The 57,671-nt window shown below is 42.4% G+C and carries 42 protein-coding genes and 2 pseudogenes (2 of these 44 cut by a window edge); 26 read left to right on the forward strand and 18 right to left on the reverse strand.

The window, feature by feature from the left end:
* Positions 1-520 carry the 3' portion of a response regulator transcription factor gene (locus AB9H30_RS08210; protein ID WP_371194175.1) on the forward strand. 134 nt of this gene lie to the left of the window's left edge, so the window shows 520 of its 654 coding nt (coding positions 135-654); its start codon lies beyond the left edge, outside the window; it ends in the stop codon at positions 518-520.
* A gap of 35 nt (positions 521-555) precedes the next feature.
* On the opposite strand, the gene AB9H30_RS08215 is transcribed toward AB9H30_RS08210, so the two are convergent.
* Positions 556-4,026 (reverse strand): PAS-domain containing protein, encoded by a 3,471-nt coding sequence (locus AB9H30_RS08215; protein WP_371194176.1) that lies wholly within the window; start codon positions 4,024-4,026, stop codon positions 556-558.
* A 256-nt stretch (positions 4,027-4,282) separates the two neighbouring features.
* Here AB9H30_RS08215 and AB9H30_RS08220 point away from each other — a divergent pair, with 256 nt between their 5' ends.
* From AB9H30_RS08220 to AB9H30_RS08235, 4 genes are all read left to right on the forward strand, one after another.
* Positions 4,283-4,549 carry a DUF4212 domain-containing protein gene (locus AB9H30_RS08220; RefSeq protein WP_371194177.1) on the forward strand — a complete coding sequence of 89 codons (267 nt, stop codon included), beginning with the start codon at positions 4,283-4,285 and terminating at the stop codon, positions 4,547-4,549.
* A gap of 2 nt (positions 4,550-4,551) precedes the next feature.
* Positions 4,552-6,258, forward strand: coding sequence for a sodium:solute symporter family protein (locus AB9H30_RS08225; RefSeq protein ID WP_371194178.1), 1,707 nt, complete (start codon positions 4,552-4,554; stop codon positions 6,256-6,258).
* Between the two features lie 173 nt (positions 6,259-6,431).
* On the forward strand, positions 6,432-8,264 hold the full coding sequence (locus AB9H30_RS08230) for a DUF294 nucleotidyltransferase-like domain-containing protein (RefSeq protein WP_371194260.1): 1,833 nt from the start codon (positions 6,432-6,434) through the stop codon (positions 8,262-8,264).
* Complete coding sequence (locus tag AB9H30_RS08235) at positions 8,264-8,944, forward strand: exonuclease domain-containing protein (RefSeq protein WP_371194179.1); 681 nt, start codon at positions 8,264-8,266, stop codon at positions 8,942-8,944. Before AB9H30_RS08230 ends, AB9H30_RS08235 begins: the two co-directional genes overlap by 1 nt.
* A 157-nt stretch (positions 8,945-9,101) precedes the next feature.
* Here the strand turns inward: AB9H30_RS08235 and AB9H30_RS08240 are convergent, their stop codons facing one another.
* The 3 genes and pseudogenes from AB9H30_RS08240 to AB9H30_RS08250 all read right to left on the reverse strand — a co-directional run.
* On the reverse strand, positions 9,102-10,877 hold the full coding sequence (locus AB9H30_RS08240) for a DUF4105 domain-containing protein (RefSeq protein ID WP_371194180.1): 1,776 nt from the start codon (positions 10,875-10,877) through the stop codon (positions 9,102-9,104).
* Positions 10,878-10,921: 44 nt separating this feature from the next.
* Positions 10,922-11,284: an adenosine deaminase gene (locus tag AB9H30_RS08245; RefSeq protein ID WP_371194181.1), complete on the reverse strand. Its 363-nt coding sequence runs from the start codon at positions 11,282-11,284 to the stop codon at positions 10,922-10,924.
* Between the two features lie 100 nt (positions 11,285-11,384).
* Positions 11,385-11,507: pseudogene (locus AB9H30_RS08250) on the reverse strand (transposase zinc-binding domain-containing protein); the annotation flags it as partial.
* Between the two features lie 132 nt (positions 11,508-11,639).
* Between AB9H30_RS08250 and AB9H30_RS08255 the strand changes: the two are divergent.
* The 4 genes from AB9H30_RS08255 to AB9H30_RS08270 all read left to right on the forward strand — a co-directional run bounded on the left by AB9H30_RS08255 (position 11,640) and on the right by AB9H30_RS08270 (position 17,249).
* On the forward strand, positions 11,640-12,842 hold the full coding sequence (locus AB9H30_RS08255) for a transglutaminase domain-containing protein (RefSeq protein ID WP_371194182.1): 1,203 nt from the start codon (positions 11,640-11,642) through the stop codon (positions 12,840-12,842).
* A gap of 266 nt (positions 12,843-13,108) precedes the next feature.
* A complete protein-coding gene (locus tag AB9H30_RS08260; RefSeq protein ID WP_371194183.1) occupies positions 13,109-14,533 on the forward strand; it encodes a TonB-dependent receptor in 1,425 nt (474 codons plus the stop codon).
* Positions 14,534-14,655: 122 nt separating this feature from the next.
* The gene (locus tag AB9H30_RS08265) at positions 14,656-15,984 is read left to right on the forward strand and encodes an amidohydrolase family protein (protein ID WP_371194184.1); all 1,329 of its coding nucleotides are present in this window, start codon (positions 14,656-14,658) and stop codon (positions 15,982-15,984) included.
* A complete protein-coding gene (locus tag AB9H30_RS08270) occupies positions 15,981-17,249 on the forward strand; it encodes an amidohydrolase family protein (protein ID WP_371194185.1) in 1,269 nt (422 codons plus the stop codon). The genes AB9H30_RS08265 and AB9H30_RS08270 overlap by 4 nt, the downstream gene beginning before the upstream one ends.
* Before the next feature lie 115 nt (positions 17,250-17,364).
* Here AB9H30_RS08270 and AB9H30_RS08275 read toward each other — a convergent pair whose 3' ends face one another.
* The 3 genes and pseudogenes from AB9H30_RS08275 to udk all read right to left on the reverse strand — a co-directional run bounded on the left by AB9H30_RS08275 (position 17,365) and on the right by udk (position 20,125).
* Positions 17,365-18,204 carry an isopenicillin N synthase family dioxygenase gene (locus AB9H30_RS08275; protein ID WP_371194186.1) on the reverse strand — a complete coding sequence of 280 codons (840 nt, stop codon included), beginning with the start codon at positions 18,202-18,204 and terminating at the stop codon, positions 17,365-17,367.
* Positions 18,205-18,279: 75 nt separating this feature from the next.
* Positions 18,280-19,491 (reverse strand): annotated as a pseudogene (locus AB9H30_RS08280) (NupC/NupG family nucleoside CNT transporter).
* Positions 19,484-20,125, reverse strand: coding sequence for a uridine kinase (gene udk / locus AB9H30_RS08285; protein WP_371194187.1), 642 nt, complete (start codon positions 20,123-20,125; stop codon positions 19,484-19,486). Before udk ends, AB9H30_RS08280 begins: the two are co-directional and overlap by 8 nt.
* A gap of 293 nt (positions 20,126-20,418) precedes the next feature.
* On the opposite strand from udk, the gene AB9H30_RS08290 reads away from it, so the two are divergent.
* The gene (locus AB9H30_RS08290; protein WP_371194188.1) at positions 20,419-23,589 is read left to right on the forward strand and encodes a carboxypeptidase regulatory-like domain-containing protein; all 3,171 of its coding nucleotides are present in this window, start codon (positions 20,419-20,421) and stop codon (positions 23,587-23,589) included.
* 214 nt (positions 23,590-23,803) lie between these two features.
* Here AB9H30_RS08290 and nspC read toward each other — a convergent pair whose 3' ends face one another.
* The 4 genes from nspC to AB9H30_RS08310 form a co-directional block, all read right to left on the reverse strand.
* A complete protein-coding gene (nspC, locus tag AB9H30_RS08295) occupies positions 23,804-24,940 on the reverse strand; it encodes a carboxynorspermidine decarboxylase (RefSeq protein ID WP_371194189.1) in 1,137 nt (378 codons plus the stop codon).
* Between the two features lie 8 nt (positions 24,941-24,948).
* Positions 24,949-26,151, reverse strand: a complete 1,203-nt coding sequence (locus AB9H30_RS08300; protein ID WP_371194190.1) for a saccharopine dehydrogenase family protein — start codon at positions 26,149-26,151, stop codon at positions 24,949-24,951.
* A gap of 115 nt (positions 26,152-26,266) precedes the next feature.
* Entirely contained in the window at positions 26,267-26,683 is a 417-nt protein-coding gene (locus AB9H30_RS08305) for a hypothetical protein (protein WP_371194191.1), read from the reverse strand.
* An 80-nt stretch (positions 26,684-26,763) separates the two neighbouring features.
* Positions 26,764-27,687, reverse strand: coding sequence for a 1-aminocyclopropane-1-carboxylate deaminase/D-cysteine desulfhydrase (locus tag AB9H30_RS08310; RefSeq protein ID WP_371194192.1), 924 nt, complete (start codon positions 27,685-27,687; stop codon positions 26,764-26,766).
* Positions 27,688-27,855: 168 nt separating this feature from the next.
* On the opposite strand from AB9H30_RS08310, the gene AB9H30_RS08315 reads away from it, so the two are divergent.
* Both AB9H30_RS08315 and AB9H30_RS08320 read left to right on the forward strand, forming a co-directional pair.
* Entirely contained in the window at positions 27,856-28,368 is a 513-nt protein-coding gene (locus AB9H30_RS08315) for a chalcone isomerase family protein (RefSeq protein ID WP_371194193.1), read from the forward strand.
* 183 nt (positions 28,369-28,551) lie between these two features.
* Complete coding sequence (locus tag AB9H30_RS08320; RefSeq protein WP_371194261.1) at positions 28,552-29,067, forward strand: DUF3833 domain-containing protein; 516 nt, start codon at positions 28,552-28,554, stop codon at positions 29,065-29,067.
* A gap of 3 nt (positions 29,068-29,070) precedes the next feature.
* Here the strand turns inward: AB9H30_RS08320 and AB9H30_RS08325 are convergent, their stop codons facing one another.
* Positions 29,071-30,459 (reverse strand): ATP-binding protein, encoded by a 1,389-nt coding sequence (locus AB9H30_RS08325; protein WP_371194194.1) that lies wholly within the window; start codon positions 30,457-30,459, stop codon positions 29,071-29,073.
* Between the two features lie 20 nt (positions 30,460-30,479).
* A complete protein-coding gene (locus tag AB9H30_RS08330) occupies positions 30,480-31,172 on the reverse strand; it encodes a response regulator transcription factor (protein ID WP_371194195.1) in 693 nt (230 codons plus the stop codon).
* A 73-nt stretch (positions 31,173-31,245) separates the two neighbouring features.
* Between AB9H30_RS08330 and AB9H30_RS08335 the strand changes: the two genes are divergently transcribed.
* Complete coding sequence (locus AB9H30_RS08335; protein ID WP_371194196.1) at positions 31,246-31,632, forward strand: MAPEG family protein; 387 nt, start codon at positions 31,246-31,248, stop codon at positions 31,630-31,632.
* On the opposite strand, the gene aceK is transcribed toward AB9H30_RS08335, so the two are convergent.
* On the reverse strand, positions 31,629-33,371 hold the full coding sequence (gene aceK, locus AB9H30_RS08340; RefSeq protein WP_371194197.1) for a bifunctional isocitrate dehydrogenase kinase/phosphatase: 1,743 nt from the start codon (positions 33,369-33,371) through the stop codon (positions 31,629-31,631). The genes AB9H30_RS08335 and aceK overlap by 4 nt on opposite strands.
* Positions 33,372-33,887: 516 nt before the next feature.
* On the opposite strand from aceK, the gene AB9H30_RS08345 reads away from it, so the two are divergent.
* From AB9H30_RS08345 to AB9H30_RS08355, 3 genes are all read left to right on the forward strand, one after another.
* Positions 33,888-34,607, forward strand: a complete 720-nt coding sequence (locus AB9H30_RS08345) for a PEP-CTERM sorting domain-containing protein (RefSeq protein ID WP_371194198.1) — start codon at positions 33,888-33,890, stop codon at positions 34,605-34,607.
* Between the two features lie 562 nt (positions 34,608-35,169).
* The gene (locus AB9H30_RS08350; RefSeq protein WP_371194199.1) at positions 35,170-35,988 is read left to right on the forward strand and encodes a GGDEF domain-containing protein; all 819 of its coding nucleotides are present in this window, start codon (positions 35,170-35,172) and stop codon (positions 35,986-35,988) included.
* A 375-nt stretch (positions 35,989-36,363) separates the two neighbouring features.
* Positions 36,364-37,440 (forward strand): hypothetical protein, encoded by a 1,077-nt coding sequence (locus AB9H30_RS08355; RefSeq protein WP_371194200.1) that lies wholly within the window; start codon positions 36,364-36,366, stop codon positions 37,438-37,440.
* A 539-nt stretch (positions 37,441-37,979) separates the two neighbouring features.
* Here AB9H30_RS08355 and AB9H30_RS08360 read toward each other — a convergent pair.
* On the reverse strand, positions 37,980-38,675 hold the full coding sequence (locus tag AB9H30_RS08360) for a hypothetical protein (protein WP_371194201.1): 696 nt from the start codon (positions 38,673-38,675) through the stop codon (positions 37,980-37,982).
* A 267-nt stretch (positions 38,676-38,942) separates the two neighbouring features.
* The gene (locus AB9H30_RS08365) at positions 38,943-39,110 is read right to left on the reverse strand and encodes a hypothetical protein (RefSeq protein ID WP_371194202.1); all 168 of its coding nucleotides are present in this window, start codon (positions 39,108-39,110) and stop codon (positions 38,943-38,945) included.
* 338 nt (positions 39,111-39,448) lie between these two features.
* Between AB9H30_RS08365 and AB9H30_RS08370 the strand changes: the two genes are divergently transcribed.
* The 7 genes from AB9H30_RS08370 to AB9H30_RS08400 all read left to right on the forward strand — a co-directional run bounded on the left by AB9H30_RS08370 (position 39,449) and on the right by AB9H30_RS08400 (position 50,919).
* Positions 39,449-39,724, forward strand: a complete 276-nt coding sequence (locus AB9H30_RS08370) for a hypothetical protein (RefSeq protein WP_371194203.1) — start codon at positions 39,449-39,451, stop codon at positions 39,722-39,724.
* A gap of 13 nt (positions 39,725-39,737) precedes the next feature.
* Positions 39,738-41,477, forward strand: coding sequence for an N-6 DNA methylase (locus AB9H30_RS08375; RefSeq protein WP_371194204.1), 1,740 nt, complete (start codon positions 39,738-39,740; stop codon positions 41,475-41,477).
* Positions 41,478-41,585: 108 nt separating this feature from the next.
* Positions 41,586-44,072, forward strand: coding sequence for an N-6 DNA methylase (locus tag AB9H30_RS08380; RefSeq protein WP_371194205.1), 2,487 nt, complete (start codon positions 41,586-41,588; stop codon positions 44,070-44,072).
* A complete protein-coding gene (locus AB9H30_RS08385; protein ID WP_371194206.1) occupies positions 44,069-45,457 on the forward strand; it encodes a restriction endonuclease subunit S in 1,389 nt (462 codons plus the stop codon). The genes AB9H30_RS08380 and AB9H30_RS08385 overlap by 4 nt, the downstream gene beginning before the upstream one ends.
* Positions 45,447-46,913 carry an ATP-binding protein gene (locus tag AB9H30_RS08390; protein ID WP_371194207.1) on the forward strand — a complete coding sequence of 489 codons (1,467 nt, stop codon included), beginning with the start codon at positions 45,447-45,449 and terminating at the stop codon, positions 46,911-46,913. The genes AB9H30_RS08385 and AB9H30_RS08390 overlap by 11 nt, the downstream gene beginning before the upstream one ends.
* Positions 46,914-47,053: 140 nt before the next feature.
* The gene (locus AB9H30_RS08395; RefSeq protein ID WP_371194208.1) at positions 47,054-50,188 is read left to right on the forward strand and encodes a type I restriction endonuclease subunit R; all 3,135 of its coding nucleotides are present in this window, start codon (positions 47,054-47,056) and stop codon (positions 50,186-50,188) included.
* On the forward strand, positions 50,188-50,919 hold the full coding sequence (locus AB9H30_RS08400; RefSeq protein ID WP_371194209.1) for a M48 family metallopeptidase: 732 nt from the start codon (positions 50,188-50,190) through the stop codon (positions 50,917-50,919). Before AB9H30_RS08395 ends, AB9H30_RS08400 begins: the two co-directional genes overlap by 1 nt.
* Before the next feature lie 122 nt (positions 50,920-51,041).
* Here the strand turns inward: AB9H30_RS08400 and AB9H30_RS08405 are convergent, their stop codons facing one another.
* Both AB9H30_RS08405 and AB9H30_RS08410 read right to left on the reverse strand, forming a co-directional pair.
* Positions 51,042-51,488 carry a hypothetical protein gene (locus AB9H30_RS08405; protein ID WP_371194210.1) on the reverse strand — a complete coding sequence of 149 codons (447 nt, stop codon included), beginning with the start codon at positions 51,486-51,488 and terminating at the stop codon, positions 51,042-51,044.
* Between the two features lie 80 nt (positions 51,489-51,568).
* Positions 51,569-51,934 carry a hypothetical protein gene (locus AB9H30_RS08410; protein ID WP_371194211.1) on the reverse strand — a complete coding sequence of 122 codons (366 nt, stop codon included), beginning with the start codon at positions 51,932-51,934 and terminating at the stop codon, positions 51,569-51,571.
* Positions 51,935-53,236: 1,302 nt separating this feature from the next.
* Between AB9H30_RS08410 and thrA the strand changes: the two genes are divergently transcribed.
* The 3 genes in view from thrA to thrC are tightly spaced (at most 12 nt apart) and all read left to right on the forward strand, a layout consistent with a single transcriptional unit that may run on beyond the window.
* The gene (gene thrA, locus AB9H30_RS08415; RefSeq protein ID WP_371194212.1) at positions 53,237-55,702 is read left to right on the forward strand and encodes a bifunctional aspartate kinase/homoserine dehydrogenase I; all 2,466 of its coding nucleotides are present in this window, start codon (positions 53,237-53,239) and stop codon (positions 55,700-55,702) included.
* The gene (gene thrB, locus AB9H30_RS08420; protein WP_371194213.1) at positions 55,702-56,652 is read left to right on the forward strand and encodes a homoserine kinase; all 951 of its coding nucleotides are present in this window, start codon (positions 55,702-55,704) and stop codon (positions 56,650-56,652) included. Before thrA ends, thrB begins: the two co-directional genes overlap by 1 nt.
* Positions 56,653-56,664: 12 nt before the next feature.
* A protein-coding gene (thrC, locus tag AB9H30_RS08425; RefSeq protein WP_371194214.1) for a threonine synthase crosses the window boundary here: on the forward strand, positions 56,665-57,671 show its 5' portion. 283 nt of this gene lie beyond the right edge of the window; 1,007 of the gene's 1,290 nt are visible here — the first part of the coding sequence; the start codon lies at positions 56,665-56,667; its stop codon lies off the right edge, out of view.

Consider the following 57,671-nt stretch of genomic DNA (forward strand, 5'->3'; position numbering starts at 1 on the left):
TAACGAAGCTGATCTGTTGATGCTTGATCTTCATATGCCGGGCAGTAGCGATTTATTTGGTTTCTTGCACATACAAAAAAGTTTTCCTGACCTTCCTATTGCGGTGGTTTCTGGTACTGAAGATGCGGCTTTGATCTCAAAGATTGTAGGTTTAGGCGCCATGGGTTTTATTCCTAAAACTGCAAGTGCAGCAGATATAAAAGATGCGGTAACAAACATGCTTGAGGGTGATGTGTGGGTTCCCGAATCGGTGCGTCAACAAATACAAGACGTCGACGAAACATTTTCGGAGCTTGCAGAGAATGTGGCGAGTCTTACGCCTTCGCAATACAAAGTGCTTTGTTATATGCGCGATGGCTTGTTGAATAAACAAATCGGCTACAACTTGGATATTGCTGAAGCAACAGTAAAAGCTCACGTCACGGCTATCTTTCGCAAGTTAGGAATAAATAATCGAACGCAAGCAGTACTCATTGCATCCCAACTGCAGTTAGAACCGCCCTTAAAAGAAGATGTCTAAGCAATCTAATTATCCAGAGTTCAGGTTAACTAGCTTCATCCTTTGTCACCATGAGAAAGGTTTTGTTGGGTTTTCTTATCCGCAACTTCAACGTGCTTAATAAACTTTGACATACTTTGGATAAGCGTTCTTAACTTTGCAGGTTTGAGCGGTTTCGATAGATAGTTCACACCATCATCATTGCAGGCTTTCATTAATTCGTCACCTCGCTGCGCAGTAACTAGGCATGCCGGCAGGATGGTGTTTAGTTTCTGGCGAATTAAATCAATAATTTCTAAACCGTCGGGTCCCCGCCCTAACTGATAGTCCACTAACAAAATATGCGGTTTAAAGCTTTGCGCGATATCCATAGCTTTCTCGTAGCTCTGTGCAGTTCTTACGTCGATGCCCCATTTTGAGAGCAAGGTTTGCATTGCATCTAAATTTTCGCTTTGGTCGTCAATGCATAAAATTTTCAGCTTACTGAATATTGATTGGGTAGGGTTCTTAATTATTTTTGGGGCTTCTGGCGGCGGTACTTGCGCGAATTCAACGGAAAAGCACGAGCCTTTGCCTTCTTCTGACCTTACTCTTACTTGGCAACTTAACTGCTGAGTCAGTCGTTTGACTACACCTAGGCCTAAACCTATACCTTGTTCTTGGGAGTTTTCGACCCGATAGAAGTCGCTAAAAACCGCGGCTTGTTGAATTTCGGGGATACCAATGCCGGTATCCCTCAATTCAATTCGTACGCGTTCTCGAATGACACGAACGCTTAAGAGTACTTTTCCACTCGGCGTATATTTTACTGCATTGGATGCTAGGTTTTGAACGATTCTATACAGATAGGTCTTGTCGGCGCTGATATGACAGTCTTGAATGCGGCTCCTGAAAACGAGCCCTTTCTCTTTGGCTTTCATACTCATTTCGTTAATGATTGGTGTGATCATTTCACGGACGTTTAAGGTTTCAATAAACGGCTTCAGTTCACCTTGGTCTAGGCGAGAGATATCAAGAATAGTGCTAATCAGATTTTCACTCGAGACTACCGAATCGTTGAGTTTGCGAATAGTCGTTTTGAGATCCTCGGCAATATCGGCTTCTTCAAGCACCGTTAAATATAGCTTGGCAGCATTCAGCGGTTGCAGCACGTCATGGCTTGCTAATGCTAAAAAGCGGGTTTTACTGGCGTTGGCATCTTCAGCTTCTTTGCGGGCTCTGATCAGCTTAGTTTCTAATTGGTTTCGCCGCTCAATCTCTAACCTAAGTTCTGCGTTGATCGAGTGCACTTCTTCGGTTCGTTTTGCGACGCGAGCGGCCAAATCGATGTTAGATTCTTTAAGAGCCTGCTGAATTTCAACATGCCCTGTAATATCATGAAAACTGGTAACAAACCCTCCACCCGGTAAAGGATTACCGACCATTTCAATCACATGGCCGTCATCGCGCTGACGAGTAAAGCGATGAGGCGTGCCGTTGCGCAAATGTTCCAGACGTCTTTGTACTTGTATTTCTATCTCACCGGGCCCGCAGTCTCCTCTTAATACATTGTGACGAATCAGTGGCTCAACAGAGGCGCCTACGCGCACTAAATCATCTGGGTATGAGAACAAATCGATATAGCGTTTATTCCAAGCCACCAAATTAAGGTTTTTGTCTACCACACTGATCCCTTGATCGATATTTTCTAAAGACGTTAGTAGTGCACTCATATTAAACTGCATGGCCTGAGTGGTCTCATCAAAGAAATTAACCACTTCGGTAATGTCTAATTTTTTGCCGCGCACAACGCTGTCGATGAGGGCTTTAGCGCTTGACGAACCAACTACACCGCCAAGTGCTAACTCACAAAACTCCAAAAATGCCTGACTGGCTTTATCATCGCTTTTTAGGCTAACCGAATGTTGTTTTTGATAGTCATCAAACAACTGAGTACAGCGATGATCTCCCGTGAAGCGGCCTATCAGCGTTTCAAGGTCTGCTACCCTTACTTCAAATACATTATTGCTTGTAAAAGAGGCAGAATAAGTCGCAGGCGAAACAAAGGCCTTGGCTTGAATACGGTCAATTAATCGTGGTGTGGAAATTAGCGAAAATCCAATGTAAGCGATGATATTAGCTGCCAGACTGAGCATAGCGCCTTGGCTGACGATGTCGCTCTGATAGATATTTGCATTTGGCTCTATTAGCGGAAAAAGTAAAAACATAAGCCAAACGACAAAGCCAGTCAGCAAGCCTGCGTATACACCATGTGCATGCCCTCGTTGCCAATATAGTCCGCCGACAATGGCGGGGAGCAGTTGGATCACAAGCGAGAAGGCCAGCAGCCCTATAGAGGCCAAAGGCGCCTGATATGCCATCTGTTGCTGATAGGCGAAAGCCAGCAGCAATATAGAGAATATGACATAGCGGCGGATCATTTTGATTCGTTTGACTTTATTGCGTCCAGCCGCGAGTCCTTTATCCATTAGTTTGGGTAAGATCACATCGTTGGTGATCATAGTGCTGAGTGTAAGTGTGGCGATAATAATCATTGCAGTTGCTGCAGATAGCCCGCCAACAAAAACGATGATTTGCAGAGCAATAGATTCAGAAAACAAGGCAATACCCATGACGTACTTGTCGCCGTCGATTGGGTTAGCAGCAAATATGGTGTTACCTGCGGCTGCGATGATCGGAATAGTCATTACAATCATGATTAGGTAGGCGGGAAAGTACCAGCGTGCTTTACGAATATGCTCTAGATGTAAATTGTCAATAACAGTGATATGAAATTGCCGCGGTAAACAAATTACCGCTGCAGCTGCCATAATCGTTTGTGACCAAAAATTCATGCTAGAAAAGCTTTGCATTGCTTCAGAGCTGGCATAGTCGGCGAGCAGGTTGCCAGAGCCCTGTGTTTGCCAAATTTGGTAGCCAACAAATGCAACAAGCACTAAGGCAATTAGCTTGATACAAGATTCAAAGGCGATCGCCAGCATCAGACCCCTTCGATATTGGGTCACGTCAGTATTGCGCGTGCCAAAATACATGGCAAATACCGCAATAAATAAGCTAGCGATAATAATGATCAACTGACTGTCTTTTTCTTCAGTGATCATTTGAAATGTCGAGCCAATGGCTTTGAGCTGCAAAGCAATGTAGGGAATGGTAGCCAGCAGTGCAATAATTGTTACTACCAGCGCGACTACCTGGCGTTTGCCGTAGCGAGAACTGATGAAGTCAGCAATGGTGCTGATATGTTGCTTTTTACTGACGTGAACAAGCTTGTAAATAAAGGAGTTAAAAACAAGATAAACGATGATTGGGCCTAGCAAAATGGGTAAAAACATCCACTGGTCGGTACTCGATTGCCCAACGGCACCATAGAAGGTCCAAGCCGTACAATAAATGCCTAAGGCAAGACAGTAGACTAAAGGATGAGATGTAATCCAACGAGCCGTTGGGGAGTTTCGATCGCCCCATTTCGCTATCCAAAACAGCAGTAGTAAATACGCTAGAGCCAGTGCTATCCAACCGATCGACATGTAAATTCCTATACAAGCTTTTAACAACTGCCACTTTACCACATAACGATCTAATACTAATACCGTAAGACCAAGGTCGCATTTAACCCAGTGAGTAACAAAACTAGAGTGATCACCAGCTCAGTAAAGATAGGTTTTGCAGACGATTTTAGCCGTCGCTTTTTAAGTTTTAAAGCAAAAGCTTTGGCAACAAAACCTATCGTTACTGAAATGTAAACAGCAATACAACCACTCAACCTGGTAGAGGACTTTAAAAATGAGTTTTAAAAACGAAAACGATCAAAAAGCCTATTGGAAAGAGAATCTCTCTATCCTATTTAAGCTTTTAGCGGTCTGGTTTGTCGTCTCGTTTGGCGCCGGCATATTATTTGTAGAACAGCTTAATAACATCCATTTCTTTGGGTTCAAATTAGGCTTTTGGTTTGCTCAGCAAGGAGCAATCTATGTGTTTGTGGCTCTGATTTTCATTTATATGAAACTGATGAATTCATTGGATAAAAAATACGGTGTAGAAGAGGAATAATCATGAGCGTTCAAGTATTAACATTTTTAATAGTAGGGGCGTCTTTTCTTCTCTACATAGGCATTGCAATTTGGGCAAGAGCTGGGTCAACCACTGACTTTTATGTTGCGGGTGGCGGTGTACCGCCGGTCCTTAACGGTATGGCAACTGCCGCAGATTGGATGTCGGCAGCATCATTTATCTCAATGGCGGGTCTTATTTCGTTTATGGGCTATGATGGCGCAGTTTACTTAATGGGTTGGACAGGCGGCTATGTATTACTCGCGCTTTGTTTGGCGCCTTACTTACGTAAATTCGGTAAGTTCACCGTGCCAGACTTTATTGGCGACCGCTATTATAGCCAAACAGCACGTACCGTTGCGGTAATTTGTGCCATCATCGTTTGTTTTACCTATGTTATAGGGCAAATGCGCGGTGTAGGTGTAGTGTTCAGTCGCTTCCTTGAAGTCGACATTACCACGGGCGTGATTATCGGCATGGGTATCGTATTCTTCTACACGGTACTTGGTGGTATGAAAGGCATCACCTATACGCAAGTGGCACAATTTTGCGTACTGATTTTTGCTTATTTAGTGCCCGCTGTGTTTATCTCTATTATGGTTACCGGTCATATCTTACCCATGACAGGCTTTGGCGCGACCTTAGCAGACGGTTCGGGCGTGCATCTGTTAGACAAGCTTGACGGCCTTTCAACTTCGTTAGGTTTTAACGAATACACCTCTGGTACCAAGAGTATGATAGACGTATTTGCGATTACTTTTGCCTTAATGGTCGGCACAGCCGGTTTACCACACGTTATTGTGCGCTTCTTTACAGTACCGAAAGTATCTGATGCTCGTAAGAGTGCCGGTTGGGCATTGGCGTTTATCGCGCTGCTTTATACTACAGCCCCTGCGCTCGCTGCTTTTGCTCGTGTAAACATGATTGAGACCATTAACGGTACTGAGCAAACCGGTACACTGTTAACTGAAACTCCCGGGTGGATCACGACTTGGAAAGAAACTGGTCTGATTTCACACGAAGATAAAAACGGTGACGGCAGAATGTTCTATTCAGGTGATGAGCGCAATGAAATGAGTATTGACCGCGATATCATGGTATTGGCTAATCCAGAAATTGCAGGCTTACCTGCTTGGGTAATTGCCTTGGTTGCAGCGGGCGGGGTGGCAGCAGCGCTGTCGACATCGGCAGGCTTACTGCTGGTAATTTCGACATCGGTCTCCCATGACTTATTGAAGAAAACGTTTGCGCCAAATATCAGCGATAAAAAGGAGTTGCTCAGTGCTCGAATAGCGGCAGGTGTCGCCATCTGTATTGCCGGCTACTTTGGAGTCCATCCACCAGGATATGTCGCAGCGGTGGTGGCCTTCGCCTTTGGACTAGCGGCCTCGAGTTTCTTCCCAGTGATTATCATGGGGATCTTCTCTAAGCGCATGAACAACCACGGTGCAGTATCGGGCATGATAAGCGGTATGATATTTACTATGACGTATATCATTTACTTCAAGTTTGTCGCCCCAGAGCTCAACACATCCGAAAATTGGTTATTTGGTATATCGCCAGAAGGTATCGGCACAATTGGTATGTTGGTGAATTTCATAGTGGCATTCGTGGTCTTTAAAATGACTAAAGAATCACCACAAGAAATTCAAGACCTTGTTGAAAGTATCCGCTTCCCGAAAGGTGCTGGTGAAGCTTCGGCTCACTAACCTTAGGATAAGGTTTAATTACTAGGAATTGAAATAAGCCCGGCGTATGCTGGGCTTATTTATTTAAAAACGACTTCAAGTTTAACACTATGTAATTTCAGGCGCCGCTACAGATGCTTGAACATCAGGCGTTTACTACTTACGTCATAGTGAAGCTAGGTATAGGTATTGGAATGAGCGCAACAGCACAGCAGATTGTCGAGTTTTTGCAGCAAGAAGGACCCTTTGACGAGCTAGACGAGTCGGTTCGTGAGTCTCTTGCGCAGCATAGTCAGTTAATTTACTTGGCCCCAGAGAATCAACAGGAACTGATTGCAAAACATAAGGACTGTTTGTTTGTCATTCAGACGGGCCAGTATGCAGTCAAAGACTGCGATGGTCCTATCAAGCATTTGAGCGATGGCGACTATTTTGGCTATGCACGTTTAATTAATAAAGTTGACTACGCCATACATGTTGATGTCGACAGCCCAGGTATTTTGCTATGTATACCTAAAGACGATTTTTTATTGTGTATGGAAACACCCGCATTTGCGCAGTTTTTTACAGCATCAAAAGACGACTCTTTGCAGAATCAAGCGGTGACTGACTCAAATTCAATGTGGTTATATAAGCCCCTGCATGAGGTGATTCACCATGCACCGGTTATAGTCAGTCCAGGAGATTCAATTCAACTTGCTGCTAAATGCATGAGTGAGCATAAAGTATCTTCAGTCTTAGTGATGGATAATGAAGTCCTAATCGGTATTGCTACCGATCGAGATCTACGTAACCGAGTGGTTGCAGTGGGTCTAAATACACAACTCCCGATAAAGCAAATCATGACCGAATCTCCGGCCTATTTGACCAAAAACAAAACCTTGTTTGATGCTATTTGTACGATGTCACAATACGGCATTAATCATCTGCCCGTGCTCGATGCGATCACTAAAATACCCCTTGGCATGATTACTAACACCGATATTTCAAAGCAGCAGCGCACAAATGTACTGTTTGTTATCAGTGATTTGGCAAATGCTGAAAACATTGACCAGCTTATCTCTAAAGCTTGGCAAATCCCTCAATATTTGGCCTCGTCTGCCAAGCGAGCCGGTGATTTTGATATTGCCGGAAAGGTACTCTCGCAGGCCACGGATATTATGACACGCAAGCTCATTACCTTTTATCAGCAAGAGCATGGTCAAGCGCCTATCAACTACTGTTGGCTTGTTTATGGTTCGCAAGCTCGCGAAGACCAGACCATGGGGTCAGACCAAGATAACGCTTTGCTGTTTGAAAGCGAACCGAATGAACAGCAGCAAGCGTACTTTGAGGGCATGTCAGAATACGTCTGTTTGGGATTAGGTAAATGCGGCATAAAGCTGTGTGATGGCAACATCATGGCGAGTAATCCAACCTTAAGAATGTCAGTTGATGCGGCCTATAAGCAAGCTCAGCGTTGGGTAAGCGCGCCGACCAATCAAGCTATTTTGGATTTTAATATATTTTTGGATGCACGCGCAGCTGCCGGAGACACCAAACTATTTGAACAACTGCAAGGCAAACGTAAGCCACTCTTCAAGCAAGCTTTATTTTTAGCGGCTTTGGCGCGAAGTGCCAATGAGAGTAGCGTGCCTTTATCGATGTTTCAAAAATTTGTTTATGCGAAAAAATCGGAGTTTAAAGACAGCATTGATTTAAAGAAAAGTGCAGTCGCGATTATTAATAACCTGGTGCGTTTGTATGCATTGAGCGCAGGTTTGACTATGCCGGGCACCGTTGCAAGGTTAAAAAACTTAACGGTAGAGTCGGGCCTATCAGACAAGGATCGTAAAAATTTAATCGATATATGGTTATTTATGAACCGTTTACGCTGGCGCCATCAGTTAAGCAATAATGTACAGGACAATTTTGTCAGGATAAGTGACCTTTCTTCTATTGAAAAACATCAGTTAAAAGCCGCATTTCAAGCTATCCATCGCGCCCAGCAATCTGCTGTACTGCAGTTTTCTGGAGGCATTGGCTAATGCTCGACTTTTTAAAGAAAGTCATGCTGGGACAACATCCTATTCGGGAAGAGTTTAAACACCTTCGTTATCCTCAATTACCCTTACTTTCTTTAGACTTGGAGTTAACCGATTTAAACACCGATATTGCAAAGGTGACATCAATTGGATGGTTGACAGGCACAAACTATCAAGTGGATTTGGCTAGTGCTCAATACTCAGTGGTGAGAGCCAAAGGTGATTTAAAGCAAAGCCCAGTGATTCATGGACTAACAGCAAAAGATATTGCCGGAGGTTGCCATGTCAGAGAACAAATTATGCTGCTACAGCATTATGTGGACTCGCATGTTTGGGTGCTACACAACGCAACGCTTGATATGCGGGTTTTAGATAGGCTATGGCAGGCCTTATCGCTGCCCATGGCAACAATAACTACCATCGATACGATGCTGCTTGAGGTATACAACTGTGAAAAAACTCACGGTTTTGTGCCCAGTGGAGCAGTTACCCTTGACAGCGCCCGCAAGCACTATGGATTATCAGCAACCCCCTTACATAATGCTCTAGATGACGCATTGGCCACTCTAACTTTGTTGTTCGCACAACTTTATTCGCTAAATAAACAGGGGCATATGAACCTGTTGGAACTTTCGCATACCCGAGCGATTAAAACATTTACCCTTGGTAAGCCTGTAAAGTAGACGCACGAGTCTGTGATATATTCTTTCCGACACCTTACGTGACGACTGGCAAACATTGAAGGTAATCTTAGTGCTCTAATGCATTTTTATTCAATGATGGCAATAATATATATATGCTACCTTTGCTCTTAGCACAAACGCATTGTTGTCCGAATCCTTAAAATCCATAATGAACATTTAATGACACTTCTTGCACTTGTTTTTTAAGTCCAGAAAATATGCCAACATTTGCAGACACAGACACATTAGAATTTAAAAATGAAATAAGTGATATCTCCGTATCATAGGTCCAGTCTCTATTGTTGAATGCGTTATATCGAGCAATGCCTTTTGTGACTAATTTATAATCCTTATAGTAAACGTAAGCGCCTAACTCTGGCTCAGCCATAATAAAAGCATCTGCTCTGAAGCCACTGGATACTTGGAATAAACTATATATTCCAAAGTTTGTACTAAAGACTTTTGATACGCCGATCCCGCCTCGAACGATGCCACTCAGTTTTCTATCACCGTTTCGCTGATATATCCTATCGACACCAACATAAAAAGCCGATGAAAAACGTCTAAATTCACTATCAAAATCGTTAATCGTTTGCATATTATAGATAGTAAAGTGGTCGATAAGTAAGTCTGAATCGTGTTCGATACGAAATTGCAAGTCACTAAGAATTAGTACGTTTTCACCATAAAAGTTTCTATTGTCGTCGTAGATCGTATTATTTACAGGAAACAATCGGAAAGTAATTGCAGCTTCGCTATCAACATTTTGGTAGGTCAAACCTAAATGCAATTGGCCATCATTTGGTGTATTCAAGGGATTTTTAAAATCACCGACATCGATGAAAGATTCTGCAAGCTCTGGGAAGCGTTCATTCAAGGAATTTATAATATTATTTTGTTTCTCTCTCGGCGCACTTCCCATTGCATTCATAAAATCAAGATATGCTTTTACATAATGAAATTCAAAAGCCTGCTGCTTACCTGAGTCTTTTTCAATCGTAGGGAAAACGTCAGCTTTCAGCTCAGTTACTAATGACTTTTTCCGGCTACTGGGAATCAGTCGACTTAATAATTTAATTCGCCATTCTACCGATGGACGCAGGGAAGCATCTTGAAGCACATCAGCCTCTTTTGCCGCTTTTACAACATCTAGAGGCGTTATCCAATCTCCCGCGCTTGGCATCATTGTAGGCTCCAATACGCCCAGCATAGCTTGCGTAAGAGTAGCGCAATTGTACGTGTGGAAGTAATAAGCTGCTTGAGTCCGTCCAAACTCCCAAATTATATCCCTCAGCAATAATCTATCTTGCTTATCAATGTTAATTGGATACTCATAAACATTTCGCTGCTCTTCGTTAACATAATGAGCAACAAAAGGAGCATAAGGTGCAATTTGAAATATTCCTGCTTTGCCAGTAACTAGGCTCTGCCACATTATTTTAGGGACATTTAGTCCTTCTAATTCAGTAAAAAAGGTAATTCCATGTTGCACCTCTAAACCATCTTTATTAACGCCGTCGGCACGCAGCATTACATGCCCCATCATTGAACTTGCCTGGGTTACATTTTCAGAGGTATAAATTAAGTAGACCGAGTCTACTGGGAAATTATCTAAAAAAGATTGGTACTCTTGGCATTCGGCTGTATGCAATACACTAAGACCAATGTCTAGAGCAGCGGCTATTAATCTTGCTCGAGCTGGGTATCGACAGCTTGTTGGATGCTTGCTTAACAATAGTTGGTAAGTCAGGACGACTTCTTCGTAAGGTGATGCTGCCTGACTTAGATATAAGTCAGTATTGGTATTGATAGGTTTGCCGCTTTTTAACTGCAATAACCTGTGCCATTTATCTGAAGCTGCGAGTTCACGCAGTGAGGCGTCTATATCAACAGGTAAGCCTTTCGCTGGTGAGCAAAAAAACAGTAAAAACAAAAGGGAAACGTAAAACGTTTCCCTTGTCAGTATCCTTTGCAACCTTAATTACAACTGATACTTACTGAGTCCTGATATTTCCACATTTTCTCAGAGCCATAATCGGTAGAAGACCCAAATACGCCACCTGAAAGAAGATTCACAAAAAATACAGGCTCAATTTCTTTGTTCAAAGCTGTCTCAGAAGTACATGCATCAGATTCTGCAACAATGATTTTATTTTTATTTTCTTTCTTAACCTGAACAATACCAGGTACTGTCGATGATACACCATCAATAGTTACCTGAGTTTCCTGACCATTTGAAGTTGATATATTAATAGCGTGGGTTTCTTCAGTTAAGATTGTTGCACAACCAGAGCTTAAAAATACTGCGGCAAATATAGTTCCTAGTGCTGCTTTTTTCATTATGTTTCCTTTTCTTAAATGTTACTCCATTTGGTAACGAAAAGAGAATAAACTATGCTTTAGTATTTTTGAAGCATCACTTTGGAATATTATTAATTTAGACCAACAAAGCTGTACTTCTGGCACCACAACTGGGGCAAAACCTGCGTCGCTTGCAGCTAAACGCGACTAGCTTTTCAAGTTGGCAGTCGCCGTATACCACGCGTAAAAATCCGTGCTCAAGTAATTCGTCGATTTTTATCAAACATTATTAAGGTCATACAAGTAAACGCACTGATAGTAAAACTAGCGTACATTGCTAAGCGCAAAGCAAAGGACTATGCTTACGATTATTGGACGTTGTTTCGGGTGTTCTATGACTTTCAGATTATCTTACCGCTCACTGCTTACAAGTATCGCGCTTGTTTTGATAACGGGTTGCCAATCTGCAGGGGTGTTTGAAGGTCAACATACATTAGTTGATAGTGAAGCGGCGTTGCATGACCACGTTTTTCCAGCGGCGGATAGTTTTTTGATAGAGAGTCCGCAAAGCCTGTTCACACTTAGCGACGAAGCAAAAGAGTTCGTGAATAAAGCCACCAGCGGCAAAGATTCAGAAGAAAAACAAGTTCAATCTCTTATGCGCGATATCTTTAACCGTTCTGAGTTTGATCTCTTGTATCAAGCCGATGCCAATACCGATGCCAACACCACATTTGAGAACCGCGCAGCCAACTGTTTGTCGCTGACGATCATGACCTATGCTATGGCCAGTCATGCCGGATTTAACGCCCGTTTTCAACAAATAGACATACCAGAATTTTGGACTCGTCGCAGCGGCTTCGCTTTGCTTAACGGGCATATCAATTTGCGGATTGTACCCCAATATACGGTAAGTTCTTTTAGCCTTTTTCGGCGTAATCTAATCATCGACTTTGATCCGCAAGAGGGCGCGTACAAATTTAACGCAAATGAAATAGACAAACAGCGGATAGTTGCCATGTTTTATAATAACAAGGCCGCAGAACTTATACTTAAAGGTCAGTTAAATCACGCTTATGCCTATTTGCGGGCTAGCTTGAGGATTGACCCTCAGTACGAGGGCGCCATGTTAAACCTAGGTTTAGTTTATCGGCAGGTTGGCGAAATGGCCTTCGCGGAGCAAGCTTATTTAGCGGCGATTACCGTTAATGAAAATTACCTGACTGCTTGGGAGAACTTGGCTGCACTGTATGAGAAAACGCAAAGGGTCGAGCAAGCGCAGCAAATCCATGCAAGCATACAAAAGCAAAGAGTCAACAATCCTTACTATCACTTAATGCTAGCCGAGGAGGCGCTTGAAAATGAAGCGTTCAAGCAGAGCATTAGACATTTTAAAGATGCAATTGAGATTGATGACAGCCCACATCAATTCTATTTTGGCTTGGCTAAAGCGTACTTAAACTTGGGTGACTTAGACAGCACTGAGGATTACTTGCGATTAGCGAAACGTAAAGCGGGTAAGGCGCGGATCTCAGATGACTATGGTGAGAAAATGTCGATGCTCGCTAGGCTTCAACGCGAAAAGAACCCAAGTTGATAGCAATATTATGAAGGGCCTTTGCTGCTTAGGCTAAAATTCATTTCTCTTAATTTTTCGCCTTGAAATTGGCTGTCACTAATATCCTTGCTTAAGTATCTGAATGTACATTGATTTTCAGTGTTTGATACGATAACTTAAATTTAAATTTAATTGCTAAGCGCCGATAAGATAGCTATGTAACGGTGTATTTATCAATACAATAATATTCATGACAATTTCAAAGTAAGGCTATATAGCTGCTTTGACAGTACTCAGGAGCCCCAATGGAACACAGAAACGTCAGCTCTCGCTCAACTTCGCAAAAAGCACTTCGGTTAAATCTCGATGATAAAAAATACGGCACGATCGTTGAGATTGGTGCGGGTCAAGAAGTGGCAAGACAATTCTTTTTAGCGGGTGCTGCTGCTGGAACTATCGCAAAAACCATGTCGGCATATGACATGAAGTTTTCGGATGCGATATATGGGGTACAAAGCGATGGCCGTTACGTCAGCAAAGCGCGCGTAAAAGCCATGATGCAACAAGAGTTAGATTTAGTATTAGAACGCGTGAGTGAAGGTCGTTCTAAAGCTTCACGGTATTTTGCTTATGCAGCGACGGTGGCCGCAAAAAGTTTCAATCGTCAAAATGAATGCCATGCATGGTGCGGCATTCGCATTCAAATGTACCCTGGGGCAGAGCCCTCAAATATAAAAGTGCATGTACGTATGCATGATGACAACGCAGAAGCACAACAGCAAGCTCTTGGTGTATTAGGTGTTAACCTGATTTATGCGGCGTATTATTATTTTGAAAATCCGAAAATGATTATCGATTCGCTCACCGACAGCATTAAGCACGGTCGCTTAGAAATAGACTCAATTGAATTTGTAGGGCCATATTTTGAAGATATAGACAATCGAGCGATTAATCTTCATCTGATCAGAAGCTGGAAAACCAGAGCGATCATGTTCAAGCCTGATGGCAGTATTAGCGTACCGGCAGAAATGTTGTACAAAAAGAATGTAATCACCATTCGTGGTTCGTTTCGGCCAGTCACAAATTTGAATCTTGATATGATTGAGCAAGGTAAAAAGGCGTTTTTCAATCAGGCCGGTGTGAATGAAAAAAACACCGTTGTTATTGCTGAAATTTCACTGAATGATGCAAAGGGTAATGACAACCATGTGCCTGAAGAAGACCTAGTCCAACGTGTGCAGTTGCTTAATGCACTCGGATACAATGTGATGATTTCGGATTACACGCGGTATTTTTCATTACGCGCCTACTTTCGCCAATATACCAAAATGGAAATCGGCATTGTTGTTGGCATGATAAACCTTAAGCAAATTTTTGATGAAGACTCCTACCGGGGTGTTGAAGGCGGTATTTTGGAGGGCTTTGGCAAGCTGTTTCCGGACAATACTCGCATGTTTATTTATCCCGAAATTAACGCGGATGGCGAACTTCGCGATTTCACCAATCTGAAAGTTCAGGAGCATCTAAGGTTTTTGTATCGACATCTGCTTGAAAATGACTTTTTGACAGGTCTAGAAACCAGCGATATAAATCTTTTTAATATTTACTCTCGAGACGTGCTGAAAAAACTCAAATCTGGGCAAGGAGACTGGGAAAGTGCGGTGCCAAAATTGGTATCAGAACAAATCATTGAACATGGTTTGTTTGGATTCAAAAAGAAGCGCAATTAAGAACAATCGCTAACAATATCTATTTTTTAATTGCGCTTCTAAGTCTGCAATGTGTTTGATTTATAAAGTCGAATCTGTCATCTTTCGTTAGAGCTTTTTATAACTTTATAGTTGAGACATTCATGCGGTTTAAAATCTTATCTAGTCTACTTTGCGCAGCGGTAGTTGGGCTTGGAGTAGGCGAAAGTCATGCCTCCACCCAAGCATTCGTTGGCGCTACCATTATTCCCATTGATACAGCGCAAATAGAAAATGGTGTTTTAGTTGTTGAAGACGGCAAAATTCGAGCTGTGGGTGCACGTGGCGACGTGCGAATTCCTAGAGGTGCAGAAATCATCGAGCTGTCGGCTGAGCAATTTATCATGCCCGGTATTGTTGATACTCACAGCCACATTGGCGAAGTTACCGGTGCCGATCGATCTCATCCCATTCAGCCTGAGACCCGTGCTTACGATGCTATTAATATTCGCAGCTCTGGTTTTAAGCGAGCGCTTGCTGGAGGCATCACCTCGGCTAACATAATGCCCGGCTCGGGGCATTTGATCAGCGGTCAAACCGTGTATTTGAAGCTTCGTGAGGGTAACGATATTGACGCGCTGGTATACCGAAATCAAGACGGCTCTGTAGCCGGTGGTTTAAAAATGGCTAACGGTACGAATGCATTGCGCGATGCCCCTTTTCCTGGCACTCGCGCAAAATCTGCTGCGTTGGTGCGCGCGCAGTACATAAAGGCGCAGGAGTATGCACAAAAGCTAGAAACTGCAGATGAAGACAAGCAGCCTGCAAGAGACTTAGCTATGGAAGCCCTTGTAAAAGTGATGAGTGGCGAAAGGATTGTACATTTTCACAGTCATCGGCACGACGATATGCTGACCGCAATCCGATTGCGTGATGAATTTGGTTTTCGTATGGTGCTGCATCATACCTCTGAAGCCTGGCGCATAGCCGAAGAGATTGCTGCCGCGGATGTGCCGGTTTCAATGATTCTGCTCGACAGCCCCGGTGGCAAGCTTGAAACTATGAAATTAGAAGGTAAAAACGCACCGGCGCTAGAGCAAGCGGGCGCAAAAGTTGCGTTTCATACCGATGATGGCGTGACTGACTCACGTTACTTTTTACGCATGGCCGCCATGGGTATTCGGGCCGGTATGAGCAGAGATGCCGCTCTGTTAGGGTTGACGCAGTCAGCCGCAGATATGCTAGATATTGGTGACCGCACGGGATCTCTCACGCGTGGTAAAGATGCAGATTTTGTGATCCTATCGGGTGACCCTTTCAGCGTTTATACGCGGGTCCAACAAACTTGGGTTGAGGGTAAAATACGCTTTGATATCAACAACCCTGAAGACCGCCTAATTGCCGAAGGAGGCTTTAATGCCCTCAGTGATGATGACGGGGCAGGCCACGCACATCACTTCGAAGACGATGCGGTACATGGAGCAGGACAATGAACAAAATTAAATCAAGAGCATCGAGAATCGCCCGCTATTCGTTCTACATAACTAAATCTAGCTCAGTGCTGTGTCTGTTGGCCGCCATGCTTTTGCCCTCTGTGCTTATGGCTCAAGACTTAGCGGTCAAGGCAGAACGACTCTATACAGGTACCGGTGAGGTTATTGAAAACGGCGTGGTAATTATCAGTGACGGTAAAATCCTCAAAGTAGGTCGTTCTGAGGCCCTTAGCATTGATGCTGGCATAGAAGTCATAGAGGTGGCGGTTGCCACCCCTGGTTTAATCGATGCCCGTTCGGTGGTTGGTTTATCTGGGGCAATGAATCAGCGTCACGATCAAGATCAACTTGAACGTTCTGCAGCGATTCAGCCAGAACTTCGCGCCATCGATGCCTATAATCCAAGGGAGCTTTTAGTTGAGTGGTTGCGCGAGCATGGCGTGACAACCGTGCACACCGGTCATGGTCCGGGCGAAGTGGTTTCTGGGCAGACATTGATTGCTAAAACGTGGGGCACTACAGTGGAGCAAGCGGTGATTGACCCGAGTTTTGCGTTATCGGCTACCTTAGGTCCCGCAGCGACTCGTCATGACCGCAAGACACCGGGCAACCGCAGTAAAGCGGTCGCGATGTTGCGCACTGAATTGCAAAAGGCCAGAGAGTATCAGGCTAAACTCGACAGTGATGCAGATCAGCCCAGAGATTTAGGACTCGAGGCCCTAGCCGCGGTTTTAAACCAAGAGATGCCCTTAATCATCGAAGTACATCGCCATCATGACATCATGACAGCCCTTCGTTTGGCCGAGGAATTTGAGTTTACGCTTATTTTAGCTGGAGCAAGTGAAGCCTATTTACTTATAGATGAAATATTAGCTGCGAAAGTGTCGGTGATTATACATCCGACTATGCTCAGAGCGCGCGGTGGTAGTGATGTTCAGCATTTTTCGTTTACCACTGCAGCAAAGCTCGTTGAGGCTGGCATACCGGTGGCTTTGCAGTCTGGTTTTGAAGCTTATGTACCCAAAACTCGCGTGGTATTGTTTGAAGCAGCGATGACGCTTGCCCACGGTTTAAGCTTTGATCAAGCACTGAATTTGATCACGATGGCACCCGCTAAAATGCTCGGCATCGATGATAGAGTGGGTAGTTTAGAGCCTGGCAAAGATGCCGATATTGCGATGTTTGATGGCGACCCATTTGAATACACCACTAAGGTGGTGGGCACGATTATCAATGGTGAACGAGTCAGCAGTACTCTGCGCTAAACCTAATCATTGATAAACCTATCAATCCATAAAAGCGCTGCAGAGTATTTGCTGCAGCGCTCAATCTCACAAAGCACTAAGGCAATTTGAATATAGGCGTTAAAGCAAGATTCGTCTACACAACACCGAGTTCACGAAGTCGTTCTTTTAGATAACTATCAGCTGTATAATTATCAGATAGTACGACATCGGGTCTTGGGTGCAAAAATAGCGGCAGCGAAATGCGTGCCTTGCTAGTGTCGGTGCCTTCAGGGTTGACTACTCGGTGAGTAGTAGACGGAAAGTAATGACCCGATGCTTCTTGGAGCATATCTCCAATATTCACAATTAGATTGCCAAAGTCACAGGGTACGTCAAGCCAACTGCCGTCTTTAGCTTTAACCTGCAGACCGGGCTCATTAGCCGACGGTAATATTGTGATCAAATTAATATCTTCATGCGCGGCAGCGCGAATTGCGTCAGGCTCTTCGTCACCTTTAAGGGGCGGATAATGCAAGATACGCAGCAGCGTTTGCTCAGAATCCTTAATCATGTTCGATAGAGGCTCTCGATAATGGCGACTGACATCTTCGGGGGACTGTTCTTCAATCCAGTTTAATAGTTCTCGAGCCAAGTCAGATGTACTTTCGTAGTAGCTATGGATCTCGTTTTTCAACTCTGCTGGGCATTTCCCCCAAGGGTAATAATGATAATACTCTTTTATGTCTTTTTTCTTAAAGCCTTTGGCAATTTCAGATACGCTAGTGGGGAAAAAACCATCTTGAGTATTTTTGTCGTATAGATACGTCTTTTTGTCTTGCCCATTGAAGAAGTCTTCCCAATGCTTGTAAATATCACTTACCCGCTGCTTGGGAATAGGGTGGTTCTTGAGCACACCAAATCCTGTTTGACGCAGAGATTCCACAAAGTCTTTTGCAGCGGTGGGGGATTGGTAGTCAACAGCTTCTAAAATCATAATAGGGTTCCGAACGTGTTTATTAATATTAAGCTTGCGTGAAAGGTCATCTTTAGCAGGCTTTGCTGTCATTTTCTATGTAAGTGATAAGAAAATACCGGCTAATGCCGCACTCATTAAATTAGCTAAGGTAGCCGCTAAGACTGCTTTTAGACCCAGGCGAGCGATATCTTGACGACGATTGGGGGCAATGGCTCCTAAGCCGCCCATCAATATTGCAATGGAGCTTAAATTCGCAAATCCACAAAGTGCAAAAGTAACGATTGCTTGGGTGTGCGGTGAGAGCTCATCGATGTAAGTAATAAAGTTTGAGTAAGCAACGAATTCATTTACGACGACTTTTTGGCCAATAAAACTTCCAGCAAGCTGCGCTTCATCTCACGGCACACCAATTAGCCAAGCGATAGGTTGAAATACCAAGCCAAGAATATATTCGATAGTCAGGTTTTCGACACCTGCATATCCGCCCAAAGCACCTAAGATACCGTTTAACATTGCAATTAACGCAATAAACGCCAAAAGCATCGCACCTACATTTACGGCTAATCTCATGCCAGACGAGGCGCCGCTGGCTGCTGCATCGAGCACATTGGCGTAGCTTTCGTTATCAGATTTCACATCTTTTAAAGTTTGATTAGGAGTTTCGGTTTCAGGTTCAATCAGCTTTGCCATCAGCAAGCCGCCGGGTGCAGCCATGAAACTGGCGGCTAACAGGTATTTTAATTCAATGCCCAGTCCCGCATAGCCGGCCATGATAGAACCCGCAATTGAAGCTAAGCCACCTACCATTACTGCGAACAACTCAGAGCGAGTCATTTGCGGCAGGAATGGTTTTATAATAAGCGGGGCTTCTGTCTGCCCAACAAATATGTTGGCCGCAGCCGACATCGATTCAGGGCGACTAGTCTGTAGTAATTTGCGCAAGGCGCCGCCGATGATACGAATAATAAATCCCATCACGCCTAAGTGATAAAGCACGGCAATAAGTGAAGAGAAAAAGATAATAACGGGCAGTACATTAAACGCAAATATAAAACCCAGAGACATATTCCCCATTGGACCAAATAAAAACTCAATGCCTTGTGCAGAATAACCGATGATGTTGCCAACAAAATCGGTTAAACCCAATAAAAAACTAATGCCGACGTCGGAGTAGAGAATAAACGCGCCAATTGACACTTGCAAAAAGAAAGCACCGCCGACAGTACGCCAGTTGATACGACTGCGGGCCTTGCTAAATAAAATCGCTACGCCAAGTAAAAACAGTACTCCTAAAATACTAACCATTGTCTGGTATTCCTTTTTCTGTTTTGTATAAGTAAGCGCTAACGACATCTACCGCTAAAAAGTTTTCACCACCTTTCGGAATAATTAAATCTGCGAAGGTTTTAGATGGCTCGATAAACTTATGATACATGGGTTTAACGGTATTTTCATACTGTGTGGCGACCGATACCATCGAACGTCCGCGCTCTTGAGTGTCTCTGAGCATTCGCCGCATCAGGCAGACATCTAGCGCAGTATCAACAAAAACCTTGATATCAAAGTGGTCAAACAGCTGAATTTGGGTTAACAGCATAATCCCTTCAATGATAATAATCGGCGCAGAGGCAATTTGTTCTGATTCCTGTAAACGGGTATGAGTTTTGTAGCAGTAGGTGGGATACTCAATGGTGTGGCCGTCTCGCAGCAACAGCAGATGCTGTCCGAGTAAATCGTGTTCGAAGGCGTCAGGGTGATCATAGTTAGTATCAGCTCGACGTTCCAATGCGATATGGTCTTGAGATTTGTAGTAGTGGTCTTCTTGCAAAACCAAAACATTCTGACCATTTTGTTCTAATTTTAGGGCGAGATTTTGCGTAAACAAAGACTTGCCTGAGCCAGATGCGCCAGAAATAGCGATAATTGTGGGTTTCTTCATACGTGCTGATAACCGTCGAAATTTGCGCAACTTTACAACGTGCGCCACCTTCATTCAATGAAAACTCTCTTTTTAATAGTCACTTGCAGAATTTGGCTTAAATAAGAAGCGATGCCAGTATTGTGTTGAAGAAAAAAAACTCAAAAAAATACTGAACTTTTTGATATCAAACATTCGCGAATGTTGTAGAATGTAATGAAAGTGTCATGTTCAAAGCGGACAATGCGCACGTTGAAAATCATACATAGAAATGATTCACCAAATCTTATATAAAAACACATAGGGAAAAAGCAATGTTTGCAAAGACTAAACTCAGTAAAGTTGCAGTTGCAGTCGCATTAACCGTCGGTCTTTCGACCGCAGCAATGGCGCAAGAAACATCTTCGACCATTCGCGGTAATATCCAGACCGAATCTGGACAGACTGTCACTGGCGCAAAAATTACTGTTATTGACACCCGTACGAATTCTGTACGTGAATTTACTTCTTCAGACACGGGCTCGTTTACCATTCGTGGTTTGCGTATCGGTGGTCCATACACTGTAATCGTTGAAGATGAGCTTGGCTCACGCACCGTTGAAGGTGTATTTGCTAACTTAGGTGAAGACGCCAACTTATCAATCAGTCTGATTGAATCAAGCGACATCGAACGTATTACCGTCACCGGTTCTGCGAGCGGTCTTATTACTGAATCTTTAGGCCCAAGCGCAAACTTTGGCTTTGACGACTTACAATATCAACCGTCTATTGACCGTGATATTAAAGACGTTTTACAAACTGACCCGCGTATTTCAATTGACGTTACAAACTCTAACGCCATTCAGTGCGCTGGCGCAAACAACCGTTCAAACAGCCTAACGGTTGACGGTGTTCAACAAAACGATAACTTTGGTTTGAACAACAACGGTTACCCAACTGAAGGCTTACCCTTCCCGTTCGACGCGATTGACCAAGTTGATGTTCAGCTTGCACCATTTGACGTAACTTACGGTGGCTTTACTGGTTGTAACATAAACGCTGTGTTCCGCTCAGGTACTAATGACATATACGGTTCAGTGTTCGTCGATTATACCGATGACTCTATGCAAGGCGATGAAACATCAGAAGGTAAGTTTGATATTCCTGCATTTGATGAAACTCGTTACGGCTTCACAATTGGTGCTCCGTTAATTAAAGATACCCTATTTATCTTTGCTGCGTACGAAAAGCATAACCCAATTGAAATTTTTGAACGTGGTCCAGAAGGTGCGGGTTTTGCGCAGCCTATTGGTGGTTTGACAACAGGCGTGCTTGATAGAGTTCGCTCAATTGCAAATGATGTTTACGGTTACCAGGTTGGTAATACTGTAAACTCGGCTGATGAAACTGACGAAAAACTGTTAATCAAACTAGATTGGCAAATTAACGACGACCATCGTGCCGCCTTTACGTATCAAGACACACAAAGTGCGTCTGCAAGTTCAACGGGCTTGAGCAGTGGTTCATATGCATTCGATGACCGTTATTACGAGCGTGCGAATGACTTAACGTCTTATGCACTATCTGTTTATTCTGATTGGTCTAGCGACTTCTTTACTGAATTCCGTTTAGCAAAAACTGAAATAAACAATGGTCAGGTCCCGGGTACTACCAATCCTAGCTTTGGTGATATTCGCATTAATGATGCAGTTCCAGGTGTTGATATCCTGTTGGGTGCTGATGAATTTCGTCAAGCAAACATATTAAACTATGACACCACTAACCTTAAAATCGCGGGAACCTATCTTGTAGGTGATCACGAAATTACGGCCGGTGTAGAATATCAAAACGTTGCTGTATTCAACTTGTTCGTCCCAGGTAGCCAAGGTGTATTCCAGTTTGATGGGTTAGATGATTTTGAAAATCAGCTTGCTAGCGAAATCCGTTATGCAATTCCTGCTTCACTGAATCCTGATGATGGCGCTGCTGAGTTTGAATTCCGTCAAACGACTTTGTATGTTCAAGACCGTTACATGCTTACCGATGACTTAACCTTAACTTATGGTTTGCGTTATGACATGTGGGATGCAGATAGAGATCCTATCGCTAACGCTAATTTCCAACAGCGTTATGGCTTTACTAACGCAATTGGTCCAGACTTCGATTTACTTCAACCACGGGTTGGTTTTAACTACGTAGTTGACGAAGCAACGTTTGTATACGGTGGTTTCGGCTTGTTCTCTGGCGGTAACCCAAATGTATGGTTGTCAAACAACTACTCTAACAATGGGGTTAGCATTCTTAGTTCTGAAGTAGAGCGTGGCGATAATAATTCTGCTGCCGCAATTGCTGCACTTGATGGCTCGAACACCACTAATTTTGGTTCAGAAGTTCCACAATTTTTGGTAGACGAATTAAGTGGTGGTGACGGCGCAGTAAATGCACTTTCTCCTGACTTTGAAATCCCAGCTATTTTAAAGTTGAACTTGGGTGTTCAACGTGAATTTGGTGATGGTTACCTAGTAGGTTTGGACCTCATCCATTCTCGTCAGCGTAACTCAATTAAAGCGATTCCATTGAATACGGTTCAAGTAGGTACTGCTCCAGACGGCCGTCCAGTTTATCAAGACGTTGATTTGCTTGACCAAGACTGTCGCACATCTCCTACTTCAGACGACTGTAGTGGCAGAGCGGGTACCGATTACCTACTAACGAATGCTGATGCAGACGGCGAGAGCACAGTGTTCTCTACGTTTGTTCGTAAACGTTGGGACAATGGTCTGAATGTAAACGCCGGTTATGCTTACATGGATGCGCAAGAAGGCAGCCCGATGAACAGCTCTACCGTGTCTTCTAACTTTGGTAACTTATCGGTAAGTGATTTGAACGAACCTGGAATCGCAACTAGTAACTATGAAGTTAAACATCGCTTCACACTGAACGTTGGTTATTCTAAAGAGTTCTTCGAAGATTACGATACTCGTTTCAACTTGTTCTGGGTACGTCAACAAGGTCGTCCTTATAGCTACAACTTCGACAATGACCCCGGCTTCGGTGATGAGCGTGGCTTTGAAGATCGTAACTTGCTTTATGTACCGCTTGAAAACGATCCATTAGTTGAGTATGCAGCTAATTTTGACTTAGCAGCATTTAATGAATTTATCGAAACTAACGGTCTTACTCGTGGCGCAATTTTGCCACGTAACAGCCAAAACAGCTCTTGGTGGGGTCGTGTTGACCTTCGTGTATCTCAGGAAATTCCTGGCTTTATGCAGAATCACAGAGGTGAAGTTTACTTCGCAGTACGTAACCTAGGTAACTTGCTGAACAAAGACTGGGGTAACTACCGTCAGGTTAACTTTGAGCACAACAACCCAGTATTGGATGCGACTATTCAAGAGAATGGTACTTACCTTTACACCAACTGGGACGGTGATCGCGGTCAAGATTTGAACGTGAATGCATCTACTTGGTCAATGCGTGTTGGTATTAAATATACTTTCTAATCACTAGATTAGAAGCGTGCTAGTCACGTGTAATGCAACCATGAAAACCCGTCTGCTTTTGTAGGCGGGTTTTTTATTGATTAAATGTAAAGTGTCGATGAAATATTTACTTAGCAGTGTTCATCAATATAGATCCTTAGCTGGAATTTTTTGCACTTTTAAAAGTCATAAAAAACCCCGCTAAAGCGGGGCGTTTTATGGAAGTTAGCAATACTTAAGATAGACGACCTTTGAAGTCCTCATAATTAAACTCTCTTACTATCTCAAAATCGCCATTTTTGCGGAGTATGCCAATAGCTGGATGCTGCACGCCATTAAAGAACGAGGTCTTTACCATTGTGTAATGCAGCATGTCCTCAAATATCAAACGTGTTCCAGCCTCAAGGGGTTTATCAAAGCTATACTGCTCAATTACGTCGCCTGCTAGACACGAATTACCACCAAATTTGTAAGTATGCGCTTTTTCGCCAGGAAGTCCCGCATCGGAAATTACAGGGCGGTAAGGCATTTCTAGTACATCGGGCATGTGCGCTGTCGCTGAGATGTCTAAAATAGCAATTTTTTCTTCATTTTCGACAATATCGACAACTTCACAGACTAAGGGACCGCACTGCCATGCAACCGCCGAGCCTGGCTCCAGCACAATATGCAAATTGGGGTATTTAGCTTTGAAATTTTGTAAGGTTAATATCAAATGCTCAACATCGTAGCCTTTTTTGGTCATTAGATGACCGCCGCCTAAATTTAACCATTTTAGCTGAGGTAAATATTGCCCAAATTTCGCCTCAATAGCCTCCAGAGTGCGCATTGCTGCGAAAGAGTCACACTCACATAGGTTATGGCAGTGAAAGCCTTCTATGTCGCTTAAATCGACGTTTTCAATATCGTTCGCCAATATTCCCAATCGAGAGCCGGGTGCACAAGGGTCATAAAGCGGCGTGTCGGCTTCTTGGTTCTCTGGATTGATACGAAGTCCGGGAGAAACACCTGAGGCTAAAACTTGTGATTTAAACTTGTTCCACTGAGAAAGACTGTTAAACGATATATGGTTAACAAGGCCCACAAGCGCATCGACGTCTTTGGGTTTATAAGCCGGTGAGAACACATGTACATCACCACCCATTTCTTCGCGCGCTAGACGTGCTTCCCAAACACCGCTAGAAGTGGCCCCTTTGAGATACTGCTTTATCATTCCAAAGGTAGACCACATCGAAAATCCTTTGAGCGCTAAAATTATTTCAACACCAGCCTCTTGCTGAACTCGCTGCATGAGCAGTAAATTTTGCTCAAGCTGAGCTTCATCACATACATAGCAAGGTGAGGGGATATCTGCGCGGGCATATTTATTCATCGTGCACTCTATCGTTTAAACGGGCTTGAATCGCATTCAATTACCTGCCACGGCAAACCGTGTTGATTAAGCATTGTCATGAAGGGGTCGGGATCAAATTGCTCCATATTCCATACGCCCGGTTTATGCCAAGTCTTGTTTAGCATCAGTGCTGCACCAATCATGGCTGGAACACCTGTGGTGTATGAAACGGCTTGAGCGCCGACTTCTTCAAAACATTTACCATGTTCGCAGTTGTTGTAGATGAAGATGGTTTTTTCTTTGCCATCTTTAATACCGGTGATGTATGTACCAATACAGGTCATGCCTGTGTAGCCGTCTGCTAGAGAGCCAGGATTCGGCAATACCGCTTTCAAAAATTCAAGCGGCACAATTTGCTGCCCCTGAAAATCAATGGGTGCAATACTGGTCATTCCGATGCCTTCTAATACTCGCAAGTGAGTTAGATAGGCATCGCCAAAGGTCATCCAAAATCTCGCGCGCTTCAAAGTAGGAAAATGCTTAACTAACGATTCAAGCTCTTCATGAAACATCAGATAAGACGCTCTAACACCAATATTTTGATAGTCTAAATCTTCACGCACGCTCAGTGGATCGGTTTCTTTCCACTCGCCGTTTTCCCAAAAACGTCCGCGCTGAGTGATTTCACGTATATTAATTTCAGGGTTAAAGTTGGTCGCAAATGCCTGACCATGGTCGCCGCCATTGCAATCGACAATATCTAAGTAATGAATCTCATCAAAATAATGCTTTGCTGCATAAGCGGTGTAAACGTTAGTTACGCCAGGATCAAAACCACTTCCTAAGAGTGCCATAATCCCTGCGTCTTGAAATTTTTGCTGATAAGCCCACTGCCAAGAATACTCAAATTTGGCTTCGTCTTTGGGCTCATAATTAGCAGTATCTAAATAATCTGTCTGCGTGGCAAGACAGGCATCCATGATGGGCAGATCTTGATACGGTAGTGCTAAATTAACCACAAGATCGGGTTTGACTTGTTTGATGAGCGCTTCTACATCTTCGGCTTTATCAGCGTCCACAGTAAATACGCCTTTAACACGATCTGATCCTACTTCTTCCTGTAGCGCTGCACATTTTGATAAGGTACGGCTTGCAAGATAAATTTCGTCAAAAAGCTCAGGCAAGCGAGCACATTTTTTAACGGTCACAGAAGAGACGCCGCCGGCGCCGATGATTAATACACGAGACATAATAATTCCCTTAAAAAAATTTGGCGGATAATAACAGTGTGATGCACAATCTCAAACGATTCAATGCTCAATTCATAAATAATATTATTTGGCGAGGCCGGAGCTCAGCGGCATGCTAGTCGGCGAAGTCACAAGTAAAGGGAACACCAAGTTTGATGGTGTTTAATTCGCAGATATAAGGATACAGTGTCACGGTGTTCTTGCCATTAGAGTCAGTGATGTTAAACACGATGGCATCAGCATCTGGACCTTCAAGTGTTTCAATGGTCGCTGCATACACCAGCACTGAAATGGCAACATCGGCTAATAAGCGTTGGTCGCGAAGCTGTCGCTGCAAGTCTTCAATCAGACCGCCGTGGGCATGTTCACCAAGATTATTTGTAAAAACGCAGCGGAGCGCATTGTCGACAGATACAACGGCAAAGGGGTATAGGGTATTCGATCTGGCAAGCATGACCTCACATAAATCCAACGCAGAATATATTAAGGCCGCGTAAGGAATGTTTTGTTTCAAAATCATGTTTGGTTTCAAATCAAATTCCATAAAGTTAATGAGGTTAATTAGATAACGGCTGACACCTATAAAAAGTTCAGTAAAAATTAGTATTCACCTTACCTATCTCCTTGCAGGCCACCAGTATGCAAAATCAATATTCGCGGGAACTCACTCAACTTATTTTTTATCATGAGCTGTCTGAGGGCGAAAAAGCTTTTTGTATTATAAATGCAATCAAGATCAAAGCCGTGCTCATGTAAAAACTGTTCTTTAAACTCCTTGTGAGCCATCGTCATTTTTGCATAGCCGCCGCCATGGAAATCCGCGTCGTGTGCAATCGACCAGTTTGTGTAGTCTAGCGCTGTCTGTTTTTTATGAGGTGCCAGTAGATCATCTAATATGCCTTCTAAATAACCTTCGCCCTTTAGTACCGCGATGCCCAATACTTTGCTAGGCAAACCTCGTTCAGCAATGCACTTTATAAGACCTGCCATCGTGCCACCGCTTGCAACAGGCAGCACGATTAAATCAAAGGGCTGTGTTTGCTCAGCACAGACTTCATCGATTATGTCGGCCACGCCTTCAAGACTTCTGGCGTCAGAGCCTCCTTCCGGGATCAGTAAGTCGATTTTCTGTGATGTTTTTAAATGCGCTTGATATGAGATGTCATGCCGCTGCTGATATTCCACTCGACTTACAAATGCTAGCGATGCTCCCCACGCTTTTAAATCTATTAGCATGGGAGTCAGGGGGCTGTTTGGATGCGCCCTAATCACTGCGGTAAACGGGATGTTCATTGTTTTACAGCAAAAGCCCAGGGCATGTAAATGGTTGGAGTAGGCACCACCGAAGCTAGCGATGTGTTTAACTTGGGATGTCCGCGCTTGTTCCAATATCGGCCTTAGCTTTCGCCATTTATTTCCGCTTATGATTGGATGCAGCAGGTCATCGCGCTTGCACCATACCTCCTTATGAGGTGCAATTTCTATCTGGTGTAGAGGAGAAGGCGTTCGTATTTTTAAAAGTTCGGGTAATGTCATACGAGCGCTCAAAGTACAGATATTTATGCCGATATAATATCTACAAAGGTCGGCAATGTAATGGTGTTTTTGATGTTTTAAGTAAGCCATGAATATGCATTACGAATTCTTAATGATCTAAACACCCTAGTGTGTGCGTTAATAGTGCATGTTCTTAAGGAAGTAATTATGCAAATTTTATATGGTTTGTTTTTAATAAAAGCGCTGATGTTTAGCACAAGCGCTGTGGCGGTATCAACGTATATAGAAAATCCTAAACCTGTCGGTGAAGCACGCTTAGAGGTAATGTTTTGGGATATTTATGACGCCAAACTTATCGCCGCGGACGGTAATTTTCATCCTCAAAAGCCATTTGCGCTATCGTTGACCTATCTACGCGAATTTGAAGGCAAAAATATCGCTAGTCGCAGTATCGATGAGATGCGTGATCAGGGAATGCGCGATGAAGTGAAACTCGCCAAGTGGTTCGAAAAGATGCAGCAGGTGTTTCCCAACGTCGATGAAGGACAAACACTTACCGGCGTTGTAGACGACAAACAGCACAGTCATTTTTACTTCAACGATAGCAAAGTAGGAACCATTGAGGACCCGGAATTCACCCAATGGTTTTTTAACATTTGGTTGTCAGAAAACACCTCACAGCCAAAAATGCGAGAAAAGTTGTTAGGCGTCAGTAACTAGTCTAGTACCTGTACACAAGTAGCTAAAAGCTTTTATCCACTGTTGTGGGTAAAGGCTTTTTAAGTAAATGAAATCCATTTTCTGAATTGCTGTTTTTCAACATATATCAGCGATAACCATCATTACCTGGAGGTAACTACCGTGGAAAAGTCTTCTTATCTAAACAAATTTAGAACCTTTGTCGTGTTTTCTTCCATCTTCATCCTCGCCGGTTGCTCTGTTTCAATTGACGGCGAAAGCTATAAAAATGTATCACCAACATTTGAGTTAGAAACGTTTTTTGATGGAAAGGTAAAAGCGTGGGGAATAGTACAAGACCGCTCAGGTGATGTAGTGCAGCGTTTCATTGTCGATATTGACGGATACAAAGAAGATGGCAAGCTTATTTTAGATGAAACCTTTGAATACGGTGTTGGCGATGGTCCACTTAAACGAGTTTGGACACTAACGAAAAATGCAGACGGCACTTATACTGGAGTCGCCGGCGATATTGCTGGGCCAGCCACTGGCCGTTCTTTTGGCAATGCCTTTAGTTTTGCCTATGAAATGGACCTAGAAGTCGATAACACCACTTATCGGGTTAATTTTGACGATTGGTTTTTTGCGTTTAATGACGACACGATGATGAATCGTTCATACATTAAAAAGTTTGGGATTGTTATGGCAGAAGTCACAATTTTTATGCAAAAACAGCCCTAGCGGTTAATTTACAGGAAGCGTGATTATGGTGCTGAGGCCAGATTTAGCGCCTGCTATTTTGGTTCTCGCAAACTTAATATTCCCTTGATGAAGGCTCACAATAGCAGCCACTAAAGACAGACCTAAGCCGTTACCGCTTGCAGTGCGGCTCTTATCTTCCCGATAAAAGCGCTGGGTAAGTTTATCGATTACTGCTTCATTCACGCCAACCCCGTTGTCATTTACAACAAACGAATATTCATTTTTAGTAATATCGTGGGTCAACGCCACCTCAATCTTGCCATGTTCAAAAGTAAATTTAACTGCATTGTCGAGCACGTTTGCGAAGGCTTGAAAAATCAGATTCTTATCGCAGTTAAGACTAAGGTTTGGTGCAAGCGCTATGTGTAAATTAATCGACTTGTCTTCTATTAAAGGCTGATATAAATCTATGACATCTGCTACCACGTCGCTCAAGTTTTCGTTAGCAAAGCCCGCTCTTTTGCCACTGGTCTCTATGTCAGTAATGCGCAGTAATGAATTGAATATGGCTAAAAGATTGTCGCATTCTGCGATTAAGGTATGTTTATCTTCATGGTCGAGCCTTTCAATGTGGGATTTCAAGCGTGTAAGCGGGGTTCGAAGATCATGGGCGATACTGTCTGATACACTCTGAATGTTATTGACCGACTGCTGAATTTTATCGAGCATTTGATTCAGTGCGAGACTGAGCTTACTTAAATCGTCCCAACTGCTCTCTACATATAATCTATCGCTTAAATTTCCGGTGGAAATGATTTCATCTGCAGTGTCAGAAATCAGGTTGATGCGGCTGACTACATAGTAGGCTACGACAATACTTAAAATGGAAATGATGCAGACAATAATAATAAGTACGTAAGATGAAGTTTGCGCCAGCCATAGTGCAAACTCAATGTCCTTAACGCTGCGCGCGACCATCAGAGTGTCTTTATTGCTAAATTCAACAATCATTGCCATTGCTGTTTCTTTTTGACCGCGCATGCGAGCTTTGTCTTGATTTGTGCGCAGGTCGGCTTTGATCTCAAGCAAGCCGTTCTTTATAGAGACAACATTCGATTCTGGCCACTTGGCCAAGTTACCAGCAATAAAGCTGTCTTCTCCATCTTTTAAGTAATATAAAAAGTCGTTATTAATATTACTTACTCGATTATTCAGCGCTTTTACCACTGCGGGTCGACCTGCTGCATTGTACAGACTTCGAAATCCACCTATATCAGCTAAGATAGCGGCTTCAGTTTCTCGCACTAACAGGTCGTCGCTGGCGACGGTTAGCACGTAGGTATTGAAGGTAACGCCAATCAGTAAAAGGGTGGTGAAGATAAAGCTGACAATAAAGCTGGAGCTTTTGGTGTAGGCTTGAATGGCTCGCATTTACTTAAGCTTCGTCCTTGTTAGTTTCGGCTACTAATTTTATATCCAGCCCCTCGAATGGTTTCAATCATCGGATAGGCAAAGCCTTTATCAATTTTATTTCGCAGTCGACTAATATGAACGTCTATCACATTGGTTTGCGGATCGAAATTATACTCCCACACCTTTTCAAGCAGCATTGTTCGAGTAACAATTTTATCTTCGTTTAGCATTAGGTACTCAAGCAGCTTGAACTCCTTAGACTGTAAGTCTATTTCTTGACCGTCTCGAAGCACTCTGCGGTTTATCAAATCAAGCTTCAAATCGCCTAATGTCAGTTCGGTATTGCTCGAGCTTGAGCTGGCTGCTCGGCTGGCTAAAATTTCCACCCGTGCTAGCAACTCTTCGAAGGCAAAAGGCTTAGTCAGATAATCGTCGGCTCCAGCGCGCAGGCCGGTGACTTTATCTTCAACTTTATTTTTAGCGCTTAGGAATAGGGTGGGCGTTGCAATATTGGCTTCGCGCAGTTTTTGTAAAACTTCTAAGCCATCCATCTTCGGCAGCATGCGATCGAGGATGATGACGTCATAAATTCCAAGTTTGTCTGCGTCTAGCGCCAACTTCAGACCAGTTTCGCCATCATTGGCTGTCTCGCAAACATGCCCTGCTTGCACGAGTCCTTGCGAAATAAACTGCGCTACGGTGGGTTCGTCTTCTACAATGAGTATTTTCATAGTCTTAAGATAGCTGATAACCTAGTGAATGTGTTAATAAAGATACTCTTTTAATAACTAAAAGGAACATTAAGTGTTTGTCATTATCATTTGTATGGCAGTGGTTGTGTTTATGCCGCTTTTAGCGAAAGTGCCATTGGCACTGATGATGAACCGTGAAGGTAAATACGATAATCGTCACCCTCGGTCACAACAGAACCGCTTGGAAGGTTTGGGCGCAAGAGCAAAAGCTGCTCAGGAAAACTCCTTTGAAGCGATATGTTTTTTTGCGCCAACGGTGCTTCTGGTGCTTGCTCTAGATGCGCATACGGTTTATACCGTGCAGTTATGTATTGCCTTTGTTGGCTTACGTCTGGTCTATTTGTTGTGCTACTGGTGTGATTGGCATCTTGCTCGCAGCATTGTTTGGGTGGCCGCAATGGGAACCCTTGTTGCACATTACGTCATGCTGTTGAGTTAGCTAGCCGCGGATGCTTGCCGAAAACGTATATGCTCTGGATAGGGCGTAAAATTTTGAATAATTCCTTGCGCCGCAACTTTTTGTAGTTCTTTCCAATATTGAGGCGTCATTAGATCACCATGGTATTCTTTTAGCAGGTCCTTGAGGTGTTTTTTACCCAAGATAAAATGCTCAAACTGTTCTGGAAAAACGTCGCTGGGCCCCACAGAAAGGGTATCTAATGCATAGGGGTCATCTGATTTAGGCAATTCTCGAAAGGTCCGTTCGTTCATGTAGCAAATTTCGTCATAGTCATAAAAAATGACTCGTCCTGTTTTAGTGATCCCAAAATTCTTGTGCAGCATATCTCCGGGGAAAATATTAGCCAGAGCGATTTGTTTGATGCACAGGCCCAAATCTTTAACGGCATCTTTAATTTTGTCCTGATCGGTTTCATCTCGTAAATATAGATTTAACGGTGTCATTTTGCGTTCGATATACATATGTTTTATACATATATAATCGTCTTGGATACTTACCGAACTGGCACAGGTTTCAAGTAAATGTTCTAGTAGGGTTTCGTCAAATCGCGCTTTGGGAAATAGAAAGTTTACGTACTCATGAGTATCGGCCATGCGGCCCACTCTGTCTGTCATCTTAACCAATCGATAGCAGTCTTTGACATGCTCCCGCGTGATCTTTTTACTCTCGGCAAACTCATCCCTAATTAATTTAAATACCACGCCATAAGACGGCAAATGAAACACCGCCATCACTAAGCCTTTGATCCCTGGCGCGAGTTCAAATTTGTCTGTGCTAGCTTCAAGGTGTTCTAAATAGTTACGAAAGAAAACCGTCTTGCCATGCTTATAAAAGCCAAGTGATGTGTACAGCTCAAAGTTCTTTTTATGGGGTAAGAGCTCTTGCAGAAAAGCTACTACTTCGGCAGGGTGTTGGGTTTCAGCCATAAAATATGAGCGTGCAAAGCCAAATATTACGCTCATGTGAGGCCTTTCAGTGAGTAAGGCATCGACTATTAAGGTGTTGCTATCGCTCATGTGTAGCGCAATCACAAATGGCAGTGTTTCGCCAGGCATGCAAATGCGTCCGACAAGGTAGGCAGCCTTCCCCCTGTAAAATACAGACTTCAGCATTTCTATAGTCTGCACGGAACTGAGCTGCTGCTGATTCAGCCTTTGGCGCAGGGCCGCATCAAGATTGCTGATATCTAATTCAAAATTATCAAAGTTAACTTTAAATCGATACACATCAAAGATGGCTTCAAACATAGCGCGGACTGTGCCGGTGGTATCAAAGCTGTTCACTACTTTATATCGGTCGGGACCTGGCAAGTGGCAGCGGCTGGGTAAAACATACATCATCTGGTTGTCGAACTTCACGTGTCGGTATATGCGACCTATCACAGAGTTGTAAAAGGTTTCAGCTAGCTCAAATTGTGGGTGGTCTTTTAGCAAATTAGTGTACTGCGTTTTGGTGCTCCACCAAAAGCTGTCAGGGAGCGTTTCAGGATGAATATTTTGATATATTTCAGTGACTATCTCTGTAAGGCTTTGATGGTAGATAGTGATACGATCTTTAATCGCCTGCGCAGAAGCAGCCCATTCGGATTTCTCAAAACGTTCTTGTGCGCCTGCTGTGATTCGGCTGTAACGCCGATAAGAGCGGTCAAAGCCGCTCATAATCTGATAGGCGAGCATTTTTGCTTGCTGATGTTTGTCAAGGCTGTGCTGGTTTCGCATGGGCGACTGTATCGGTAATGATTGCTTTCACTTTTTATTGTTTTACCCGATTTTTTACTGAGCCGCCATACAATATTCCGATATCAAGCATAAAAGGCTATTTGTATTACAAGGATTGAATATGCCTAATCAATCTATTCTCAAACACCAGTGTATCTGGTTGGAATTAGGCTGTTAGGATAACTTTCTTGTGCCATAAAAAGACCCTCGTAAGATCAGTTCCCTACCGCATAGAACATAGGTCATTACCGCGCATCGCGGGAAGCTCCCAACGTCCTCTGAAAATAAAAAACAGTCTTTGTTGATGAAAATATTTCATAAATCTGTCCGTTCTTTTTACAACTTTAGTATAGTAAATTTTTCCTTCAACATAACTATTTGTTTTATATCGCTTTTATTTGTCGGCGTGATTATTGCTTTAAAATGGCGAGATGTGATGAAAAGTACAGAGCTATTTGGGTAGATTTACTCACCTCAGATATCAAAAAACTAAAAAAATAACACAGGATGATATAAATGAATTTAGTACAAAAAATGAAGACTTTAACTGCCGTTGCTGCACTGTCGTTAAGCTTTGTTGGTGCTGTAAATGCCGCGCCGATAAATAGTACCGGCGACCTACAAAATGGCGTTATTTTTGGATCAGGCAATGCAAACGGTAGCTTTACCGGCATCAATATTGATGGCCTTGAGTTGGGCTTAAGAGGCAAGTTACGCTACAACTTAAGTGGTTTACCAGAAAACACATTTAACTATGATGGCGACCGCACATACACTTTCGACCCTGCAAACAGCTTTGCTCCTGCAAATCGTTCAATTTGGAACTTTGAGTTTTCTATCGATGCAAGTAATACAGCTGCTGGCACTTTGCTAGGAAGTGGTTATGAGTTTTTCCTTGGCGTAGACACAGACCCTACTGCGGGGATCTCGAATGCGTTTGGACCAATGGGATTTAGTCCTCTTCTGTTTCCCGACAATGCCTCCGACAATATTGATGTGACTCTTGCGTCGGTAATTCAAAACTCTCAAAACTTGGGTTTTGGTTTTACTATGGCTGATCCACAGCTAGCCGGCATTTACACTATTTCTCTTGTTGCAATCAATCAGCAACAACAAATCCTGTCTACCAGCATTGATATCGTAGTGGGTGCTGCTGAGGTATCTGCTCCTGCGACGCTTTCGTTGTTGGCTTTAGTAATGCTTGGTTTCGGTATACGACGCATGCGCAACAGCTAATTGCTTTTAGTGTTGACTTATTAGGCAGCCCGTTGGCTGCCTTTTTTATGGATTCAATTCGCTTAATGACATTACTGCTCTAATTCAATGTTGTACCTTTTTGTAAGTTGTAAGCTGAAACTTACATGACACCGCCGCCCATTTGGCTTTTTAGCCACCGCGTCGATATTGACTAATTAGCCGGCGCATCGATATTGACTAAGATTGGGCAGTTAATAAGCCGCAAAAAGATTAATACATCACAACCTTGGGTCGATACTCTCCATATCGGGCAAAATCATTTATATGCCAGTTAAGCTAAAACTGATAAAAATGCATGGCTAGCAAAGTGCCTGCAAAATTTAATCAGCATGTAAAATTGGATTGAGGTTAATAGAAAACGTGTTTTTAAAGAATGCTTAATTTCCTAGAAAATCTGAAAAACAGAACGACAACAGAGAGAATAATATTTTCTCTGAGTTTTTTATTGTTCTTTTTTGTTACCCCAGTCACCATCTTCCGGCTTATAGTCCAGGATTGGCCGATTTTCTTTCTTGATTTATTTTTAGTCAGCAGCGCCGCCATGATATTTTGGAATACTTACCGTCGAGCCTACGTGTTGTTGATGCAGTTTTACCTTTGCACCTTAGTGAGCGTTGGTTCTTCGTTAACCGTAATTTTCGGGGGGGTTGAACAGGTATATTGGATTTATCCCTCTACACTGACGCTGTTTTTCCTTGTCAGCCCACTGATTGCTTTTGCATTTACTATAGGTATTTGCCTGCTGATTTTCCCGACTATTATGTTCAATGTTGAAACTATGCAAATGGTAACCATCTTTTTAGCATTATTTGGCACCGCGTTTTTTATCAATGTATTTGCTTCAGAAATCCGCACCGAAAACGCCAACCTATCGTCATTGGCCGCTAAAGACTTTTTAACCGGATGCGGTAACCGACGAGCCTTTAAAGCAGAAATCGAAAAAAGGTATCATGACTTCCTAAGCGACAATAAACCTTCAAGCCTGATTGTATTGGATATTGACGATTTTAAAGTCTTGAACGACAAATATGGGCATTTAGTCGGTGACAAAGTACTCAAGGTTTTGGTGGATTCCATCTCTCATAGGATCAGGAGAACCGACAATTTATATCGACTTGGGGGGGAGGAATTTGCCATCTTGGTGCCGAATGCCGAACTCAGTGATAGCCTTAAACTTGCCGAGGAAATCAAAAGCGCACTGGCTAAACAAGCTGCTCCTGATGTGCCAAAATTTACCGTGTCACTGGGCGTCACTCAGGTAAAAAGTCACGAGTCAATCGATGACTGGATCGCAAGGGCTGACATGGCAATGTATAAATCAAAAAACACCGGAAAAAATAGAGTTACACATTACGCATAGCGATACCTACCAAGCACGTCGTTCTTACCCAAGCGAATAAACTAAGCCGCAAAAAAGCCTAATAACCCAATAGTGGGCTGCGCATAGTGGCATTGAGCTGAAAGATTGCATTGATTCTTAAAATTATTCATATTTCAATCCTGCTATTCTTTGTTTAATTTGCATTATTTTTCTGAATCAGTTAACTTCCAACGTGGCGCTAGCCCCACTTGCACGCGAGTGAAAAAGAGCGACAAAACCTGAAAAGGTATTAAAACAAAATTACCCATTTAATTTTTATAAGCATATATTCTTAGCTTGAGAAATCTTGCTGTAATCGCGTGTGGCATTGATTGCTAACAGAGTCCTCTGTCTCAAGCATATGGATATGTATATATGAAAAATTTAAAGCCCCTTATTTTCGCAGCTCATACTGAGCTTAAAGTTCAAATACCGTCAATTAAAATAAGCCATCTTTACGAAGCATTTGCTGCATTTAGCGGATTCGATAGCTATGCCGCTTTTAAAGTCTCGTCAGTAAGGCAATTAGACGATATTGAACAAGCCAACATGCTGTGTTTTGACCGTATGCAAAATGTTGGTTTTGATGCGAGCAGTGCATTGTTGATTTGTAAGCAAATTCAAGAATTGTCAAAATCATATAATTCAATTTCTTTAGATAAAATATACAAGTTTTACAGCAACGAGTTATGTGAAGGTACGCATGATGAAAATCAAGTGCTGGAAGCGCTGAGAGGGTATGTAAGAAAGGGCGATAACGAGGCTGTCTTACTGGGCATTGTATTCACAACTCAATTATTAAAAGCATACGACGAAGATCCTGATAATCGAAGTGCTGAATATTGGCATAAAAAGCTTAAGCTTAATCACGAATTAAGTGACCTACAACAAGAAATTGTTTTGAGATATGCCTACATAAAGCCGTATCGTGAGTTTTTAGATTTTCTTCATTCAGAAATTAGCAATAACAAAAAAATTATCTTACCCAGTCCAATATCAGTAAGAGAAATAACTCTCAAATTTAACGATGACGTTGACCGGAATTGGACGCAGTATTTTTCTTCTGAGCCTGATGCAGTGCAAGATGCAATTGCCTATATTAGTAGTTTTCAAGATCCGGCGGTACCGATTGTTTCAGAAGGCATTTATCGGGATTGGCAGAAAGCAGAGGCTCTCAATTTTGCCAGTAGGTGGCTAATTGCCGGAATAGTTGATTTTGCATCGACAGACGAAGAAAAATGGTTCTGGTATTACATTGGGCTTAATCGGGGTGTCGATATTACTCAGTCTAACCTTCGAGCAATTAATGCTGATACAGGAGAAGATTACGATGACTATGGTCCGATGGATGTGGTTGGAGACGAGGGGCAATCAATGCCAAAAGCTACCGAGGAGTTGAAAAGCGAAATGCACCAGTTGGCAACTCTGATGAGTTCGACAATAGCGCGATGATTTTCGCAGTTGCATGTTGTTTTTGTGGTTTGACAGTTTCAAGTAAGCCGATTGCGGCATCATAATCTACAATTTTTATTAATAGGAGAATATTTTGAGAAATAAGGTGAATTGTTCAAGGTGCGCTTCAAACACCGAATTGCATGTAATTATACAGCCTTACTCAAATGACTCGGAAGAAGGTAGGTTGCTAGTGTACTGTAAGGATTGTACGCAAGATTATGCTGATCGCATCACAATAATTTCAGCATTGTCGGATATGAATCCAAAACAACTTTTAAAACTCTATTCGGATGGAGTGTCGTCTTCAAACCCAGAAACGACATCTGAGATTGTCTTTGGCCGCGTGGATAGAGAGTTTGTTAGTGCGGCCTCGCAGATGTTGAGGGAACGGAAACAATGAACGGCTGGGCAACGCGGTCTTAAAAACTTCAATAGTTGTAGAAATCAGGGTCAAAAGACTTAAATGGTTTCCTTGTTCCGTGGTATAGGTTCATGTTGATAACAAATCCTTAATCTTCAATGAATAATATACTTACTCAAAAATCGGCGTCACCCTTACTCCCGTCCGAGTTGTTTGACGTGGTAGCTTGTATCTCAGCCGAACGCAACGTAGCGTGATTAATATAACTACCCTTATAGCGCTTACCCTTAGATAAAAATAGGCAACAACTAAATACAGTTACTATTACAAGTGCTATGTAGAACCAGTTGAGCGGTAATTTAGGGTTTATTGGCCAAAGCGAATAGCCAAGCAAAAACCACCATAATGTAAAAATGTAAACACTAACGATTTGATTTATTTTGGATACTGATACTTCACTTGCGCCGGATATAACATGACTAAAAAGGTCATCCTTTTTGGTGTTTGAGTTTCGAGATAAAACTATCTTGTATAATGGACCTGTGGTTTTATTCTCTAGCATATCTACATGCTTTTCCCAATTCTCCTGCCAAAACTTGCTACCTCTATTCACAAGTACCCAAGAAAATGAAAACATAAGGCCGAGACATGAAAGGATGACAGACATATCTTGACGAGGCACTCCTTCAAAGCTTTGGACGGCAACAAAACCGGCTAAAGTAGCGCCGATAAAAGTCCAAAAATAAGTTGCACGCTTCCAGTACAACTCAATTTCAAATTTTCTTATATCTAAAGCGTGCGCCAGTGCATCCTTTTCCTTTCCTTCAAAAGCCTTGTCATATTCTTCTTGCGATATCTGATTCGTAGTCATATTGTCTCTTAAGGCAACTAATTATTATAAGAACTTCATTGGAAAAACAGAACCTTACCATCTCATACTCTACATTTTTTTTTCTGATATTTTCTACTATTTTTTAGCTTGTTACGGTATATGAGATGCATAGTAACAACTCGAAAGAATCAACTAAGAAGTCAATGGAGAAAAAGGCTAAAAAATAGAAAATGAATGTAGTCTTATTAGACCAATTGGGTGGATCAGTTTTAGATGCACCCTCCGTGGTTCAGTTTTAACTGCAAATTAACAGGCTATTTGATAGCGCTGACTAACATTGCCGTGAAACGAATAAAGTTTGCGCTGTTCACTTATCCATAAAGTTAATTTTTCGGGGTCATCAAACCATTTACTACCAGATTCGGTTTTTATTGTTATTCGTTGTAATTTGTTCTCTTCTGGTTCTTCCGACATTCTTCTTCCTTATTGTTTTCTTATACAACGGTAAGCGTAAAAACGTCATTTATGCACCGGAGTATCCTTGACGACGTTATACGGCAAAATGCTTTTAGCAGAATTACTGCTCATATTTTTGTTATTAATCGATGTACTACTTTATAGAGGCAGTATCAAAGTTAATATTATGAGGTAGGTGAACGAGTTTTCGGCAGGCTTTAATATGTGTGAATTTTGCCACCTGGAGCGCTAAATTTGCGTATATATTAAAATAATAAGTTAAATATTATTAAAATATGTTTGACATTAAATAATTCCGGTGTATATTTCAAACATGTTCTGAGAGGAGAGTAATAATGGCTAAAACAAGACATATTCAAAAACGCATGAGTCAACGCGCTATCGAACAAGTTGCATTGGATATTGTTAAGCAATTCGGCGTTGATAGTGGTGACAAAACCATTCTCAATGAAAAAGCGCTACAAGCAGCAATGCAAGAATTAAAGCGCTTACACAAGCATATGGACAAAATGAAGTCACGTGGTGGTCTTGTCTTAGTTGAACAGGACGGTTACGAACTTACCGCCTACGCACTCAGAAGTTTTAATAAATCAAAAGCGATCGCTGCTTAAAGGAGCACCCAAGATGCACGCATCATTGCACCAGCTAGTGTCTAACAGTTTTTGGGATACTACTCTTGATATCGATTATCAAATCACACAATTGCAAAGCGCTTGTTTTGCTTTTGGATATATGTCCAAAAATAAACTGTTAGATGAGCAGCAAAGGTATAATAAACATATCAGTAACGATGCGTTTGCAACAACCTTAAATGATTGTATTAGCAATCACTTCAACATTAACTTTGGCAAAGTTGAGAATGAAGAACTTAACGCATTCTTAGAGCAGCTTACCGAGTTACTCAATGCCGAACTCATCACAAATAATGATTTACTTATAGCAGTAAGAGAGCTTCATGATAAATACAAAAATGGATATGTGATACCAGATGAACTTATTGATTTAGGCGTAAAGTTAGCGGGGAATGATTTAAAAAGTGTTTATTTTCCATTCGAAAAAGGCTGCGATTTCGCAATAGGCTTCCCGGCACAAACAGAAGTAAAGTGTGAAACGGCTAACCAAGCTGATGTGTTTTATGCTGACATACTAGCTATTTTAGCTAATAGGCCCATCTCGATTACACAAGTTGACCCGATACTATCACCAAGCTTGGTCGTTAGTGGCGGTTTAGAACAATTTGATGCAGTAATTTCAATGCCACCGTTCAGCGTTAAAATACCGAAAAAAATAAATGACATCTGGAGCCGTTTTCCAGAAACGTCAATGATGGCTGAAGTCTACTACTTACGACATATGCTTGCTCAAAGCAAAAATAGGGTGGTTTGCTTTGTCTCTAATGGTTTTTTGTTTAGGACCGCTGCTGGTGAAAAATTATTCAAGCAAGATATGGTTGATAAGGGCTGGTTGAAAGCCGTTATTAGCTTACCAAGCAACCTGCTCAATCATACCGGGGTACCGATCTCTGTTTTGATTTTTGACAAAACAAAAACAACTCAAGAGGTCACCTTTATTGATGCAAGTACTGACGACTTCGTTGCTAAACTTACGAATAAGCGAAACAGGCTGGTAAATATTGAAAGGATCTTAAGTTCACTGGATTCAAAAGCTAATTCACAAATATGCGTCTCTACCAAAGCAGATGAAATAATTGAAAACGACTTTAACCTTTCACCTAATCGTTATGTAGTAAGTGAACAAGACAGAGATTTAAAGACTTTTTTGAGTAAGTTTGACTTAGTCAAACTTGGAGAGGTAGCAGAGCTAATAAGGCCTCAAGCAGCAAAGCATAGTCATGATGAGCAATATGCCTTCCAAGAATTTGGTTTATCTGACATTAATCCGAATGGTGAATTAGGGGGCTCAGGTAAAACAATTATGGTTTCGATGCTAGAGCGTATGAAAGTAAAGAAACATCTTATAAAAGCAAACGACATTTTAATCGTTTGCAGAGGTGCCGTCGGAACAGTTTGCATCGTTCCTGAAGACATTCCAGAAAACGCAGTGGCCAACCAAGTCTTTGCTATCGTGCGGATCAAAGGTCATTTAACGCACATAAGTGCTCAAAGTATTTATCAGTATCTTATTTCACATTATGCAAAACATCAGTTAAACGCGCTTGCAACCGGCACAACTGCACTAATGCTTTCGAGTAAAGACTTAAGTAATTTAGACATGCCAATATTTACTGAAGAACAGCGAAAAGCTATCGACGAAACAAGACAAACCATTAAAGCAAAATACACTCAAATTGAAGAGCTTGAAGGTCAGATAGCGCAGCTCAACAAAACAGCATTAACTTTTTGAGTTACACAAGATAATTCAATTACTTACTTATAAAGAAATTGTTAGACTAAAGTTGTTGTTCAGGGAATGACGGCCAATTAGTTCACTTTAGAATCATTAGGAAAATAGATGGCAATTAAAAAGACAGAACTCTATTCATCACTATGGGCCAGTTGCGACGAATTACGAGGTGGCATGGATGCCAGTCAGTACAAAGACTACGTGCTCACTATGCTATTTATGAAGTACGTGTCAGACAAATTCAAAGGCGATCCGTATGGCATGATAGTCGTGCCTGATGGCGCAAGTTACGATGATATGGTTGCCGCGAAGGGCGATAAAGAAATTGGCGATAAAATTAATAAAATTATCTCAGCACTCGCTGAAGAGAATGACCTTAAAGGGGTCATTGATGTCGCCGATTTTAATGACGAGGATAAGCTAGGTAAAGGCAAAGAGATGATAGACCGTCTCACCAAACTTGTCGGTATCTTCCAAGGATTAGACTTATCCGCCAACCGCGTTGAAGGTGATGACTTATTAGGTGATGCCTATGAGTATTTAATGCGTCACTTTGCGACCGAGTCGGGCAAATCAAAAGGTCAGTTTTATACGCCGTCAGAAGTGTCCCAAATATTAGCAAAAGTCATTGGTATTAATGAAAACACACCCCAAGATGCAACAGTATACGATGCAACCTGTGGGTCAGGCTCTTTGCTATTAAAGGCCAGTGACGAAGCACCTCGTGGCTTGTCGATATATGGCCAAGAAATGGACAATGCTACTAGCGCTTTAGCACGCATGAACATGATTTTACATAATAACGCCACAGCTAAAATTTGGAAGGGCAATACCCTGTCCGATCCACAATGGAAAGACTCAGCTAACCAATTGAAATTGATGGATTTTGCGGTAGCCAACCCCCCATTTTCGACCAAGAGCTGGACCAGTGGGTTAAACCCTAGCGAAGACTTATATAATCGTTTCACATGGGGGATTCCGCCAGAGAAAAACGGCGATTTTGCGTTTCTACTGCATATTATCGCTAGCTTAAAAAGCACGGGTAAAGGTGCGATTATCTTGCCCCACGGTGTCTTATTCCGAGGTAACGCCGAAGCGAACATTCGTGCAAATCTCATTAAACAAGGTTACATCAAAGGTATCATTGGTCTGCCTGCCAACTTATTTTATGGCACGGGTATACCCGCATGTATTATTGTCATCGATAAAGAGCATGCTCAGAAAGCGGTTGAAAAATTTGATGTAAGCACTCAAGCCTCAAGAGACAGCAGCATCCCCGCAATGTCAGGCCGCCCTATCTTTATGATAGATGCTAGCAAAGGCTTCATGAAAGATGGTAATAAAAACCGCTTACGCAGCCAAGACATTCACAAAATAGTCGATGTGTTTAATAAAGGTCTAGAGCTTGAACGTTACAGTCGCTTAGTAGCGTTCAATGAAATTGCAGCTAACGATTACAATCTTAACATTCCGCGCTATATCGACTCATCAGAGCCTGAAGATTTACATGACTTAAGTGCCCACTTACAAGGTGGTATCCCAAATCGAGATATTGATGCACTTGAGCACTATTGGCGAGTATTTCCTAGCATTCGTGCGACTTTATTTAAACCTGCTGCTCGGGATGGTTACAGCGACTGCATGCTTGAAGCCAGTCAAGTCAAACCCAGCATATTATCGCATCAAGAATTTAAAGACTTTGCGACGCGCAGCTTACTGCCCTTTAAGAAGTGGATATCACAAGCGGCGCTCAAAGATATCCAACAAGGCGATAAACCCAAGCCGTTTATTTACGGAATTTCGGAAGCGCTGCTATCTGCCTATGCCAATAGCGACTTACTGAGCAAATACGATATTTACCAAATCCTCATGGATTATTGGTCTGAAAGCATGCAGGACGACGTTTATGTATTAATACAAGACGATTGGCAGGCAGGTAAAACACTGCGTGAACTGGTGGCCAAGAAAGGCGAGAAAATAAAAGAAACGCCTGATTTAATAATAGGCAAAAACAAATACAAAGCAGAGCTTATTCCGCCAAGTTTAATTGTTACACGCTACTTTGCTGAGGAACAAGCTGATATAAATGCATTGCAAGCCAAGCAGGATGAGGCAACTCAAGAGTTAGAGAGCTACATTGAAGAGCATAGTATTGAGGACGGCCTACTTGCTGAAGCACTTAACGATAAAGATAAAGTCACAAAGGCCAGTATTGCCGCTAGAGCAAAACAAACGGCAGACACAGATGAAGTGGCCGCGCTTAAGTATGCAACCAAGCTATTTAATGCTGAAGCTGCTGCCAAAAAGTCAGTCAAAGAAGCACAAGAGAAGCTCGATTTGGCCGCATTTAATCAATATACAAAACTCTCTATTGATGACATCAAAATATTGATTGTGGATGATAAATGGCTAGCAACATTACAGGCAAATATTGTCGCGGAGATTGAGAGAGTTACTCAACAGATGGCTAGTCGCGTAAAAGAGCTAGAAGAGAGATATAGCACACCATTACCAATAATTGCTAAAGCAGTCGATAACCTTAGCGAAAAAGTTACAGAGCATCTAAAAACAATGGGATTGGAATGGTCGATATGATTGCAACTGCTAGTCAACCTATACCTGAGGGATATAAACAAACTGAGGTTGCTGTCATTCCTAATGATTGGAATACCAAGCAATTAAAAAATATATTCAGCTTAAAAAATGGATATGCGTTCAAAGGTGAGAACTTTTCAGATAAAGGCCCAATAGTATTAACTCCCGGAAACTTTAAGTTAGGCGGGGGGCTTTACTTCGAGAATCGTAATACTAAAAGATACAAAGGAACCTACCCTAGAGGTTTTGAATTTGAAAATGGTGATTTAGTTCTGGTAATGACAGACTTAACTCTAGACTGTAACCTACTGGGGCAACCTGCATTTATAGAAAACGAAGAGCGAGTCCTGCACAACCAACGTATCGGTAAAATATTATTTCTAACTAAACCGTGGGATAAAAAGTTCATATATTACTCGTTACTTTCACCTTTATACCTGTCAGTAATTAAGAATTCTGCAACGGGCTCTACTGTTAGACATACTTCCCCAACTACGATTTTAAATTCATGGATTATTGCACCACCAAAAGAAGAACAAACCGCCATCGCGAATGCCCTATCCGATGTCGATGCGCTGCTAGCACAATTAGAAAAGCTCATCGCGAAAAAACAAGCGATTAAAACAGCCACCATGCAGCAACTGCTCACCGGTAAAACCCGCTTACCTGAGTTCGCCTATTACAAAGACGGCGATAAGCAAGGCCAGCCTATTGGCACCAAACAGAGCGAACTAGGCGAGATTCCAGAGGATTGGGAGGTAGTCTGTTTCGGTGAGTTGTTTGAGCAATCAACATCTAGAAAAAACCTAAAAGCTAATACTTTGGCAACTTTTATTGGTATGCAGGATGTAAGTGAAAACGCGAAATTAATTAGACAAATCTCAGTTGCAGCAAGCAAGGTAAAATCTGGTTTTACTTATTTTGAAAAAGGTGATGTTTTAGTCGCCAAAATAACTCCCTGTTTTGAAAATGGAAAAGGTTGTCATACTAAAACCCTAAATACTGACATTGGCTTTGGTAGCACTGAATTTCATGTTTTAAAAGCAAAACATCACTCCGATTCTGACTTTATCTACTATTGGACAACAAGAGACATTTTAAGAAGTAATCTTGAGCGTGAAATGGTTGGCAGCGCAGGTCATCGTCGAGTTCCGTTTTCAGCGATTCAAGACTATCCGATCCCATGTCCATCGACTAAACAAGAACAAACGGAAATAGCCAACATCCTGTCTGATATGGATGACGAAATTCAAACACTTGAACAGCGATTAAAGAAAACCCGCCAAGTAAAACAAGGCATGATGCAAGAGCTACTTACAGGCCGAACAAGGTTGCCTTTTGACGCATCTGGCGAAACGAGCACGGAGATCATAGATGCCAACTGAAAAAAGCCTTGAACAACTTCGAGCTTTACTAAATGAACTATGCCATTTACCTACTGAAACAGAGTGGGTAGAGTTTAAGTATAATGTTGATGTGATTAAGATTGGCGAATATATCTCGGCACTAGCCAATTCTGCGGCTTTACTAGGTAAGCAAACCGCGTATTTAGTGTATGGCGTAGAAGATGTTACTCATGAGGTGATTGGTACTGATTTCAAACCTTCAAGCCAAAAACACAAAGGGCAAGAGCTAGAAAGTTGGTTATTACAAAAAACCGCGCCTAAAATTCACTTTCAGTTTTGTGAGTTTACCAATATCGATAATATTCCCGTAGTTGTTTTGGAAATTCAGGCAGCAAGCCATGTGCCGGTGCAATTTGACGGCATAGAATACATTCGTGTTGGTTCGTATAAAAAGAAACTGCGTGAATTTGCTGAAAAAGAGCGAGAATTGTGGCGAGTATTTGACAAAATCCCTTTTGAACAACAAGCTGCAACCGAAAACAGCAGTGCTGAAGATGTGCTGAAGTTACTCGATTATCCCGCTTATTTTGAGCTAACTGCCCAGCCGCTACCAGAAGGGCGAGACGCGATTTTAGAGGCATTACAGGCCGATAGATTGATTAGTAAAAACGACGGTGGGCGTTGGCAAATCGCTAATTTAGGGGCTATTTTATTTGCTAAAAAACTGCAAAACTTCCAGCACCTTGGGCGTAAAGCCGTGCGCCTCATTCATTATCGAGGCAATAGCCGTGTAGAGACAGTGCGAGAGCTGGAGGGTAATAAAGGATATGCAGCAGGTTTTGAAGGCTTAATTGACTATATTAAAACCCTGCTGCCCGCCAATGAAGAAATAGGTAAAGCCTTTCGTAAAGAAGTGCCAATGTATCCTGAGTTAGCCATTCGTGAGCTAGTGGCGAATGCCATTATTCACCAAGATTTCACGTTAACTGGCACTGGGCCAACGATAGAGCTATTTGATACCCGCATGGAAATAACGAATCCGGGTGTACCTTTGGTAGATACCGACCGTTTTATTGACTCACCGCCACAAAGCCGCAATGAAATGTTGGCCTCATTTATGCGCCGCATCAATATCTGTGAAGAGCGTGGCACTGGCATTGATAAAGTAATATTTCAAACAGAACTGTATCAATTGCCCGCTCCTATTTTTGAAGTAACCAACAGTCACACCCGTGCAGTTTTATTCGGGTATAAATCATTTGCTGAAATGGATAAAGAAGACCGAATTCGAGCTTGTTACCAACACTCTTGTCTACGCTACGTAAGTCGTGAACATATGAATAATACTTCTTTAAGAGAGCGTTTTGGAATAGAAGGGAAGAATAGTGCTACGGTGAGCCGAGTGATTAAAGATGCAGTTAGTGCTGGACTAGTGAAAGCTTATGATGCAGAGGCTGGGACCAAAGCTATGCGCTACGTTCCACATTGGAGTTAATTTGCTTGATCGTTGTTTGATTGAAGTCGCTTAAATTTGAGTTTTACTTTGAATTTAGTATATTAAGCCATTGATTTTTATTGTTTAATATTTGCTTGATCGTTGCTTGACTACAAGGGTTGAATTAAAGGATTTAGTGTATGAGTAATGTAGGTCAAAAAGAGAGGAAAACCCAGAAACGAATAGTTGAGTTTTTTACAAATCAGCTTGAATACGATTACCTTGGCGATTGGCAGCACCGCGAGAACAACTGCAATATTGAGCTGTCGTTATTAACCAAGTGGTTAAAAGCTCGAAATGTACCCGAAGCCCTTATCACTCGAACCCTTCGGAAGTTAGATGCAGCAGCGGCGCTTGGTGAAGGTAAGAAACTATTTGATGCCAACAAAGAAGTATATCGACTGCTCCGTTATGGCGTAAAAGAGAAAGAAGGCACGGGCGAGCAAAACCAAACTGTTTGGTTAATTGACTGGAAAAACCCTGAAGCAAATCACTTTGCTATTGCTGAGGAAGTGACAGTAAAGGGTGAGCTAAAGAAACGCCCCGATATCGTAATTTATGTTAATGGTATTGCGCTTGGTGTTATCGAACTCAAACGCTCCAAAGTATCAGTCAGCGAAGGTATTCGCCAAAATTTAGACAATCAGAAAAAGGCGTTTATTCGCAACTTCTTTACCACTATGCAATTAGTGATGGCGGGCAACGACACTCAAGGTCTCCGCTACGGCACTATTGAAACCTCAGAAAAATACTATCTTGATTGGAAAGAAGCTGATGGTCCTAATAACCTACCTACTAGCGGTATACACACAGAAACATTATTAGATAAGCAGGTTGCTCAAATTTGCGATAAAAAACGCTTTTTGCAAATTATTCACGACTTTATTGTGTTTGACGCTGGCGTGAAGAAAACCTGTCGACATAATCAATACTATGGCGTTCAAGCTGCCAAAACTTATATTGAGTCTCGCCAAGGCGGTATCATATGGCACACACAAGGCTCAGGTAAAAGCCTCACCATGGTGTGGCTGGCCAAGTGGATACGGGAAAATATTACTGACTCTCGCGTACTCATTATTACCGACCGTACTGAGCTCGATGAGCAAATAGAGAAAGTATTCTCCGGTGTTGATGAGGAGATTTATCGTACCAAAAGTGGCAGAGATTTGGTTGCGACACTCAACCAACCAAATCCATGGCTGTTTTGCTCCTTAGTCCACAAATTTGGTCGAAACGGTGAAAGCCCCAATAACGAAGAAGATGAGCCCACTACAGATTATGTAGAAGCATTAACAAAGAACATCCCTAGCGACTTTTTTGCCAAAGGTAATCTATTTGTGTTTGTTGATGAGTGCCACAGAACCCAGTCAGGAAAATTGCACGAGGCAATGACAGCCATTCTGACAGACGCAATGTTTATCGGCTTTACTGGCACACCATTGATGAAAAAAGATAAGAAAAAATCATTAGAAGTGTTTGGTCCTTACATTCATACCTATAAATTTGACGAGGCGGTAAGCGACGGTGTGGTGCTCGATTTACGTTATGAAGCGCGAGATATTAACCAGCACCTAACATCAGAGAAAAAAGTAGACCAATGGTTCGAGGCTAAAACCAAGGGATTATCAAACCTAGCAAAAATGCAGCTCAAGCAAAAATGGGGCACCATGCAAAAGGTACTTTCGAGTAAATCACGCCTCGAACAGATTGTAAGCGATATTCTCATGGACATGGAAATTAAGCCCGCACTCTGCTCAGGTCGAGGTAATGCTATGTTAGTGTGCTCAAGCGTGCACCAAGCTTGTGTCGTTTATGACCTGTTCAGTAAAACCGATTTAGCCGGAAAGTGCGCCATAATAACCAGCTACCAACCCGCTGCTAGTTCAATAAAAGGTGAGGAATCAGGCGAGGGGCAAACCGAAAAGCTCTTTAAATATGATATTTACTGCAAGATGTTAGCGGACTATTTTGAGCAAAGTGAGGAAGAAGCAGCGAACCGTGTTGATGAATTCGAAAAAGAAGTTAAAAGGCGATTTATCAAAGAACCCGGTCAAATGCGCCTGCTTATTGTTGTGGATAAACTATTAACAGGCTTTGACGCCCCTTCAGCTACTTATTTGTACATAGATAAGAACATGGCCGACCACAACTTATTTCAAGCCATTTGCCGCGTGAATCGGCTCGATGGCGAAGATAAAGAATATGGCTATGTTATCGATTATAAAGACTTATTCCATTCATTGGGTAAAGCTATTACTGATTACACCCAAGAGGCGTTTGATGGTTACGACGAAGAGGATGTGGCTGGGTTATTAAAGAACAGACTAGAGCAATCAAAACTGGATTTGGACAATGCTTTGGAAACGGTTCGCGCCCTATGTGAACCCGTTAAAGCGCCCAGAGATTCAAAAGATTTCATTCATTACTTCTGTGGTGAGTCAGGTATTGAACCAGAAGATGAGGGCGAACGCGAAGCAAAAGAAGCGCTGCGCTTAACCCTATATCAAGCCGTTGCCAAATTAATACGCGCCTATACCAACTTAGCAAATGAAATGGAGCAAGCGGGTTATAGCTTGCAAGAAGCTGAATCTATTAAAAAAGAAGTTGCCTACTTTGAGACAGTTCGCGATGAAGTTAAGCTTGCCAGTGGTGATTTGTTAGAAATGAAGCGCTTTGAACCGGCGATGCGTCACTTACTTGATATGTACATTCGCGCCGATGATAGCGAATCTTTAATGGACTTTGAAGAGCTTGGATTAATCGACTTAGTGGTAAACAACACTCTAGATCTGTTACCTAAAAATCTAAAAGAAGATGAAGAAGCCATGGCAGAAGCCATCGAGAATAATGTGCGCAAAACCATTGTTGATGAAAATCCAGTTAACCCAAAATACTTCGATAGTATGTCTGCACTTCTTGATGAAATAATTAAGCAGCGCCGAGAAAAATCGATAGGTTACCAAGAGTATTTAGAAAAAATTCGAGAACTGGCCAAGCGGGTAAAAAATCCAAATAATAATGCTGATATTAGCTACCCAGAAACCATTGATACAACGGCTAAAAGAGCAATATTTGATAACTTCGGTGGTGATGAGGTATTAACCGCAAAAATTGATGCCGCCATTCGTTACACTAAAAAGGCGGACTGGCATGGCGACAGATTTAAAGAGCGCGAGATTGCAAATGCCATACGAGAGGAAGCAGCAGGTTACGATATCGATATCGATATTGTCGAGATAATGGAGCTCGTTAAAGCCCAAAAGGAATATCATTAGTGCCAAAATCTAATTATGAGCTTGCTAATATTGGCAACATTAAAGTCGAGGTGCACCGAGGAGACATCAAAAACATCCACCTAAGTGTATTACCCCCAAATGGCCGAGTTCGACTATCTGTCCCCGCTAAAACAACAGAGCAAGCGATACGATTAGCCATTATTAACAAACTGGGTTGGATAAAAAAACAGCAAGCGGATTTTGTAAAGCAGCCGCGTCAGTCAGTCCGAGAAATGGTGAATGGCGAGTGCCATTATCTATGGGGACAAAAATGCAGGCTCTCAATAAAAGAGACTAGTGGCAAACATGCTGTTAACGTCAGAGGTGACAAAAAATTAGAGTTACTCGTTGGCGAAACAACAACTACTGATAACAAACTCAAACTGCTAAACAGCTTTTATCGTGACGAAATGCAGCAAGCTATAAGCAAGATCAGGCCTGATTGGGAAAGTAAACTAGGAGTCAAAAGCGATGCCTTAGGCATCAAAAAAATGAAGACCAAGTGGGGTAGCTGCAACATTCAAGCAAAACGCATTTGGTTGAACTTAGAGCTCGCTAAAAAGCCAATAGAATGCATGGAGTTCATTCTTGTACATGAGTTAGTTCACCTACTGGAACGACACCATAACGAGCGCTTTCGTTTTATTATGGATAAATATATGCCTAATTGGCGAGAGCGCAGGAATTTACTTAACAGTTTGCCGCTTGCTTATGAGGATTGGAGTTATTGATATATTATGACGAGTTGCTTTAGTTGTGCCTCTTCCATAAACCGCACAAATATGCGAACACGACCAAAATCTAAGAATGGTTATGTTGAGTCTTTTGGTGAGCTCTGCACAAAGACCAATATTCAAATAGCTAATTTTCTGGAAGGTGCTATTGAATTTATTTGTTGCTTGGGAACTAAGAAAAGCCTTTGAGCAAGCTTCTTAACACTGCTGAACGTTAATATAACAAATACGACTGGTACAACATATACAAGCCAAGCGCCATGATTCACGATAAACGCTTTTGCTATCCACTTTGTCGCCTCATCATCGATTCGCTTAAGTTCTTTGTCCGGACTATCGTCTATCTTTTTCGACAGATTCTGCAATTCTTCTTTAAATTTTTGATCATGCTTGTATCGACTCTTAAGTTTTCTTTGAGCAGCAAAATTTAAAGAACTAACCCTATTAATAAAGTTATTTATACCTCCGTGAATTATTTCGAAAGTTTCGCTGTCAACAACGTCACCAGAGGCATGATATGCTCTTAACTCATCTCGGAGCTTGAACAAATTATTTCTAATCTTCATTCTAGAGGCGGGCGCGATGATTCCTTCATATATGAAATGAAATAACCCTAAGGTGATAATGATATTAAATAAATAGTATGTCATTGGTTACTAGATTTAAAATTCCTATTTGACGCTTTAGACTGTAACTTTGATTTTTCAGTTCCAATCCGCTCTAATTCGTCACTGTGCTCTCTTCTCATCTTCTTACTATGGACGAACCATACTAAAGCAATGATTAAAGATAAAATGTATCCATATATCCCTCGGTTACCGGAATACATTACATCCTCAACGACTTTACCGATCACTTCAGAAGGAATACGCCAACTTATAATAACGAGGAGTAAAAAAAGTGCAACTAAAGGAAACTGACCTTTATTTATCGACGAGACTACAATGTCCCTGAATGCTTTTGCCCAAGTTACTTGGTTGTTATTATTTTTTCTGGATCTATCTTGAGCCATTCCATGCTTTTCTTATACTGTATAGAGAAACAGAAGCACTACGCTACTGCATTTTAAAATTGATGGCGTGAGATAATTTGAACCTTCGACCGACGGTTGGTAGGTTACCAAACTTCACCACTCAAAGCTAGCTGGTTGCAAACTATACAAATACTACTATTCGCCAATTATGTATTTGGATTATAAGCTTTAATGACATCTATTTCTCTTTCGGCTCGATTTTTCATTACAATTTATACCGTTTTAAAACACTTCAACATAACCGAAGATGCTAGTTTTGGTTATGCCCATAATCACGAATTATAAGAAGTATTAAGCCTATGAACAGCTATGTCTTACAGTAGTGTTTTTGTCTATTTGGCACCCAGCTGGAACGACTTCTCGTAATGTTTAGTGAAATTTGGAATGCATACGGCCGTTATATCTCACAAGGGCCTGTTTAAAAGCCTCTTGCCATCTAGTCTTAGATTGATCGATTCAGATCGCCGATATTCTTTACCAATTAAAGCCCGAGAGCTAATAAATAACGATACTTATCAGGGTGCAAATCAATTATAAACTATACCTCTAACTTGCAACTTTACTACATCATTAAAAGTAAGCCTGACAACCGTGAGAAGAAATTAAAGATTGGGAATATGATTAAAGATTAGGAATCCCAATCTTTAATCATATTCCCAATCTTTTCAAGTCAGTCCCAAACTATAATCGATGTTGTCAAAAGGAGAAGATCGTACTGCAATTCTATACTCATGGGACAGGAGCAAATTACATTTCACTTACCATAAACATGACTTTAAATGCTGGTGAAAAATCGGAGCATATCCATTGCAAAGGTTGCAAAAGCTCTTTATATCAATGAATACGATTAAATATAGAAATCGAAGGGAAAAAATAAAAAATTGCAAGATTCCCAGCTAAATTGTTAATTTTGATCAGAACAAAAATGCAAATTTAGGCTAAACATATGAAAAATATAAAATTCCCACAGGTTGCTAATTTCCCAAGTTAAAAAGAAATGATCAAAATAAGCTAACTTAATCCAAAAGTCGTGTTGACATTTAGACGTCTATACGGCAAATTGACCCGATGAAAACAATTATAAAAACTAACGACATGCTGCGTATTATGACCATTACCACCTTTTTCGAGGGCGGTCGTTAGCTTGTGCCACATGTTTAGTTAACGAAAGCCCGCAAAATGCGGGTTTTTTTATGGGTGTTTACTGCATGCGTTGCAGTGTAAAAAATGATTGAAATTGAATTCGAAGAAAACGTTGATTAAAAGAGCGAGGAGTCTCTAATGAAGGTGTTAAAGTTTGGTGGTTCATCATTGGCTGATGCCACGCGATATATGCGTGTATTCGACATTAGCCAGGCCACCCATAAAGCTGAGGGCGCAGCGGTAGTATTGTCTGCGCCTAAGGGCGTGACCAATGCGCTTTCGTTGCTATGTGATCAAGCAAAAAGCGGAAAAAACTACGGCGAGCTGCTTGCCAAGTTGAATATGACGCTAACCAGCATTGCCGATGAGCTTAAAGAGACGGTTCCGGGCATTCGCTACACAGAACTTTCTGAGTTTATCAACGACAAGCTGGAGTTACTTTCGCAGCAGTTAAAAGGTATCCAGCTCTTGCAAACCTGCCCAGACCAGGTCACTGCGGCAATACTGAGCATGGGTGAGTACGTAAGCGTGAGAATTTTTAGTGAAATTCTCAGTGCCAACAACATTAACAATATCATTATTGACCCCGTTGAGTATGTGCAAGCTTCCGGTGACTATCTAGACAGCTTAGCTGATTTAGATATTAGTCGAGCACGTTTTAGTGACGTTGATGTAAGTGGTACGCAGCTTTTAATTATGCCAGGATTTGTCGCCGCTAATGAAGACGGCGAAAAAGTCACGTTAGGCCGCAATGGATCTGATTATTCTGCGGCAATATTGGCAGCCTGCATTAATGCCTCGTGCTGTGAAATTTGGACCGACGTCGATGGCGTATATAACGCCGACCCAAATCAAGTTGAAGGCGCGGTTTTGCTCGACAAGCTGACCTATCAAGAAGCAATGGAGCTATCCTATTTTGGTGCCAAGGTATTGCACCCGAAAACGATAGGTCCGATTGCGCAGTTTGGGATCCCTTGTTTAATCCGAAACACCCTGAATCCTGCCGCACCTGGCACCTTAATTAGCCACGAGAAAAGTGAGCTGTGGACCAGCGTCAAAGGTATTTCTCACTTAGAAAACATTGTGATGTTCAACGTTTCTGGCCCAGGCATGAAGGGCATGGTGGGAATGGCAAGCCGTATTTTTGATGTGATTTCAAAAGGCCATATATCTATCTCATTGATCACGCAGTCATCTTCGGAGTACAGCATCAGTTTTTGTATTGCCCAAAAAGATGCTCAGCGTGCCTATGAACTACTAGAGGAGAACTTTGCGCTAGAGCTGAACAATCAGTTACTAGAGCCTATCGAAATGCGCGAAAACTTAGCGATTGTCACCCTAGTGGGTGACGGAATGCGTCAGTCTACTGGACTGGCTGCTAAGTTTTTTAATGCATTAGCGCAAGCAAGGGTAAACAACGTGGCCATCGCACAAGGTTCTTCAGAACGGTCTATTTCAACAGTTATCGACAATGACAAAGCGAAAAAAGCGGTCAAAGTCATCCATCAAAACTTTTTTACTAATCTCAACACCATTGACGCCTTCTTTATAGGCTGCGGTTTGGTGGGCAAGGAACTGCTCAAACAAATAGCCAAACAGCAAAGCATTTTATTAGAACGAAATATCAAACTTACCGTCTATGGTATTGCTAACAGCAAAGCATGTTTACTCGATACCAATGGCATTGGTATGAATGGTGAGTGGGAAGGTAAGCTAGCAGACGCCGCATCGCCATTATCTTTAGAAAGTTTAAGCCAATTTGTTGTGCGCAACAGCCTAACTAATCCGGTTATTGTTGATTGCACCAGCAGCCAGCAAATAGCAGATATGTACCTCGATTTTATGGAGGCAGGGTTTCATGTAGTGACCCCGAACAAAAAGGCGAACACGTCTTCGTACCAGCGTTATCAAGACTTGCATCGTACTGCATTGAATACTAGTCGGCAGTATTTATATGAGACAACGGTGGGTGCCGGTTTGCCGGTAATCGATAATTTACAAAAGCTAGTGATTGCTGGTGATGAACTGCGCAAGTTTGAAGGGATATTATCGGGCTCACTGTCGTTCGTTTTTGGTAAATTAGACGAAGGCTTAAGTTTGTCAGAAGCCACTAAAATCGCAAAAGAAAACGGCTTTACAGAGCCAGATCCACGAGATGATCTAAATGGCATGGATGTAGCACGAAAGCTACTGATCATGGCGCGTGAATCGGGCATGTCATTGGAACTCACTGACATTCAGATAGAGTCGGTACTGCCCCCTGAGTTTGATGACTCAGGCGACGTGGCTACCTTTATGGCAAACCTGCCGAAGCTAGATGCAGATATCCAAGCAAAGGTTGAAAAAGCGCAGGCAAACCAAGAGGTATTGCGCTACGTGGGCGCTATTGAAAATGGCAAGTGTGCAGTGAGTATACAGTCTGTGCCACTTAGTCATCCTTTGGCAGCAGTCAAAGATGGCGAAAATGCACTGGCAATTCATTCGCGCTATTATCAGCCTATTCCATATGTTATTCGTGGGTATGGTGCTGGCGCAACGGTCACCGCCGCCGGTGTGTTTGCCGATTTGTTGCGCACTATGCCTACTCAACAGGAGTACCGTTAATGGCTAATACGCGCGCATTTGCGCCCGCCTCAATAGGCAACGTAAGCCTGGGTTTTGATATTCTAGGTGCCGCGCTAGCGCCCATTGACGGCGAACTATTAGGTGACTGGGTTGAGGTAGAAGACGCACCGCAGTTTTCGCTGAGCGTGGATGGTCGATTTGCGGATCGTTTACCCCCAGGTGAAAACAGCAACATCGTGACTCGCTGCTATGACTTTTTTCAGCAGGCTTTAGTGAGCAACAATAAACCCATATTGCAGGTTAAGATGCACTTGCATAAAGCCTTGCCAATCGGCAGTGGCTTAGGCTCAAGTGCGGCTTCTATTGTGGCCGCGTTTTATGCTTTGAATGAGCATGCCAATAAGGCATTTGATCAAGATACCTTGCTACTGATGATGGGAGAGCTTGAGGGGCAAATCAGCGGCAGCATTCATTATGATAATGTGGCGCCGAGCTATTTAGGCGGCATGACCTTGATGACCGGTAAAGAGCGCCCAGTTTGCAGCACATTGCCCGTGTTTGATGATTGGTATTGGATTACCTGCTATTCAGGCTTATCGGTATCGACTGCGGCCGCTCGCAATATTCTGCCGCGTCAGTATGAGCTCGGTACTACCTTAACATTTGGTCGGCAAGTGGGCGTGTTTGTGCATGCCTTGCATACTGGCGATAGAGCCCTAGCCGCATCGGTAATGCAAGATGTGATTGCTGAGAAGCACCGCAAAACGCTGTTGCCTAAATTTGACGAAGCGCGAGCTTACAGCTTACAGCAAAACGGCCTTGCTTTTGGAATTTCTGGGTCGGGTCCAACGGTATTTGCCGTTAGCAACCAGCTGGAGAGTGCGAAACGCATCCAAACTTGGCTAAATGAACATTATATTCAGAATCAAGATGGCTTTAGCCATATTTGTCAGATCGACAGCGCAGGTGCTAGAGTGCTCGCTGCATAAGGGATATTACACGTGGAATTAGAAAATTTAAAAGTCGCAAGTGACAAAGTATCATTTGCCCAAGCGGTAAAAAAAGGCCTAGGACAAAATCAAGGCTTATACTTTCCAACTGATTTAAGACCAATGACCAACATCGATGCACTATTGGCTATGCCCTTGGTAGAGCGTAGTCAGGCGATCATTAAGCATTTAGTGGGCGACGAAATGTCTCCAGAGCTACTCGATGAGCTTATACATAATGCCTTTAATTTTCCTGCGCCATTGGTCAAGGTTAAAGATGGCATTTATTGTTTAGAGCTTTTTCACGGGCCCACACTCGCATTTAAAGACTTCGGTGGTCGATTTATGGCGCAGTGCCTTGCGAATATTAGCGAAGGCAAGCCAGTTACCATACTTACCGCCACCTCAGGCGATACGGGTGCCGCCGTAGCTCACGCGTTTTATGGCATCGAAAATATTCAGGTGGTAATTTTGTTTCCCAAAAATAAAATTAGCCCCTTGCAAGAGAAGCTATTTACTACCTTGGGCGGAAATATTCATACCATGGCGGTGGAGGGTGATTTTGATGACTGCCAGCAATTGGTAAAAACCGCCTTTGATGATGCAGATGTGCGTGAAGGCTTGCATCTTAACTCGGCAAACTCAATTAATATTAGTCGTTTGCTGGCGCAAGTGTGTTACTACTTTGAAGCTATTGCACAATTGCCAAAAGAACAGCAAGACAAGGCGGTATTTGCTGTGCCCAGTGGGAATTTTGGGAATTTGACTGCGGGCATTATTGCTAAAACCCTGGGCCTACCGATTAAGCGCTTTATTGCTTCTACCAATGCCAACGATACGGTTCCTAGATATCTGGTAAGCGGCGAATGGTCACCTAAGCCTACAGTACCCACTATTTCTAACGCAATGGACGTCAGCCAACCAAACAATTGGCCAAGAATAGAGGCCTTAGTGGAGAAAGGCTATTTTGATAAAGCTCTGTTGACCGGCGAGTCGGTCGATGAAGACTATACGCAAGT

It is taken from the genome of Glaciecola sp. SC05, assembly GCF_041380235.1.
Taxonomy (GTDB): domain Bacteria; phylum Pseudomonadota; class Gammaproteobacteria; order Enterobacterales; family Alteromonadaceae; genus Glaciecola.

Excerpts from the sequence above, each read along its gene's own strand:
- AB9H30_RS08370 (WP_371194203.1), top strand. The coding sequence starts at position 39,449 with ATGGCTAAAACAAGACATATTCAAAAACGCATGAGTCAACGCGCTATC.
- AB9H30_RS08355 (WP_371194200.1), top strand. The coding sequence starts at position 36,364 with ATGAAAAATTTAAAGCCCCTTATTTTCGCAGCTCATACTGAGCTTAAA.
- AB9H30_RS08390 (WP_371194207.1), top strand. The coding sequence starts at position 45,447 with ATGCCAACTGAAAAAAGCCTTGAACAACTTCGAGCTTTACTAAATGAA.
- AB9H30_RS08365 (WP_371194202.1), bottom strand. The coding sequence starts at position 39,110 with ATGTCGGAAGAACCAGAAGAGAACAAATTACAACGAATAACAATAAAA.
- AB9H30_RS08385 (WP_371194206.1), top strand. The coding sequence starts at position 44,069 with ATGATTGCAACTGCTAGTCAACCTATACCTGAGGGATATAAACAAACT.
- AB9H30_RS08350 (WP_371194199.1), top strand. The coding sequence starts at position 35,170 with ATGATATTTTGGAATACTTACCGTCGAGCCTACGTGTTGTTGATGCAG.
- AB9H30_RS08235 (WP_371194179.1), top strand. The coding sequence starts at position 8,264 with ATGCTCGACTTTTTAAAGAAAGTCATGCTGGGACAACATCCTATTCGG.
- AB9H30_RS08315 (WP_371194193.1), top strand. The coding sequence starts at position 27,856 with ATGCAAATTTTATATGGTTTGTTTTTAATAAAAGCGCTGATGTTTAGC.
- udk (WP_371194187.1), bottom strand. The coding sequence starts at position 20,125 with ATGAAGAAACCCACAATTATCGCTATTTCTGGCGCATCTGGCTCAGGC.
- AB9H30_RS08380 (WP_371194205.1), top strand. The coding sequence starts at position 41,586 with ATGGCAATTAAAAAGACAGAACTCTATTCATCACTATGGGCCAGTTGC.
- AB9H30_RS08330 (WP_371194195.1), bottom strand. The coding sequence starts at position 31,172 with ATGAAAATACTCATTGTAGAAGACGAACCCACCGTAGCGCAGTTTATT.
- AB9H30_RS08405 (WP_371194210.1), bottom strand. The coding sequence starts at position 51,488 with ATGAAGATTAGAAATAATTTGTTCAAGCTCCGAGATGAGTTAAGAGCA.
- AB9H30_RS08375 (WP_371194204.1), top strand. The coding sequence starts at position 39,738 with ATGCACGCATCATTGCACCAGCTAGTGTCTAACAGTTTTTGGGATACT.
- aceK (WP_371194197.1), bottom strand. The coding sequence starts at position 33,371 with ATGCGAAACCAGCACAGCCTTGACAAACATCAGCAAGCAAAAATGCTC.
- AB9H30_RS08410 (WP_371194211.1), bottom strand. The coding sequence starts at position 51,934 with ATGGCTCAAGATAGATCCAGAAAAAATAATAACAACCAAGTAACTTGG.
- AB9H30_RS08255 (WP_371194182.1), top strand. The coding sequence starts at position 11,640 with ATGACTTTCAGATTATCTTACCGCTCACTGCTTACAAGTATCGCGCTT.
- AB9H30_RS08360 (WP_371194201.1), bottom strand. The coding sequence starts at position 38,675 with ATGACTACGAATCAGATATCGCAAGAAGAATATGACAAGGCTTTTGAA.
- nspC (WP_371194189.1), bottom strand. The coding sequence starts at position 24,940 with ATGAATAAATATGCCCGCGCAGATATCCCCTCACCTTGCTATGTATGT.
- AB9H30_RS08290 (WP_371194188.1), top strand. The coding sequence starts at position 20,419 with ATGTTTGCAAAGACTAAACTCAGTAAAGTTGCAGTTGCAGTCGCATTA.
- AB9H30_RS08345 (WP_371194198.1), top strand. The coding sequence starts at position 33,888 with ATGAATTTAGTACAAAAAATGAAGACTTTAACTGCCGTTGCTGCACTG.
- AB9H30_RS08265 (WP_371194184.1), top strand. The coding sequence starts at position 14,656 with ATGCGGTTTAAAATCTTATCTAGTCTACTTTGCGCAGCGGTAGTTGGG.
- AB9H30_RS08275 (WP_371194186.1), bottom strand. The coding sequence starts at position 18,204 with ATGATTTTAGAAGCTGTTGACTACCAATCCCCCACCGCTGCAAAAGAC.
- thrA (WP_371194212.1), top strand. The coding sequence starts at position 53,237 with ATGAAGGTGTTAAAGTTTGGTGGTTCATCATTGGCTGATGCCACGCGA.
- AB9H30_RS08230 (WP_371194260.1), top strand. The coding sequence starts at position 6,432 with ATGAGCGCAACAGCACAGCAGATTGTCGAGTTTTTGCAGCAAGAAGGA.
- AB9H30_RS08310 (WP_371194192.1), bottom strand. The coding sequence starts at position 27,687 with ATGACATTACCCGAACTTTTAAAAATACGAACGCCTTCTCCTCTACAC.
- thrB (WP_371194213.1), top strand. The coding sequence starts at position 55,702 with ATGGCTAATACGCGCGCATTTGCGCCCGCCTCAATAGGCAACGTAAGC.
- AB9H30_RS08245 (WP_371194181.1), bottom strand. The coding sequence starts at position 11,284 with ATGAAAAAAGCAGCACTAGGAACTATATTTGCCGCAGTATTTTTAAGC.
- AB9H30_RS08215 (WP_371194176.1), bottom strand. The coding sequence starts at position 4,026 with ATGTCGATCGGTTGGATAGCACTGGCTCTAGCGTATTTACTACTGCTG.
- AB9H30_RS08325 (WP_371194194.1), bottom strand. The coding sequence starts at position 30,459 with ATGCGAGCCATTCAAGCCTACACCAAAAGCTCCAGCTTTATTGTCAGC.
- AB9H30_RS08300 (WP_371194190.1), bottom strand. The coding sequence starts at position 26,151 with ATGTCTCGTGTATTAATCATCGGCGCCGGCGGCGTCTCTTCTGTGACC.
- AB9H30_RS08260 (WP_371194183.1), top strand. The coding sequence starts at position 13,109 with ATGGAACACAGAAACGTCAGCTCTCGCTCAACTTCGCAAAAAGCACTT.
- AB9H30_RS08225 (WP_371194178.1), top strand. The coding sequence starts at position 4,552 with ATGAGCGTTCAAGTATTAACATTTTTAATAGTAGGGGCGTCTTTTCTT.
- AB9H30_RS08270 (WP_371194185.1), top strand. The coding sequence starts at position 15,981 with ATGAACAAAATTAAATCAAGAGCATCGAGAATCGCCCGCTATTCGTTC.
- AB9H30_RS08395 (WP_371194208.1), top strand. The coding sequence starts at position 47,054 with ATGAGTAATGTAGGTCAAAAAGAGAGGAAAACCCAGAAACGAATAGTT.
- AB9H30_RS08220 (WP_371194177.1), top strand. The coding sequence starts at position 4,283 with ATGAGTTTTAAAAACGAAAACGATCAAAAAGCCTATTGGAAAGAGAAT.